At 68.1% G+C, this 54,240-nt stretch carries 59 protein-coding genes (2 of these 59 only partly in view); 31 read left to right on the top strand and 28 right to left on the bottom strand.

What is annotated here, in order from left to right:
* Together ACWEH3_RS01035 and ACWEH3_RS01030 are read left to right on the top strand one after the other, a co-directional pair.
* On the top strand, positions 1-430 hold the 3' portion of the coding sequence (locus ACWEH3_RS01035; RefSeq protein ID WP_356962720.1) for an alpha/beta hydrolase family protein. It extends 428 nt beyond the left edge of the window; the window shows 430 of its 858 coding nt (coding positions 429-858); its start codon lies off the left edge, out of view; the stop codon is at positions 428-430.
* Between the two features lie 78 nt (positions 431-508).
* Entirely contained in the window at positions 509-1,846 is a 1,338-nt protein-coding gene (locus ACWEH3_RS01030; RefSeq protein ID WP_450015541.1) for an MFS transporter, read from the top strand.
* On the opposite strand, the gene ACWEH3_RS01025 is transcribed toward ACWEH3_RS01030, so the two are convergent.
* Complete coding sequence (locus tag ACWEH3_RS01025) at positions 1,841-3,886, bottom strand: prolyl oligopeptidase family serine peptidase (RefSeq protein WP_450015543.1); 2,046 nt, start codon at positions 3,884-3,886, stop codon at positions 1,841-1,843. The two genes, ACWEH3_RS01030 and ACWEH3_RS01025, sit on opposite strands and share 6 nt — an antisense overlap.
* Positions 3,887-3,919: 33 nt before the next feature.
* Entirely contained in the window at positions 3,920-4,462 is a 543-nt protein-coding gene (locus ACWEH3_RS01020; protein WP_450015545.1) for an AMIN-like domain-containing (lipo)protein, read from the bottom strand.
* A 220-nt stretch (positions 4,463-4,682) separates the two neighbouring features.
* Here ACWEH3_RS01020 and ACWEH3_RS01015 point away from each other — a divergent pair, with 220 nt between their 5' ends.
* The 3 genes from ACWEH3_RS01015 (at position 4,683) to ACWEH3_RS01005 (ending at position 7,978) form a co-directional block, all read left to right on the top strand.
* Entirely contained in the window at positions 4,683-5,657 is a 975-nt protein-coding gene (locus tag ACWEH3_RS01015) for a dipeptidase (RefSeq protein WP_450015547.1), read from the top strand.
* 83 nt (positions 5,658-5,740) lie between these two features.
* Positions 5,741-7,144, top strand: coding sequence for a dihydrolipoyl dehydrogenase (lpdA, locus tag ACWEH3_RS01010; RefSeq protein ID WP_355071727.1), 1,404 nt, complete (start codon positions 5,741-5,743; stop codon positions 7,142-7,144).
* A 126-nt stretch (positions 7,145-7,270) separates the two neighbouring features.
* Positions 7,271-7,978 (top strand): polysaccharide deacetylase family protein, encoded by a 708-nt coding sequence (locus ACWEH3_RS01005; RefSeq protein ID WP_450015549.1) that lies wholly within the window; start codon positions 7,271-7,273, stop codon positions 7,976-7,978.
* A 328-nt stretch (positions 7,979-8,306) separates the two neighbouring features.
* Here the strand turns inward: ACWEH3_RS01005 and ACWEH3_RS01000 are convergent, their stop codons facing one another.
* Together ACWEH3_RS01000 and ACWEH3_RS00995 are read right to left on the bottom strand one after the other, a co-directional pair.
* A complete protein-coding gene (locus ACWEH3_RS01000) occupies positions 8,307-8,735 on the bottom strand; it encodes a PPOX class F420-dependent oxidoreductase (RefSeq protein ID WP_450015551.1) in 429 nt (142 codons plus the stop codon).
* A 36-nt stretch (positions 8,736-8,771) separates the two neighbouring features.
* Positions 8,772-9,170: a winged helix-turn-helix transcriptional regulator gene (locus ACWEH3_RS00995; protein ID WP_356962711.1), complete on the bottom strand. Its 399-nt coding sequence runs from the start codon at positions 9,168-9,170 to the stop codon at positions 8,772-8,774.
* A 96-nt stretch (positions 9,171-9,266) separates the two neighbouring features.
* Between ACWEH3_RS00995 and ACWEH3_RS00990 the strand changes: the two genes are divergently transcribed.
* Complete coding sequence (locus ACWEH3_RS00990) at positions 9,267-10,118, top strand: SDR family oxidoreductase (protein ID WP_450015554.1); 852 nt, start codon at positions 9,267-9,269, stop codon at positions 10,116-10,118.
* Between the two features lie 125 nt (positions 10,119-10,243).
* Here the strand turns inward: ACWEH3_RS00990 and ACWEH3_RS00985 are convergent, their stop codons facing one another.
* Positions 10,244-10,621 carry a VOC family protein gene (locus ACWEH3_RS00985; protein ID WP_450026218.1) on the bottom strand — a complete coding sequence of 126 codons (378 nt, stop codon included), beginning with the start codon at positions 10,619-10,621 and terminating at the stop codon, positions 10,244-10,246.
* A 127-nt stretch (positions 10,622-10,748) separates the two neighbouring features.
* On the opposite strand from ACWEH3_RS00985, the gene ACWEH3_RS00980 reads away from it, so the two are divergent.
* Entirely contained in the window at positions 10,749-11,525 is a 777-nt protein-coding gene (locus ACWEH3_RS00980; protein WP_450026216.1) for a TetR/AcrR family transcriptional regulator C-terminal domain-containing protein, read from the top strand.
* On the opposite strand, the gene ACWEH3_RS00975 is transcribed toward ACWEH3_RS00980, so the two are convergent.
* Positions 11,522-12,055 carry a carboxymuconolactone decarboxylase family protein gene (locus ACWEH3_RS00975; protein ID WP_355072125.1) on the bottom strand — a complete coding sequence of 178 codons (534 nt, stop codon included), beginning with the start codon at positions 12,053-12,055 and terminating at the stop codon, positions 11,522-11,524. The two genes, ACWEH3_RS00980 and ACWEH3_RS00975, sit on opposite strands and share 4 nt — an antisense overlap.
* A 228-nt stretch (positions 12,056-12,283) precedes the next feature.
* On the opposite strand from ACWEH3_RS00975, the gene ACWEH3_RS00970 reads away from it, so the two are divergent.
* Entirely contained in the window at positions 12,284-13,156 is an 873-nt protein-coding gene (locus tag ACWEH3_RS00970) for an NERD domain-containing protein (protein ID WP_450026214.1), read from the top strand.
* 4 nt (positions 13,157-13,160) lie between these two features.
* Here the strand turns inward: ACWEH3_RS00970 and ACWEH3_RS00965 are convergent, their stop codons facing one another.
* From ACWEH3_RS00965 to urtA, 6 genes are all read right to left on the bottom strand, one after another.
* Positions 13,161-13,862 (bottom strand): GntR family transcriptional regulator, encoded by a 702-nt coding sequence (locus ACWEH3_RS00965; RefSeq protein ID WP_450026212.1) that lies wholly within the window; start codon positions 13,860-13,862, stop codon positions 13,161-13,163.
* 8 nt (positions 13,863-13,870) lie between these two features.
* Positions 13,871-14,563 carry an urea ABC transporter ATP-binding subunit UrtE gene (gene urtE, locus ACWEH3_RS00960; protein WP_355071742.1) on the bottom strand — a complete coding sequence of 231 codons (693 nt, stop codon included), beginning with the start codon at positions 14,561-14,563 and terminating at the stop codon, positions 13,871-13,873.
* Complete coding sequence (gene urtD / locus ACWEH3_RS00955) at positions 14,556-15,410, bottom strand: urea ABC transporter ATP-binding protein UrtD (protein WP_355071744.1); 855 nt, start codon at positions 15,408-15,410, stop codon at positions 14,556-14,558. The genes urtE and urtD overlap by 8 nt, the downstream gene beginning before the upstream one ends.
* Positions 15,407-16,546 (bottom strand): urea ABC transporter permease subunit UrtC, encoded by a 1,140-nt coding sequence (gene urtC, locus ACWEH3_RS00950; RefSeq protein WP_450026209.1) that lies wholly within the window; start codon positions 16,544-16,546, stop codon positions 15,407-15,409. Before urtC ends, urtD begins: the two co-directional genes overlap by 4 nt.
* Positions 16,543-17,427: an urea ABC transporter permease subunit UrtB gene (gene urtB, locus ACWEH3_RS00945; protein ID WP_450026207.1), complete on the bottom strand. Its 885-nt coding sequence runs from the start codon at positions 17,425-17,427 to the stop codon at positions 16,543-16,545. Before urtB ends, urtC begins: the two co-directional genes overlap by 4 nt.
* A gap of 217 nt (positions 17,428-17,644) precedes the next feature.
* Positions 17,645-18,919, bottom strand: a complete 1,275-nt coding sequence (gene urtA / locus ACWEH3_RS00940; RefSeq protein ID WP_450026205.1) for an urea ABC transporter substrate-binding protein — start codon at positions 18,917-18,919, stop codon at positions 17,645-17,647.
* A 373-nt stretch (positions 18,920-19,292) separates the two neighbouring features.
* Here urtA and ACWEH3_RS00935 point away from each other — a divergent pair, with 373 nt between their 5' ends.
* Complete coding sequence (locus ACWEH3_RS00935; protein WP_450026203.1) at positions 19,293-21,122, top strand: acyl-CoA dehydrogenase; 1,830 nt, start codon at positions 19,293-19,295, stop codon at positions 21,120-21,122.
* A 237-nt stretch (positions 21,123-21,359) separates the two neighbouring features.
* Here the strand turns inward: ACWEH3_RS00935 and ACWEH3_RS00930 are convergent, their stop codons facing one another.
* Positions 21,360-22,205 carry a TetR/AcrR family transcriptional regulator gene (locus ACWEH3_RS00930; RefSeq protein WP_450024264.1) on the bottom strand — a complete coding sequence of 282 codons (846 nt, stop codon included), beginning with the start codon at positions 22,203-22,205 and terminating at the stop codon, positions 21,360-21,362.
* A gap of 74 nt (positions 22,206-22,279) precedes the next feature.
* Here ACWEH3_RS00930 and ACWEH3_RS00925 point away from each other — a divergent pair, with 74 nt between their 5' ends.
* Positions 22,280-23,503 (top strand): MFS transporter, encoded by a 1,224-nt coding sequence (locus tag ACWEH3_RS00925; protein ID WP_450024262.1) that lies wholly within the window; start codon positions 22,280-22,282, stop codon positions 23,501-23,503.
* 53 nt (positions 23,504-23,556) lie between these two features.
* On the opposite strand, the gene ACWEH3_RS00920 is transcribed toward ACWEH3_RS00925, so the two are convergent.
* Together ACWEH3_RS00920 and ramB are read right to left on the bottom strand one after the other, a co-directional pair.
* Entirely contained in the window at positions 23,557-23,841 is a 285-nt protein-coding gene (locus tag ACWEH3_RS00920) for a hypothetical protein (RefSeq protein WP_450024260.1), read from the bottom strand.
* Between the two features lie 26 nt (positions 23,842-23,867).
* The gene (gene ramB, locus ACWEH3_RS00915) at positions 23,868-25,274 is read right to left on the bottom strand and encodes an acetate metabolism transcriptional regulator RamB (RefSeq protein ID WP_450024258.1); all 1,407 of its coding nucleotides are present in this window, start codon (positions 25,272-25,274) and stop codon (positions 23,868-23,870) included.
* A 93-nt stretch (positions 25,275-25,367) separates the two neighbouring features.
* On the opposite strand from ramB, the gene ACWEH3_RS00910 reads away from it, so the two are divergent.
* The 6 genes from ACWEH3_RS00910 (at position 25,368) to ACWEH3_RS00885 (ending at position 30,581) form a co-directional block, all read left to right on the top strand.
* On the top strand, positions 25,368-26,879 hold the full coding sequence (locus ACWEH3_RS00910; protein ID WP_450024256.1) for an ATP-dependent DNA ligase: 1,512 nt from the start codon (positions 25,368-25,370) through the stop codon (positions 26,877-26,879).
* Positions 26,880-27,037: 158 nt separating this feature from the next.
* Positions 27,038-28,291: a lipase family protein gene (locus ACWEH3_RS00905; RefSeq protein ID WP_450024254.1), complete on the top strand. Its 1,254-nt coding sequence runs from the start codon at positions 27,038-27,040 to the stop codon at positions 28,289-28,291.
* Between the two features lie 90 nt (positions 28,292-28,381).
* A complete protein-coding gene (locus tag ACWEH3_RS00900) occupies positions 28,382-29,644 on the top strand; it encodes an anion permease (RefSeq protein WP_450024252.1) in 1,263 nt (420 codons plus the stop codon).
* A gap of 11 nt (positions 29,645-29,655) precedes the next feature.
* A complete protein-coding gene (locus ACWEH3_RS00895; RefSeq protein WP_450024250.1) occupies positions 29,656-29,934 on the top strand; it encodes a hypothetical protein in 279 nt (92 codons plus the stop codon).
* Positions 29,935-29,945: 11 nt separating this feature from the next.
* The gene (locus ACWEH3_RS00890) at positions 29,946-30,281 is read left to right on the top strand and encodes a DUF3349 domain-containing protein (protein ID WP_397078811.1); all 336 of its coding nucleotides are present in this window, start codon (positions 29,946-29,948) and stop codon (positions 30,279-30,281) included.
* A 15-nt stretch (positions 30,282-30,296) separates the two neighbouring features.
* Positions 30,297-30,581: a DUF3349 domain-containing protein gene (locus ACWEH3_RS00885; RefSeq protein ID WP_355071768.1), complete on the top strand. Its 285-nt coding sequence runs from the start codon at positions 30,297-30,299 to the stop codon at positions 30,579-30,581.
* Here the strand turns inward: ACWEH3_RS00885 and ACWEH3_RS00880 are convergent, their stop codons facing one another.
* Complete coding sequence (locus ACWEH3_RS00880; RefSeq protein WP_450024247.1) at positions 30,582-31,022, bottom strand: DUF4254 domain-containing protein; 441 nt, start codon at positions 31,020-31,022, stop codon at positions 30,582-30,584.
* A 49-nt stretch (positions 31,023-31,071) separates the two neighbouring features.
* Positions 31,072-31,374, bottom strand: coding sequence for a hypothetical protein (locus ACWEH3_RS00875; protein ID WP_450024245.1), 303 nt, complete (start codon positions 31,372-31,374; stop codon positions 31,072-31,074).
* 184 nt (positions 31,375-31,558) lie between these two features.
* Here ACWEH3_RS00875 and ACWEH3_RS00870 point away from each other — a divergent pair, with 184 nt between their 5' ends.
* Both ACWEH3_RS00870 and ACWEH3_RS00865 read left to right on the top strand, forming a co-directional pair.
* The gene (locus tag ACWEH3_RS00870) at positions 31,559-32,419 is read left to right on the top strand and encodes a helix-turn-helix domain-containing protein (protein ID WP_450024243.1); all 861 of its coding nucleotides are present in this window, start codon (positions 31,559-31,561) and stop codon (positions 32,417-32,419) included.
* Between the two features lie 10 nt (positions 32,420-32,429).
* Complete coding sequence (locus tag ACWEH3_RS00865; RefSeq protein WP_450024241.1) at positions 32,430-32,630, top strand: DUF397 domain-containing protein; 201 nt, start codon at positions 32,430-32,432, stop codon at positions 32,628-32,630.
* 237 nt (positions 32,631-32,867) lie between these two features.
* Here ACWEH3_RS00865 and ACWEH3_RS00860 read toward each other — a convergent pair whose 3' ends face one another.
* The 6 genes from ACWEH3_RS00860 to ACWEH3_RS00835 form a co-directional block, all read right to left on the bottom strand.
* The gene (locus ACWEH3_RS00860; RefSeq protein WP_450024239.1) at positions 32,868-33,683 is read right to left on the bottom strand and encodes a DUF559 domain-containing protein; all 816 of its coding nucleotides are present in this window, start codon (positions 33,681-33,683) and stop codon (positions 32,868-32,870) included.
* Positions 33,684-33,832: 149 nt separating this feature from the next.
* Positions 33,833-34,660, bottom strand: coding sequence for a class II fructose-bisphosphate aldolase (locus tag ACWEH3_RS00855; RefSeq protein WP_450024237.1), 828 nt, complete (start codon positions 34,658-34,660; stop codon positions 33,833-33,835).
* A gap of 236 nt (positions 34,661-34,896) precedes the next feature.
* A complete protein-coding gene (locus tag ACWEH3_RS00850) occupies positions 34,897-35,850 on the bottom strand; it encodes a hexose kinase (RefSeq protein WP_452358246.1) in 954 nt (317 codons plus the stop codon).
* Positions 35,847-37,004 carry an N-acetylglucosamine-6-phosphate deacetylase gene (locus tag ACWEH3_RS00845; RefSeq protein ID WP_450024233.1) on the bottom strand — a complete coding sequence of 386 codons (1,158 nt, stop codon included), beginning with the start codon at positions 37,002-37,004 and terminating at the stop codon, positions 35,847-35,849. Before ACWEH3_RS00845 ends, ACWEH3_RS00850 begins: the two co-directional genes overlap by 4 nt.
* Before the next feature lie 103 nt (positions 37,005-37,107).
* Positions 37,108-38,055 carry an ROK family protein gene (locus tag ACWEH3_RS00840; RefSeq protein WP_450024231.1) on the bottom strand — a complete coding sequence of 316 codons (948 nt, stop codon included), beginning with the start codon at positions 38,053-38,055 and terminating at the stop codon, positions 37,108-37,110.
* 283 nt (positions 38,056-38,338) lie between these two features.
* Positions 38,339-39,250, bottom strand: a complete 912-nt coding sequence (locus ACWEH3_RS00835; protein WP_450024229.1) for an SIS domain-containing protein — start codon at positions 39,248-39,250, stop codon at positions 38,339-38,341.
* Between the two features lie 160 nt (positions 39,251-39,410).
* On the opposite strand from ACWEH3_RS00835, the gene ACWEH3_RS00830 reads away from it, so the two are divergent.
* The 5 genes from ACWEH3_RS00830 to ACWEH3_RS00810 all read left to right on the top strand — a co-directional run bounded on the left by ACWEH3_RS00830 (position 39,411) and on the right by ACWEH3_RS00810 (position 44,164).
* On the top strand, positions 39,411-40,661 hold the full coding sequence (locus ACWEH3_RS00830) for an extracellular solute-binding protein (protein WP_450024227.1): 1,251 nt from the start codon (positions 39,411-39,413) through the stop codon (positions 40,659-40,661).
* Position 40,662: 1 nt separating this feature from the next.
* Positions 40,663-41,544 carry a carbohydrate ABC transporter permease gene (locus ACWEH3_RS00825; protein ID WP_450024225.1) on the top strand — a complete coding sequence of 294 codons (882 nt, stop codon included), beginning with the start codon at positions 40,663-40,665 and terminating at the stop codon, positions 41,542-41,544.
* A complete protein-coding gene (locus tag ACWEH3_RS00820) occupies positions 41,541-42,434 on the top strand; it encodes a carbohydrate ABC transporter permease (RefSeq protein WP_450024223.1) in 894 nt (297 codons plus the stop codon). The genes ACWEH3_RS00825 and ACWEH3_RS00820 overlap by 4 nt, the downstream gene beginning before the upstream one ends.
* 92 nt (positions 42,435-42,526) lie before the next feature.
* Positions 42,527-43,261 (top strand): TetR/AcrR family transcriptional regulator, encoded by a 735-nt coding sequence (locus ACWEH3_RS00815; RefSeq protein ID WP_450024221.1) that lies wholly within the window; start codon positions 42,527-42,529, stop codon positions 43,259-43,261.
* Positions 43,262-43,372: 111 nt separating this feature from the next.
* Positions 43,373-44,164 (top strand): DeoR/GlpR family DNA-binding transcription regulator, encoded by a 792-nt coding sequence (locus ACWEH3_RS00810; protein ID WP_450024219.1) that lies wholly within the window; start codon positions 43,373-43,375, stop codon positions 44,162-44,164.
* A gap of 4 nt (positions 44,165-44,168) precedes the next feature.
* Here ACWEH3_RS00810 and ACWEH3_RS00805 read toward each other — a convergent pair whose 3' ends face one another.
* From ACWEH3_RS00805 to pnuC, 3 genes are all read right to left on the bottom strand, one after another.
* A complete protein-coding gene (locus ACWEH3_RS00805) occupies positions 44,169-44,987 on the bottom strand; it encodes a hypothetical protein (protein ID WP_450024217.1) in 819 nt (272 codons plus the stop codon).
* Positions 44,984-45,460 carry a hypothetical protein gene (locus ACWEH3_RS00800; protein WP_450024215.1) on the bottom strand — a complete coding sequence of 159 codons (477 nt, stop codon included), beginning with the start codon at positions 45,458-45,460 and terminating at the stop codon, positions 44,984-44,986. The genes ACWEH3_RS00805 and ACWEH3_RS00800 overlap by 4 nt, the downstream gene beginning before the upstream one ends.
* Before the next feature lie 258 nt (positions 45,461-45,718).
* Positions 45,719-46,414 (bottom strand): nicotinamide riboside transporter PnuC, encoded by a 696-nt coding sequence (gene pnuC, locus ACWEH3_RS00795; RefSeq protein ID WP_356962661.1) that lies wholly within the window; start codon positions 46,412-46,414, stop codon positions 45,719-45,721.
* 143 nt (positions 46,415-46,557) lie between these two features.
* Here pnuC and ACWEH3_RS00790 point away from each other — a divergent pair, with 143 nt between their 5' ends.
* The 4 genes from ACWEH3_RS00790 to ACWEH3_RS00775 all read left to right on the top strand — a co-directional run bounded on the left by ACWEH3_RS00790 (position 46,558) and on the right by ACWEH3_RS00775 (position 50,223).
* Positions 46,558-47,397, top strand: a complete 840-nt coding sequence (locus tag ACWEH3_RS00790; RefSeq protein ID WP_450024213.1) for an ABC transporter ATP-binding protein — start codon at positions 46,558-46,560, stop codon at positions 47,395-47,397.
* 51 nt (positions 47,398-47,448) lie between these two features.
* Positions 47,449-48,222, top strand: a complete 774-nt coding sequence (locus ACWEH3_RS00785; RefSeq protein WP_450024211.1) for an ABC transporter permease — start codon at positions 47,449-47,451, stop codon at positions 48,220-48,222.
* 46 nt (positions 48,223-48,268) lie between these two features.
* Positions 48,269-49,066, top strand: a complete 798-nt coding sequence (locus tag ACWEH3_RS00780; RefSeq protein WP_450024209.1) for an ABC transporter permease — start codon at positions 48,269-48,271, stop codon at positions 49,064-49,066.
* Positions 49,067-49,134: 68 nt separating this feature from the next.
* A complete protein-coding gene (locus tag ACWEH3_RS00775) occupies positions 49,135-50,223 on the top strand; it encodes an ABC transporter substrate-binding protein (protein WP_355071807.1) in 1,089 nt (362 codons plus the stop codon).
* Here the strand turns inward: ACWEH3_RS00775 and ACWEH3_RS00770 are convergent, their stop codons facing one another.
* Positions 50,224-51,243, bottom strand: a complete 1,020-nt coding sequence (locus ACWEH3_RS00770; protein ID WP_450024206.1) for an XdhC family protein — start codon at positions 51,241-51,243, stop codon at positions 50,224-50,226.
* Positions 51,244-51,256: 13 nt separating this feature from the next.
* On the bottom strand, positions 51,257-51,853 hold the full coding sequence (locus ACWEH3_RS00765) for a nucleotidyltransferase family protein (protein ID WP_452358245.1): 597 nt from the start codon (positions 51,851-51,853) through the stop codon (positions 51,257-51,259).
* A gap of 136 nt (positions 51,854-51,989) precedes the next feature.
* Here ACWEH3_RS00765 and uraD point away from each other — a divergent pair, with 136 nt between their 5' ends.
* The 4 genes in view from uraD to ACWEH3_RS00745 are tightly spaced (at most 2 nt apart) and all read left to right on the top strand, a layout consistent with a single transcriptional unit that may run on beyond the window.
* Positions 51,990-52,493 (top strand): 2-oxo-4-hydroxy-4-carboxy-5-ureidoimidazoline decarboxylase, encoded by a 504-nt coding sequence (uraD, locus tag ACWEH3_RS00760; RefSeq protein WP_450025834.1) that lies wholly within the window; start codon positions 51,990-51,992, stop codon positions 52,491-52,493.
* Complete coding sequence (gene uraH / locus ACWEH3_RS00755) at positions 52,490-52,807, top strand: hydroxyisourate hydrolase (RefSeq protein WP_355071813.1); 318 nt, start codon at positions 52,490-52,492, stop codon at positions 52,805-52,807. Before uraD ends, uraH begins: the two co-directional genes overlap by 4 nt.
* A gap of 2 nt (positions 52,808-52,809) precedes the next feature.
* A complete protein-coding gene (pucL, locus tag ACWEH3_RS00750) occupies positions 52,810-53,715 on the top strand; it encodes a factor-independent urate hydroxylase (protein ID WP_450025832.1) in 906 nt (301 codons plus the stop codon).
* Positions 53,712-54,240 carry the start of an 8-oxoguanine deaminase gene (locus ACWEH3_RS00745; protein WP_450025830.1) on the top strand. It continues 824 nt past the right edge of the window, so 529 of the gene's 1,353 nt are visible here — the first part of the coding sequence; the start codon lies at positions 53,712-53,714; its stop codon lies off the right edge, out of view. Before pucL ends, ACWEH3_RS00745 begins: the two co-directional genes overlap by 4 nt.

Raw genomic sequence — 54,240 nt, 5'->3', positions numbered from 1 at the left:
CGGCACCCCGTATTACCGTGGCTATCGGGGACTTTCGGGTCCGGGCATGCTGGTCGGCACCGCGGCGATCTCGCTGACGGCCAACCTGGCCGGCTTCTGGCCCGGCGACCGGGTCTCGATGGGTTTCGGCCGCCAGTCCAAGGTGCTGATCTCCGACTGGGCCCGGCTGGCGCGCACCGGCCGGTTCGTTCCGGTCGGCGCGGACATCGACTACGAGGAGCGCATCGCGCGGCTGAAACTCCCGGTGCTGTCCATCACGATCACCGGCGACGACCTCACCCCGCCCAGCTCCGCCGAGCACCTGCTGGAGAAGCTGCCCAACGCGGAAGTGACGCGCTGGCGCCAGCCGGAACCACTGGGCCACAACGGCTGGATCCGGCAGTACACCAGCACCGTCGACCAGATCGAGAAGTGGTTGCGCGACCGCTGAGCGTCGGGCGGGCTCGTCGATGACGAAGAGCGTCGCGCCACGGAGCGGAATCAATATCGCTGGATCGGTTGGTCTAGCTTGACGATCGCGTTGCGAGCTGAATGGAAAAAGCGGTTCAATGCTTTCTGGCTGGCGCAGACGGTAGGTGGAATCGGTAGCGCATATCTACCGTTCGGCCTCGGCTTGTTCGCGGTGACCGAACTGCACGCAGACGCGTCCGATATGTCGGCTCTGGCCGCTGCGAGCCTGCTTCCGAAGGTGTTCATCACCCTGCACGCGGGGGCCTACGTCGAAAAGCTGGGGCGCTGGCGCTCGATGATCCTTGCCAACGTTGTAGAGCTGGCGGTCTGGTCCGGAGCGCTGATCATCTGCGTGAGCCACGGAGCGACGATTCCTCTGCTGCTCGTTGTGGCCTTCTGCACCGAGTCGGCGCGAATGGTGAATGTCGTCGCCTTTCAGAGCGTGACGCCGATGATCGTGCCCGATGCTGCACTCAGGTCGGCCAATGCGAAGTTCGGTGTGTCGGAATCTCTCGCGCAATTCGCCGGTCCGCTGGCCGGAAGCTGGTTTTTCGCGGTCGTCGGTGCAAGCATTTCCCTTGCTGCTGCCGTGGGCATGGTGGCTGTTCTCGCTGTCGCGCTGACGATTCTGCGGATGCCGGAGGCGCCGTCACCTTCGGTTCGCCGCACCAGCGTGACCAAACTTGTCCTGGAAGGCTTGCGCTACGTCGTCACAGACCGCTATCTGCGCTGGATCGCTTTCGCGAACCTTTCTACCAACTGCTTTCTGGCGTGGATCGGGGCGCTGTGGCTGGTGTTCCTCGCGAGGGATATCGGCTGGCAACCCCAAGTGATCGGGCTGGTCGGCGCGGTGGGGTCGCTGGGAGGGTTGATGGGTGGACCTATGGCGCTGTGGTTGACGCGGCGGCTCGGCGATGGACGGACTCTGCTCTGTTTCGCCATCGCGTATGCGCCGGGTTACGCCTTGGCAGTCCTACCTGTGCCGGAGGCTTGGCGGACTGTCCTCGTGACCAGCGGCTTGCTTGTCGTGATGACGGCGCTGGTCGGCTACAACGTCGTTCAGCGGACCCTCAGGCAGACGATCTCGATACCGGAGACGCTGGCCCGAGTCAACGCGTTGATGCGGTGGTTTTCGGCGCTGGCCGCGCCACTGGGAGCGCTGCTCGGCGGAATCGCAGCCGCTGCGCTCGGCGTGCAGGGTGGTCTGGTGGTCGGCATCGCCGGGCTGGTGGCACCAGGGCTGGTACTGCTGTTGTCTCCTTTGCGGCAAGTGGAAGCGGTTGCCGCAAAGGAGATCACCAGCGCGACAGATGCGGCACCGGCGCAGGAGAAACCACGCGAGCCCGGTGCCGGCGAATCCGCGCAGCATCCGGATTTGCCTGCCGACGCCCTATGAGAGCATCTGGGTGAAGAACTCGTAGATCAGCGCCGCCTGGAAGGCCGACTGCTTGTTGTCGGCGGCGCCGCCGTGGCCGCCTTCGATGTTCTCGTGGTACCAGCACTCGTGGCCCTGCTCCTCCAGCAGCGCCGCCATCTTCCTGGCGTGGCCGGGGTGCACCCGGTCGTCCCTGGTCGACGTGGTGAGCAGGATCGGAGGGTAGGCGCGGTCGGCGCGCGCGTTCTGGTAGGGCGAGTACTTGCCGATGTACTCCCATTCCTCCGGTTTGTCCGGGTCGCCGTACTCGGCCATCCACGAAGCGCCCGCGAGCAGCAGGTGGTAGCGCTTCATGTCCAGCAGCGGCACCTGGCAGACGATGGCGCCGAACAATTCGGGGTAGCGGGTCAGCATCACACCCATGAGCAGTCCGCCGTTGCTGCCGCCCACCGCGCCGAGTTGGTCCGCGGTGGTGATGCCGCGCGCGACCAGGTCTTTCGCGATCGAGGAGAAGTCCTCGTACACCTTGTGCCGGTTCGCTTTCTGCACCGAGGTGTGCCACTGCGGTCCGTACTCGCCGCCGCCACGGATGTTCGTCATCACCCAGGTCCCGCCGCGCTCCAACCAGCCCATGCCGGACGCGCCGCTGTATGCGGGGGTTCGGGACACTTCGAAACCGCCGTAGCCGGACATCACCGTCGGCCCCGGCGCGTCCTTCTGGTCGCGATGGCGGATCACGAAGTACGGCACCGGCGTGCCGTCGTCGGATGTGGCGAAGAACTGCTCGGTCTCCACCCCGTCGGCGTCGAAGAATCCGGGTTCCTGTTTGAGCCGCTCGGTGCGCCCACCGACAGCGCTGGCCAGCAGCGTCGCCGGGGTGGTGAAGCCGCTGGTGTTGAGCATGAACTCGTCGCCGCTCTCCAGCGGGTCGAGATTCAGGACGCTGGTGGTCGCCATCGGCGGGGTATCGGCGAGCGGCTCGCGGCGCCAGCCGCCGGATCCCGGCGTCAGCACGTAGAGCTTGGTCTGCACGTCCTCGAGCGTGACCAGCAGCAGGTGGTTCTCGGTCCAGCCGTAGCCGTGCAGCGAGGTATGCGCGTCCGGGGTGAAGATCACTTCGAATTCCCGTGCGCCGGAGAGGAACTTCTCGAAGTCGATGGCCAGCAGCGCGCCCGCGGGATAACTCGTGCCGCCGACCTCCCACGGCGACTTCAGCCGCACCAGCAGCCAGTCCTTGTACCAGGACTCACTGGCGTCGGTGGGGATGTCGAGGTGCCGCAGGGCGCCGTCGTCCTCCAGCAGGTAGACCTCTTCGTTGAAGAAGTCGGTGGCGCGGCCGACGTAGTGCCGTTCGTAACCCGGCGTGCGGTCGTAACCCGCCGAGACCGCGACATCGCCGCTCTCGCCCTCGAAGACGGTGGTCGCCTCCTCCAGCGCGGTACCGCGCCGCCAGCGTTTCGCGATGCGCGGATATCCCGAATCGGTCAGTGTGCCGGGGCCGAAGTCGGTGCCCACGTACACCGAGTCGATGTCGATCCAGCGGATCTCCGACTTGGCCTCGGGCAGGAAGAACCCGCCATCGACCGGATCGAGGAACACCCTGCCCTCCATGTCGAACTCGCGGACCACCTTCGCGTCCGCGCCGCCGCGCGACAGGCTGATCAGCGCGCGGGACTGTTCCGGGCGCAGCACCGTCGCGCCGCCCCACACCCAGTTCTCGTCCTCGTCGGCGGCCACCGCGTCCAGGTCGATCAGCACGTCCCAGTCCGGCGCGTCCTCGGCGTACTCGGCGAACGTGGTGCGCCGCCAGAGGCCGCGCGGGTGCTGGGCGTCCCGCCAGAAGTTGTAGAGCCAGGGGCCGCGGCGGGACGGGTAGGCGATCTTGGTGTCGGTGTCGAGCATGTCGAGGATGCGCCGCTCCAGGTCGCGGAAGCGATCGGAGTCGGCGAACCGGGCGCGCACGACCGTGTTGTGCGCGCGAGCCCAGTCCAGAGCGCGCTCGCCGGTCACTTCTTCCAGCCAGAGGTAGGGATCGGTCACATTCCGCTCAACACCGCTCATCCCCACATTGTTGCCGAGCCGCGCGGCGCGGGGTCACCAGGAGTGCGCTACGTCGATCACGATGCGTGACCCGCTGCCCGGCCCGGTCAGGGTGGACACCTGGAACGGCAGTCGCGCGCGCGTGCCCAAGCCGACGGTGGTCTGACCTTCGAAGGAACCGGCCCAGGCCACCTGGCGGAAGGTCCGGTAGTCCCGCACGTCGGCGAGTTCGGCCCGATTCGCGGGGGTGTAGGTGGGGTTGAACGCGTCGTCGTAGGCCGGGGCGTAGACGGCGATGCTCAGGAACGCGTCGCCGCGCAGCGCGACGGGTGCGCCGGAGCCGTCCATGACCACTCGCTCGACGTAGCCGACGTGATAGCCGGTCACCGGACCGGCGATGTCGAGCACCAAGCGGTCGAAGCAGTCGTGCCGTCCGGCGCGGATCCCGGTGAGCGGTGTGAGCGTCCGGGCTCGGCTCACCTTGGGTATCGAACCCCAGCCGGAGGCGCACTCCGGGGCGGCGGAAGCCGGGGCGGGGGCGACGAAAAGACCGGCGAGGGTCACGAAGGAAACGAACAGGAGAAGCAAGCGACGCATGGTCGCACCGCCTTCGGGCACAGGAGGGATTGATGTATAACATGCATCGGTCCAGGTGGATGCCTTGTTACCGGCGGTGCGGGCGAAAAGCGTTGGCGGTCGCGGCAACTCGGTCACGGCACGGCGGCCCGGCGGCCCGGCGTTCGCTGCGCGCCGATGCTGGCTCGGCGCGAACAGTAGGATCGCTGCTCCGAGGCTGGATCCACCAGGAGGTTCGAGGTTGCCGCCCTTTCTCTGGGAACAGCACTGCTGTCTGCCGCTGTCGCCCGCCGCGCGCATCGGCGACCTCGCGCGCTACCCGGCCGGATCGTATCTGTCGGTGAACGTCGGCTACTCCCGGCAATCGACCGCGGACTCCCTGGCGCTGCTGCATCGATTCCGCCGGGATGCCATGGCGGACGGCCGGTTCCGCCTGGTCGAGACCGTGGCGGACATCGGGGCCGCGGACGCGATCGCGCTGGCCTTCGATCTGGAGGACGCCGGGCCGCTGGGCGGCGACCTGGACAACGTCGCTCGCTTCTACGACCTCGGCGTGCGGTCGTTGCTGCCCGCCTACAACCACGCCAACGCCGCGGGCTGCGGCTGCCTGGACACCGAGGACACCGGGCTCACCGGTTACGGGCGCGACCTCGTTCACGCGTTGAACGAAGTGGGCATGTTCGCCGACGGTTCGCACTGTTCCCGGCGCACCGGGCTGGAGCTGGCCGAGCTCAGCGTCGTCCCGATGATCTACAGCCACTCCAATTTCGCCGCGCTGTGGGACCACCCGCGCAACATCACCGACGACCAAGCGCGCGCCTGTGCCGCGACCGGCGGTGTCATCGGCATCAACGGGGTCGGCATCTTCCTCGGCCGCAACGCGCCCCACGAGCGCGCCGAGCGGATCGCGGCGATGGCCCGCCACATCGAGTACGGCGTGGAGCTCGTCGGGATCGAACACATCGGCATAGGTTCGGACTACTCCTTCGACGCCGACGACTTCAACGCCGAACTACAACAGAACCCCGACGCCTTCTCCGACGCCTACACCCGATGGGGTTCCCTCCATTGGATCCCACCCGAAGACCTCCTCGGCCCCTCCGAAGTCCCCACCCTCGACCAGGCCCTCTCCCAACGCGGCTTCACCCCCGCCGACCGAGCCGCGATCTTCGGTGAGAACTTCCGCCGCGTCGCCCGTCAGGTATGGCGTAGCTGAGCTTTGCGGATGGATGTGGCCCACGCCTCACTGTGGTGGGGGATGGGTGGGTGAACTACCCGCCGCGGAGTTAGGCTCGGGGCGTGACTTCCCACTACGATGTCGTCGTTCTCGGCGCTGGTCCCGGCGGATACGTCGCCGCGATCCGCGCCGCTCAACTCGGCCTGCGAACAGCGATCGTCGAGCAGAAATACTGGGGTGGTGTGTGCCTCAACGTCGGCTGCATCCCGTCCAAGGCGCTGCTGCGCAACGCCGAGCTCGCCCACATCTTCACCAAGGAGGCGAAGACCTTCGGCATCTCCGGTGAGGTGAACTTCGACTTCGGGGTCGCCTTCGACCGCAGCCGCAAGGTCGCCGACGGCCGGGTCAAGGGCGTCCACTTCCTGATGAAGAAGAACAAGATCGACGAGTTCGACGGCAAGGGCACCTTCACCGGCCCGAACTCGCTCTCGGTCGAGCTCACCAAGGGCGGTACCGAGTCGATCACCTTCGACAACGCGATCATCGCGGCGGGTACCGTCACCAAGCTGCTGCCCGGCACTCAGCTCAGCGCCAACGTGGTCACCTACGAGGAGCAGATCCTCACCCGTGACCTGCCCGGCTCGATCCTCATCGTCGGCGCGGGCGCGATCGGCATGGAGTTCGGCTACGTCCTGAAGAACTACGGCGTCGACGTGCGCATCGTGGAGTTCCTCGATCGCGCGCTGCCGAACGAGGACGCGGACGTCTCCAAGGAGATCACCAAGCAGTACAAGAAGCTCGGCATCACCATCACCACCGGTGCGGCCGTGCAGTCCATCGAGGACGACGGCGCCAAGGTCACCGTCGCGATCAAGGACAACAAGACCGGGTCGATCGAGACCGTCACCGTGGACAAGGTGCTGCAGGCCGTCGGCTTCGCCCCCCGCGTCGACGGCTACGGCCTGGAGACCACGGGCGTCGTGGTCACCGACCGCGGCGCGATCGGGATCGACGACTACATGCGCACCAACGTGCCGCACATCTACGCGATCGGCGACGTCACCGGCAAACTGCAGCTCGCGCACGTCGCGGAGGCCCAAGGCGTGGTCGCGGCCGAGACCATCGCGGGCGCGGAGACCGTTCCCCTCGGCGACTACCGGATGATGCCGCGCGCCACCTTCTGCCAGCCGCAGGTCGCCAGCTTCGGCCTGACCGAGCAGCAGGCCCGCGACGAGGGCTACGACGTGAAGGTCGCGACCTTCCCGTTCACCGCCAACGGCAAGGCCCACGGCCTCGGCGACCCGACCGGTTTCGTCAAGCTCGTCGCCGACGCCAAGTACGGCGAGCTGATCGGCGGGCACCTCATCGGCCCGGACGTCTCCGAACTGCTGCCCGAACTCACCCTCGCGCAGAAGTGGGACCTGACGGTCAACGAGCTGACCCGCAACGTCCACACTCACCCGACGCTCAGCGAGGCCCTCCAGGAAGCCTTCCACGGCTTGGCCGGCCACATGATCAACTTCTGATCCCTTCGCGTCGAAAGGGCGTGCGGTCGATGATCGCACGCCCTTTTCGCTGTCCGGCAAGGGTTTCCGCGCCGGTAGGGCCGTCGGCGGTCGGCATCGGTGCGAGCGTTCTGCTATACAGCGTGCATGTTTCGCAGGTGGCTGATCGGAAGTGTGCCGGTGCTCGTCGTGGTGGTGCTGCTGGGGACGGGCACCTTCTACCTGATGAAGGCGCGCACCTTCCAGTTGGCCGGTCACGTGGTCAGCCGGGTGGACACCGACGCGCGGGTGGTCGCGCTGACCTTGGACGACGGGCCGTCCGAGCGCGCGCCCGAGGTGCTGAAAGTCCTCGCCGACGCGCAGGTCCCGGCGACCTTCTACCTGAACGGACGTGATCTCGCCGAACACCCGGACTACGGCCGGGCGATCGCCGCGGCGGGCCACGAGATCGGCAATCACACCTATTCGCATCGGCGGATGGTCTTCGTGACGCCCGGCACGGTCCGCGACGAAGTGGAGCGCACGGACGCCGAGATCATGAAGACGGGCTACGTCGGCCCGATCACCTTCCGTCCGCCTTACGGCAAGAAGTTGTGGGTGCTGCCGCATTATCTCGCCGAGCACGACCGGGTCACCGTCACCTGGGACGTCGAGCCCGATTCCGGCCGGGCGGGCGTCACCGCGGACGACATCGTCGCCGAGACGCTCGGCAAGGTCCGCCCCGGGTCGATCGTTCTGCTGCATGTCATGCATGGGAACGCCGAGGCATCGATCGCCGCCATCCCGCGCATCGTCACCGAATTGCGTGCCGCGGGATACCAATTCGTCACGGTGTCCGATCTCATGTCCCGCTGATCCGACCGGCCCGGCGCGGCCGCCATCGACGGCGGTCGATGCGCGGGGCTGCTGGGCGACGGCGTGATTTCGCAGCCCGCGGAGCCGGGCCGATCGGTCGGCGCGGCGAAGTCCGGTCGGCGGCGCGCATCAGCCGCCGCGAGGTGGGGGCGGGGTACGGCGTATCCGCTACTGCTACGCGCGCCCACGCTCCGATCCGGCGTCTGTTCTCGCCATTCAGTCGTGGGCGCTCTCGGCCCGGCTGGGGTGGGCCACGCCCGCGCGGCCGCAGGCGCCGACGGAGGCAGTGCGCCGGAGCGTCGGTGTTCGTGGCGCAGGATTCGTTCGGCTACCCGGCGGCCGGGAGCATGCCGTAGGCGTGAGTCGGGGTGAACAGCACCAAGGCGCGGCGGTCGGTGACCATCGCGTTGCGGTATTCGTCCCAGTCGGGGTGCTCGCCGGTGGCGGTGCGGTAGTAGTCGACGAGTGCGTCGACGGTGGGGTCGTCCGGCTCGGCGGCGACAGGGGTGAGCTCGACCGTGCCTTCGAGCACGGTATAGGCGAAGAAATCGTCGCGGGTCACGTGCAGCGCCGCCCACGGGTCCCGGACGAGGTTGTGGTACTTCGCCCGGTCGGCGGTGATGGAGATGCGAATGCGGCCATCCGCGCCGACGACGTGCAGCACGTTGGACAGTTGCGGTCGTCCGTTGCGGCGGATCGTGGTGAGCACGGACCTGCGGTGTTCGCGGGCGAAATCGACTGCGGCGGCGAGTTCCATGCCCGTGTAACCCGCGGTGACGCTGGTCTCTTCCCGTCAGTCGCGGTGGTAGGCGGCCTGCGCCTCGCGCACGCGCGGCATGTTGGTTTCCAGTACCCGGATGAGCGCCTCCAAGCGGTCGGCCACCTCGACACCCAGGTCGGTGAGGGTGTATTCGACCCGGGGCGGGATGGTCTCCTGCACCTCGCGGTGCACCATGCCGTCGCGTTCCAGGGCCTGCAGGGTCTGCGAGAGCATGCGCTCGCTCACGCCGTCGACCCGCCGCCGCAAGGCGCTGAACCGGTACGGCCCCTCGCGCAGCGCGACCAGCGCCAGGGTGCCCCAACGACTGGCGACGTTCTGCAGGACCGGCCGCGACGTGCAGTTCCGGGCGAAGACGTCGGCTTCCAGCGTGGGATCGTCGGCGTCCGCCGAGGCAATGCGCTGGGTGGACATACTTCGATAGTACCCAACTTGACCACAGTGGCTACGAGGTGCATAGTGCTTACTAATAGTTAGTGCTATTCAAACATGCCGATCTTGGAGGTAGTCATGACCGTCGCGGTGACCGGGGCCAGTGGGCAGCTGGGCCGGCTCGTAGTGGACGCGCTGTTGAAGGTGGGATCGACACCGGTCGTGGCGATCGTGCGCGACCCGGCGAAGGTGGCCGATCTGGCCGAGCGTGGCGTGGACGTCCGGCAGGCCGACTACGACGACGCGGCCGCGCTGGACCGGGCGCTCGAGGGTGTCGACCGGGTGCTGCTGGTCTCCGGTAACGAGTTCGGCGCGCGCGTGGCGCAGCACACCAACGTCATTCGCGCCGCTGAGCGGGCCGGTGTGGAATTGCTCGCGTACACGAGCATTGCCGGCGCGACCGACAATCCGCTCATTCTCGCGCAGGAACACAAGGGCACCGAAGCGGTACTCGCCGAATCGGCTGTGCCGCACACAGTGCTGCGCAACGGGTGGTACTGGGAGAACTACCTGGGCGGTCTGGCGCACGCGGTGGAGTCCGGCGTGCTGCACGGCGCGGCGGGTGAAGGTCGCGTGGCGGGAGCGGCGCGGGCAGACTACGCCGAAGCCGCCGCCCGGGTGCTGACCACCGACGGCCACGCGGGCCGGGTATACGAACTCGGCGGCGACGAACGGCTCACCTATGCCGAACTGGCCGAGGCGATCTCGGAGGCATCGGGCAAGCCGGTGCGCTACGAGAACCTTCCGCAGGCCGACTATGCGGCCGGTTTGACCGGGGCGGGACTGCCCGCCCAGTTCGCCGAGGCACTCGCCGACGCCGACGCCGGTATCGCACAAGGCATCCTCGACGTCCGCTCCGGCGACCTGGCGCGACTGCTCGGCCGCCCGGCGACTCCCGCCGTCGACGTCTTCCGCGCTGCGCTCGCCTGACGCTATCCGGGCTGCTCGGGGAGAGCGAAGCGGGAACGGGCAGCCGCTGTTTCGCGCCCCGGCCGGCGTCCGAGTGGCCGCCGCCTTCGCGACGAAGTCGCCGGCGGCGGTCGCTCGGACACAACTCAGACCCACTGCACCAATTGGATGATGATCCCGTTCGGATCGCTCATCTGGAAGTACCGCTCGCCCCACTCCTCGGTTTCGATGGGCGTCACGATCGGCACGCCCTCGGCTCGCAGCCGGGCGTATTCGGCATCGATGTCGTCGACGACGAAGACGACGAGCAGGCCTTCGCCCGCGCTGCCCGCCGCGCTCCGCGGTTTGAAGCTCGCCAGTCCGGTGCGCAGGTAGATGACGTTCACTCCGGCGTCGGCGCGGTCCAGCGAGACGAACCCGTCGGCCGACATCTTCTCCTCGAAGCCGAGGTGCTCGATGAGGAACCGCGCCGAGGCGGCCGGGTCGGGAACGTTGAGCGAGATGGCGGAAGCGGTGATGTGCATGGGCCCTCCTCGGCGGAAAACTCCGTACTAAGTACACTGTACTTTGTACGGAGTTGACGGGCAGCGCGCATTATGAGGTGCGTCACATCGATACCATCGGGAAGCGAGGCGGTTGAGGAGGCGAGCGATGAGACAGCCGAAGGAGCGCAGCGGCGCCGGTGACCCGGTGCGCACGTTGGAATTGCTATGGCGGATTCCGTCGGAGCCGGGCACCGGCCGGGGGCCGAAACAGCGCAGCAGCGTCGAGGCGGTCGTCGCCGCCGCGATCGAGATCGCCGACGCGGAGGGAATCGCGGCGGTCACGATGCGTGCGGTCGCCAACCGGCTCGGCCTGACCCCCATGGCCACCTACACCTATGTGCCGGGCAAATCCGAGCTGATCGACCTGATGCTGGACACGGTGTACGCGCGGATGGAGCGCGCCGACCTCACCGGTCTGCCCTGGCGCGAGCGGGTCGCCCGGATCGCCGCCGAGAACCGCGCCCTGCTGGCCCGTCATCCGTGGGTGGCGTATCTGCCGACCACCCGGCCACCGCTCGGACCGGGCCTCGCCGCGAAATACGACCACGAGCTGGAAGCCTTCGCGGACCTCGGCCTCGACGACCTGGCGATGGACGCCGCTCTGACCTTCGTGCTCGGCTTCGTCACGTCCGTCGCCCGCATCGCCATCGACAGCGCGCGTGCGGCGGCCGACAGCGCCATGTCCGACGGTGAGTGGTGGGAGCGGGCCGCGCCGGTGCTGGCGCAGGTCTTCGACGCGCGGCGGTACCCGCTCGCCGCGCGCGTCGGGTCAGCCGCGGGCCGGGCGCACGACGTCGCCTACAGCGCCGACCATGCCTACGAGTTCGGGTTGACGCTGGTGCTGGACGGTCTGGCCCGCCGTATCGAGGGCCCGTCCGACTAGAGGCCGTCGCGCTGGATGCGCAGGGCGGTGATGGTGGCGGCCAGCCCGTCGTATTGGTTGATCAGCAGGACGATCTCGATCAGACTGCGCTCGTCGTAGTGCTTCGCCAGCTCGGCCCAGGTGTCGTCGTCGAGGTCACGGGTCTCCACCAGCTGATCCACGGCGGCCAGCAGCGCGCGGTGCTTGTCCGACCACTCCGCCGCCTCGGGGCCTTTGCGCAGCCGCTCCAGGATTTCGCTCGTCACCCCGGCGCGCCGGCCGAGCCGGATGTGATGGTCCATCTCGTACTCGCACCCGCGCAGATGCGCGACCCGGATGATGACCAGCTCGGACTCGTGGCGGGGCAGCCGCCCGCCTGGCATGAGCTTGCCCGAGAAGTGCAGCCAACCGCGGAACAGGCCGCGGGTGCGGCCCAGCGTGCTGAACAAATGGGCGTCGTGGGTGCCTGCGGCGCGGGAGAGCACCTGCCAGACAACCCAATTGAGCGCCCCGAGTTCCCGGAGCCGTCCGGGCGAGATGCGTGGTTGCAGCGCTGAAACCATGCCGGTTGCCACCTCCGCGTGGTCTGTGCGGCCGGCGTCGGTGCCGACCGAGATGAGAGCCTACTTGGCAGTATCCCGCCCGGCGCGCCACCATTCTTTTGCTTTCCAGTGGTTTTCAGCGGGGTACCCCGTCATCATCAGTACCGGTGCGGGTCGCCGCGGCCGCAGCGCGTTTCCGCGGCGTCAGGTGTGGACAACAGGTCGTCAGGGGAAAAGATGCTGGTGAGGATCAGGCCGGGAGCGGAGCTGTCCGGCGCTGAGCGGGAATTCGTCGCGTGCCTGCGGTCGTATCCGACGACCGGCCTCGCCGTGATCGATCTCGAGGCGGACAACCGGCGTGTCGACGCGGTGGTGTGGACGCCGCGCGGGTTGACCGTGCTGGAGGTGCACGGGTTCCAGCGCAGGCAGAGCGGCATCCTGAGCACACCGGCCGAAGGGCCGTGGACGATCAGTGACGCGCCGGTGGAGCTCGACGACCCGGAGAACGGAAGCCCCGCCGAGCGCGTGGAACACGGCATCTACGCGGTCAAGCACATGCTCCAGCGAGCGTTGCAGGACCCGGGACACATCAGCGGCGCCGTCGTGCTCGTCCCCTTCCGCGGCGCCGTGGTGCGTCCGGCGCGCACGAATCTGCGTCCGGGGTTGGACGTGGTCGTCGGAAACGTCACCGACGCGACCGAACTACGCATCTATCTGGAGGGTTTCTCCGCGGGACCGCGCGACTGGACCGCGGACCGGGTGATCGGCGCGTGCGGCGCGCTCGGCCTGGCGGAGATCGCGCCGTCCCGCGCGGAACTCCTCGAGGCGGGCTTCGAGGAGAACGCGCCGGAGCCGGTCACCACCATCTCGCGCACACCGAAGCCGCGAGTCGAGCCGACGGCGGGCGTCGCGACGAAAAGCCAGGCCTATGCGGGCTGGTCCGTCATCGTGATCGCCGTTGTCGGTGTCCTGTTCGTGCTCGGCGTGATCGCCACCGCGTTGGCGCACGACTCGGCCCAGCCGATCCCGGCGACCGGCACGACGAGTCCGACGCCGTCGCCGCCGGCGTACCGGCCCACCCAGTGCTACCCCTTCCAGCAGCGCTGCTGAACGGTCAATCCCGCACGGCACGGCCCAGTTTGGTCAGGCGCATGGCGTACTGCGCTCGGGCCAGCACGTGCGTTCGCGAGGTGTCGATATGGGCGGTGAGCGTCGCCAACGCCGCGTCCACCGCGCCGGACACCAGGTGTTCGGCGATCGCGATGTGCTCGGCGGTCATCGTGGCGATGCGTTCCGGAGTCGGCATGTCCAGCGTGCGCACCGGACGCACCCGGACGTGCACGGCGGTGAGCGCGTCGGCGAGCGCGGCGTTGCCCGCGGCTGCGAGCAGGGTGGTGTGGAAGTGTTCGTCGGCGGCCACCAGCGCGGGGCCCGGTTCGGGTGGGGCGTCGCTCAGTGCGCGCCAGGTGTCGAGTTCCGTGCGCACGAGATCCAGATCGTGCGTGGGCGCCTCGCCGGGCGGGGCCACGCGTTGCATGCCCCTGGCTTCCAGTACGAGCCGCAACTCGTAGAGGTGATCGAGTTCGTCGAGCCGGGGACGGTACGGGTAGAGGCCGTCGGCGAGCCGCTCGACCAGTCCGTCCGCTTGCAGTCGCGCCAGCGCCTCGCGCACCGGCGTGCGCGACACCCCGTACGCCTCGGCGAGGCGTTCTTCGCCGAGCCGTTCGGTCGGCACGATGGCTCCGGTGGCCAGATCCCGGCGCAACGAGTCGTACACCTGCTCGCGCAACGGAATCCGGCCCCTGTCGCGGGCCACGGCGGCGCTCAGATCGCCATCGCCGAGCGGACTTCGCGCTCGGCGCCGGCCCCACCCGCGCCCGTGGAGGTCACCCGGCCCGATCGCAGCACGTAGTAGCGCTGCGCCGCCTGCAATGCGAAGCCGATGTGCTGTTCGACCAGCAGCACGCTCAGCCCGCCGCGCCGGGTGAGATCGATGATGGTGCGCTCGATCTCGGCGACCACCGACGGCTGGATGCCCTCGGTCGGCTCGTCCAGGATGAGCAGCTTGGGCTCGGTGATCAGCGCCCGCGCGATGGCGAGTTGCTGGCGCTGGCCACCGGACAGCAGGCCCGCCTTCCGGGTGAGCAGCTCGCGCAGCGCGGGAAACAGGTCCAGCGATTCATCGATCAACGCCTTGCCCCGTTTGCGGCCGTCGGCGACCACTTGCAGATTCTCCGCTGTGGTCAGTTGCGGGAAACTTTGCTGTCCCTGCGGCACATACGCGATCCCGCGGCGCACCCGGCGCGACGGCGACAGTTTGGTGATGGTCTCCCCGTCGAACTCGATCCGGCCGGACTTCGTGCCGATCAGCCCGACGGCGGTGCGCAGCAACGTGGTCTTCCCCGCGCCGTTGTGCCCCATGATGGCGACCACGCTGTCGTCCGGGACGGTCACCGAGACGCCGTGGATCACCTCGGTGCGGCCGTAACCGGAGTGGATATCGGTGAGTTCAAGCATCACTGTCCCCTTTCTGGGGTGACTCCGGGCTCGGCGCGATCGACGCGTCCTCCAGCTCGGTCCCGACGGCCGCTGCGGTGCCGAGGTAGACCTCCTGGACTTTCGGGTCCGCCTGCACCTGTTCGACGGTTCCCTCGCTGAGCACCTTGCCGCCGGCCAGGACGGTGACCGAGGTGGCGAAGGCGCGCATGAAATCCATGTCGTGCTCGACCACCACGACCACCCGGTCGCCGCCGATGCGGCGCAACAGATTGCCGGTTTCCTCGCGCTCCTCGGCGCTCATCCCGGCCACAGGTTCGTCCAACAGCAGCACCGACGCGTTCTGCACCAGAAGCATGCCGATCTCCAGCCATTGCTTCTGCCCGTGCGCGAGCACCCCTGCGGGTTTGTCGCGCAGGTCGGCCAGACCGGTGGTCTCCAGCGCCTCCTCGATGGCGGGCAGCACCGTCTTTCGGCGGCGCAGCATGGTGAGCGCCGAACGGCCCGCGCCCGCCGCGATGTCGAGGTTCTGCAGCACGCTGAGCTGCTCGAACACGCTCGCGGTCTGGAACGTTCGTCCGACACCGAGCCGAGCGATCCGGTGCACCTTCTGGCCGAGCAGTTCCACGCCGGTCTTCTGCGCGGAGCCGGTCGCCGGGACCAGTCCGGTGATCGCGTCGATGAGCGTCGTCTTGCCCGCCCCGTTGGGGCCGATGAGGAAGCGCAGATCGCCCTGCAACACCGTCAGATCGACATCGGTGACGGCCTTGAAACCGTCGAAACTCACCGAAAGGCCGCGGATCTCGAGGTACTCGCTGGACATTCCGGCGTTGCCGCCGAGCTTCGGTTCGTGCGTCGTCTCGGTCATCGCGATTCCACCTTCTCCGTCGCGGGTTCCGGCAGCGCCTCGACCACCACCGTCGCGGGTGCGGGCGCGGAACGCCTGTTGTCCAGCAGGCCTTTCAGCATCGGCCACAATCCGGCCAGACCCGCCGGAACGAAACCGACCACCACGATGAACAGCACGCCTTGCAGATACGTCCACCCCGAGGGGAACTCCTCCGACAGCGCCGTCTGCGCCCACGCCACGCCGATCGCGCCGAGCACCGGCCCGAGCAGCGTGGTCCGGCCGCCGATCGCGACGCCGATGAGGAACGCGATGGACGGGACGACGCCGATGTCGGCGGGGGAGATGATGCCGACGATCGGGGTGAACAGGGCGCCTGCGATGCCCGCGAAGAACGCGGCGACCACATAGGCGACGATCTTGACGTTCGCCGGATCGTAGCCCAGGAAACGTACCCGCTCCTCCTGATCGCGCACCGCGACGAGCAACTCGCCGTAGCGGCTGTGCATCAATTGCCGCACCAGCGCGACCACCACCAGCAGCGCGGCCGCGGCGAAGAAGAACAGCATGCGCCGGTTGACCGGATCGGACAGCTTGAACCCGAAGAACGCGCGGAAATCCGACAGGCCGGTGAACCCGCCGATGCTCTGCTGACCGGTCAGCAGGATGGCCAGCGCGGCGGCCAGCGCCTGGCTGAGGATGGCGAAGTAGGCGCCCTTCACGCGCCGCTTGAAGACGCCGTAGCCCAGCACCGCGGCGATCAGAGCGGGCAGCGCGAGGATGCCGATCAGCGCAACCGGAGCCGACGCGAACGGCTTCCAGAACGAGGGCAATTCACGAATGCCCGCGATCTCCATGAACTCCGGCACGTCGTTGCCCAGCCGGGCGGCGTCGGCCATCTGCAGGTGCATGGCCATGATGTAGGCGCCGACGCCGAAGAACACACCTTGCCCAAGGGTGAGCATTCCGCCTCGGCCCCAGGCCAATCCGATGCCGACCGCGACGATCGCGAAGCACAGGAACTTCGCCAGTAGGTTGAGCCGGAAATCGCTGAGCAGGGCGGGCGCGACCGCGAACAACAGCACGGCGGCGACGGCGAATCCGGCCAGCGCGCCGAGCGAGGAGTGTGCGCGCCACCGTTGTATCAGCGTGGTCATGCCAGGCTCCTTGTCCGGACGGTGAACAGACCCTGCGGGCGGACCTGCAGGAAGATCACGATGACGACGAAGACGATGACCTTCGCGATGGACGCGGTGGTCGAGTATTCGATGTAGGAATTGAGCAGCCCGAGCGCGAACGCCGCGATCACCGTGCCTTTGATCTGGCCGAGCCCGCCGATGACCACCACGAGGAACGCGTCGATCAGGTAGCTCTGGCCGATGGTCGGGCTGGTCGAGCCGATCAGCGTCAGCGCCACACCGGCCACACCGGCCAGACCCGAGCCGATGAAGAACGTGCTGATGTCGGTGAAACGACTGGACACGCCGGATGTTTCGGCCAGGCCGCGGTTCTGCACCACCGCGCGGATACGGCGGCCCAGCGGCGTCGCCTTGAGCACCGCGGCCAGCGCGGTCACCGCGACCACCGCGAGGACCAGAATGAAGATGCGCGTCTTCGGCACCACCGCGCCCAGAATCGTGACGCCGCCGCTGAGCCATTCCGGCGCGATCACGTTCTTGGCGGGTGCGCCGAAGATGTCGCGGGCCAATTGCTGCAGCACCAGCCCCACACCGAAGGTGACCAGCAGGGTGTCCAACGGCCGGTCGTACATCCAGCGGATCAGGCCCATCTCCAACGCGGCGCCCAACAGTCCGCCGACGAGGAAACCGATCAGCAAGGAGACGACGAGCGAACCGCCCGCCGACGAGATCACCTTCTGCACAACATAAGTGGTGTAACAACCGGCCATGATGAACTCGCCGTGCGCCATGTTGATCACACCCATCTGACCGAAGGTCAGCGAGAGGCCGAGTGCGGCGAGCAAGAGAATGGATCCCAGACTCAGCCCGGTGAAGAGCTGTCCGATCACAACATCCATGGGGAAGGCTCCTGTGTTGGATTTACCGCGCCTTCGCGCCGCGAACGGCGCATGCCCGGAATCGGTGGCCGTGCCATGCGGTTATCTGCCGCAGGGCCTGCGATGCCTGCGCCGGCCCGATGCTGTCCGCGGCCCCCCTCATTACGCGCTCCGCGTGACCGCCGTCGCGACTGTGTCGCCGGGCGGGCACGGTAGCTGGGCCGCGGACAGCCGCGGACTACTTCAGGCCCTTGGCCCAGTCGTAGGACTTCAGGTAGGGGTCCGGCGTCACGGCCTTGCCGGAGTCCCACACGGTGTAGATCAGTCCGTCGGGGCGGATCTCGCCGATCCGGGCGGTCTTGGTGATGTGGTGGTTGGCGCCGTTGACGGTGACCAGGCCCTCGGGCGCGTCGAACGTCACGCCGTCGGCGGCGGCCTGGATGTCCTCGACCTTGAACGACTTCGCCTTCTCGACGGTGTTCTTCCACAGGTAGACCGACGCGTAGGCGGCTTCCATCGGGTCCGAGGTCGGCTTGTCGGCGCCGAAGGCGGCCTTGTAGTCGGCGACGAACTTCCGGTTCACCGGGCTGTCGACGGTCTGGTAGTAGTTCCACGCGGTGAGCTGGCCGGCGATGTTCTGCGCGCCGATGCCCGCCACTTCCTCTTCGGCGATCGAGACCGAGACCACCGGCATCTCGGCGGCTTTCAGGCCCGCGTTGGTGTACTCGCGGAAGAACGCGACGTTGGAGTCACCGTTGAGGGTGTTGAACACCGCGCCCGCCTTGGCGGCGCGAACCTTGTTCACGATGGTGGAGAAATCGGTGGAGCCGAGCGGGGTGTAGTCCTCGCCCTTGATCTCGATGCCGTTGGCGGCGGCGTACGCCTTGATCTCGCGATTGGCGGTCTGCGGGAAGACGTAGTCACTGCCCACCAGGTAGAGGGAGGTGATGCCCTTCTGCTTCAAGTAGTCCAGGGCCGGGACGATCTGCTGGTTGGTGGTGGCGCCGGTGTAGAAGATGTTCTTGCTGTCCTCCAGGCCCTCGTACTGCACCGGGTAGTAGAGCAGCGAGTTCAGGCTCTCGAACTTCGGCTTCATCGCCTTGCGGCTCGATGAGGTCCAGCCACCGAACACCGCGGCGACGCAGTCGGAGCTGATCAGCTTCTCGGCCTTCTCCGCGAAGGTCTTCGGGTCCGAGGCGCCGTCCTCGAGCACCAGGTCGATCTTCTTGCCGAGCACGCCGCCCGCGGCGTTGATCTGGTCGACCGCGAGCTTGGTCGAGTTGGCGACGGTGACCTCGGAGATGGCCATCGTGCCGGACAGGGAGTGCAGGGAACCGACCTTGATCGTGTCCTTCGACGTGTCGACGCAGGACGCGGCGCCCGAGCCGGTGGTCGAGGCGTCGTCCTTCGAACCGCAGGCGGTCAGCAACAGGCCGGCGAGCGCGACCGCGGTGGGTACCGCCATCGCTCGCACCAAACGCCCGGAGCGATGGGTGGCACGGAAACTTGGCATGGGGCGAGCCCTTTCCTCATCAGGTATCGCGGCGGCGCCGGCAGGACGCCGCGTCGAACACCGCCGTCTCCGTCCCGCTCACGGCTGTAGACGGGGCTGTATACAACGGCTGTATTCGTGAAGGAACGGTAGACAGGAGTTGTTGCGCCGGAATATCTCTCGATGACAAGTCCGTTTCGTCTGTTTCGCCGATGTGAACCTTTCCTGTGAACGGATGGTGAACAGTTGTGAGATCCCGGCAAACCTGCTGGCCGGGGCGGATGTGGCTACGGTTGCGTAGCGTCGCCGCGATACGGCACGCTTCGATTCGTACGACGTCTGAACCGTCCCATGCCGCGGCGGCGGGCCGCGGACTCGAGTCGAGGAGGACCAGGTGGGCCACTACAAGGCGAACCTGAGGGATATCGAGTTCAATCTGTTCGAAGTGCTCGAGCTGGACAAGCTGCTCGATACCGGGGCCTACGGCGACCTCGACTCCGACACGGTCCGGGAGATCCTGTCCGAGGTGAAGCGCTTGGCCGAGGGGCCGGTAGCGGACTCCTTCGCGGCGGCCGACCGCGATCCGGTCGTCTACGACGCCGCCACTTTCTCGATCTCTGTTCCGGAGCCGCTCCGTAGGACCGTCGCCGCCGTGCGCGACGCGGACTGGAGCAGGCTCGGCATGCCGGAGGGCATGGGCGGCACCCCGGCCCCCGCCACGCTGGTCTGGTCGGTCGCCGAGATGATCACCTGCGCCAATCCGTCGGCGTCGTTCTTCAACATGGGCCCGGTCATGTCGTCCGTGCTGTTCGAGGTCGGCACCGAGCAGCAGCGGCACTGGGCGACGCTCGGTTTCGAGAAGGGCTGGCAGGGCACCATGGTGCTGACCGAGCCCGACGCCGGTTCCGACGTCGGCGCCGGTCGCACCAAGGCGATCCGGCAAGAGGACGGCTCCTGGCACATCGAGGGTGTCAAGCGCTTCATCTCCGGCGCGGAAGTCGGCGACACCGCCGAGAACGTCTTCCATCTGGTGCTGGCCCGTCCCGAGGGCGCCGGGCCGGGCACCAAGGGGCTGTCGCTGTTCTACGTGCCCAAGTTCCTCTTCGACCCCGAGACTTTGGCACTCGGCGACCGCAACGGCGTGTACGTCACCGGGGTCGAGCACAAGATGGGCCTGAAGTCCTCGCCCACCTGCGAGTTGACCTTCGGCGGCCATGGCACGCCCGCCAAGGGCTGGCTGGTCGGCGAGGTGCACAACGGCATCGCGCAGATGTTCCAGGTGATCGAGAACGCACGCATGATGGTCGGCGTCAAATCCTCCGGCACCCTGTCGACCGGTTACCTCAACGCGCTGGCCTACGCCAAAGAGCGCGTCCAGGGCGCGGACCTGACGCAGATGACCGACAAGGCCGCGCCGCGTGTGGCCATCACCCAGCACCCGGACGTCCGACGTTCGCTGGCCATGCAGAAGGCGTACGCGGAGGGTTTGCGGGCGGTGTATCTGTACACCGCCGCCCATCAGAACGCCGATGTGGCGCAACTCGTTTCGGGCGCCGACCCCGAGCTGGCGCACCGGGTGAGCGATCTGCTGCTGCCGATCGTCAAGGGAGTCGGTTCGGAGCGGGCCTACCAGTACCTGACGGAATCGTTGCAGACCTTGGGCGGATCCGGCTATCTACAGGACTACCCGATCGAGCAGTACATCCGGGACGCGAAGATCGACTCGCTGTACGAGGGCACCACCGCCATCCAGGCGCAGGACTTCTTCTTCCGCAAGGTCATTCGCGACCAAGGTGTGGCGCTCGGCCACGTCAACGCGCGGATCGCGGCGTTCCTGGACGCCAAGACCGGGCGGTTCGACACCGAACGCGAACTACTGCGCACGGCCGCCGAGGACGTACAGTCCATGGCCGCCTCGCTCACCGGCTTCCTGATGGCCGCCCAGCAGCAGCCCACCGAGTTGTACAAGGTGGGTCTGGGCTCGGTGCGTTTCCTGCTGGCGGTCGGCGATCTGCTCATCGGCTGGCGGCTGCTGGTCCAGGCGGAGATCGCGGCTGCCGCACTGGCCGCCGACGCACCGGAGAAGGACCGCGCTTTCTACGCCGGAAAGGTCGCCGTCGCGAGCTTTTTCATCAAGAACGTACTGCCGACGCTGAGCGCGGTGCGCGGAATCGTCGCGACGCTGGACAACGACATCATGAACCTCGAGGAAAGTGCGTTTTGATCGGCCGCGACTTCGTCGCGGCGTGTTCGCGGCCCTCTTGTGGCTCGCGTTTGCGCGACCGCCGCTTGCTCCTTCGTCGCCTACGCGACGGCCACGCAAACGCGAGCCGGGCCGCGAACGGCGCATGCTCGGTCTCGCTTCGCTCGAAAGACGTAGTTGCGGTGCGCTGGGCGCGTCGAGTCTCGAGCCTCGGCATTGAGTGCGCTGTTCGGGCGGACGATGTCGCTCGCGGCGGGTTCAGGGTTCGGGCTGGGACAGGAGTTTGAGCACCACGGGACGAGACAGGGTGCCGGAGACCTGACGGGCGAGGTGGTTGGCGCTCGCGCCCGCGGCGTGGGCGGCGCGCAGGGCGGTAGCGAGTTCTTCGCGGGCGGCGTCGGCGGCGGCTTGGGCGTCGCGGAGGCGCTGGGCGGCTCGGTCGACTCCGGACGGCTCGTCCTCGGCGGTCAAGTCATTGACCAGCTCGACCTCGGGGAGGCGTGCTTCCTGTTCGCCGGGAGCCGCGTCCCGGCGCATCGCCGCCCTGGCGAACTCCATCAGGAACGCGCGGGTGGCGGTCCCGTCCTCCGCGGCGGCCTCGCCGAGCAGCAGTTTGGTGGTCTGCGGAACGGCGAGTGACCAATTGGCCAGGCCGCACAGGGCCAGCAGCAGGCGGCCCGCGTTCGCGGAGTCCACGTCGAACTGTTCCTGCGCGCGGTCGAATTTGCGCACGTAATGTGCGGCGCGCCAGCCGTCGATGTCGTGCGCGTCGGCGCCGCGATGCAGTGCCTCCCAGAGCATCAGGCGCAGTAGCTGGGGGTTGTCCCGGTGGTAGTCGTACAACTTGCCGACGTACGCGCCGGGTTCGGTGTCGGCCAGCGGCTTCACCACGTCGATGAACTCGCGCAGGGTGTCGATCAGGATGACGTCGAACAGCTTGTCCTTGCTGCCGAACAGTCCGTAGATGCGCTCCTTGTTCACGCCCGCCGCGTCCGCGATCCGGTCGACCCGCGCGCCGGCCAGCCCGTGCTGCGCGAACTCGTCGCGGGCGGCGCGCAACAGGGCCTGCCTGGTCGCGTCACTGCGTTTCATCGTGGCGGTCATGACGGACACTTTACCATTCCATTAAACCAACTATTTGGTTGACAGCGTGGCTCGCCCGGGCCTACCTTCAACCCATGGCAATGCCCACTCTTCAGTCCGTGGCTCCGGTCCGGACGCGCACCCGAGTCGTCTCGTCGCGTGCCCACACCGGGCGCACCCTGCCCTTCTTCGTCCTGTCCGCACTGCTGGCGACCGGCCAGATGTACGTTCCGATCCCGCTTTTCACCGCCATGCGGGCCGACTGGAGCGTCGGTCCGGCCGTGATGACCTGGATCATCAGCGCGTTCGCCTTCGGCTACGCCGGCGGCTTCGTGCTGTTCGGGCCGCTGTCGGATCGCTATGGTCACCGCCGGGTGCTCGTCACCGGGATGCTGGTGGCCGCATCGGTCACACTGTTGACCGGTTTGGCGTTCAGCGCTCCACTGGCCATCGGCCTGCGGGTGGCGCAGGGGCTGGTGGTCGGCTCGATCCCACCCGCGATCATGGCCTACGTGGCGACCCGCATCGCTCCCGCGCACCGCGCCGTGGCCACCATGTCCGTGGCCACGTCGTTCCTCGCGGCCACGGTGGTCGCGCAGATCGTGTCGCAGTGGATGGTCGCCGCGTTCCCGTGGCGCACGGTGTTCGTCGCCTCCGCGATCGCATTCGCCGTGCTCGCGCTGGTGTTGCGGTCCGCGCTGCTGGCCGACGCGCCCACCGGCCGGGACAAGCCGCTGCGGCACAGCTACGCCGCCATTCCGGCGGTGCTGCGCATCCGGGCGCTGGTGCCGATGCTGATCGCGGGCGCGATGAGCATGGCGGTGATGGTCGGGGTGTACACCGGCCTCGAACTGACCGGAGTGGTTCGAGGCGCGGGCGAACTGCTCGCGCTGCGCGCGGGCGCGCTGCCGGTGATGGTCGCGCTTCCCTTGCTCGCGGTGCCGCTGGCCCGGCTGTCCAAGCACGGTCAGATCGCGCTGGGCGTGCTGATCGCCGCCGCGGCGATGGTGGTGGCGACCTTCGAGGGAACCCACCCGGCCGTGCTGGCCGTGCTGCTCGCCGTTCTGGTCGGCGGACTGGGCATCATCGCTCCGGCCGTGCTGCAGAGCGCGGGGGAACTGGGCGGCGAATCCCGCGCCGCCGCAATGTCGGTCGCGATGTTCTCGTTCTACGTGGGCGCGACCATCGGCCCGCTGGTCGCCGCCGCCGCGGCGCCCCACGGCTTCGCGACCCTCGCCTGGACGCTGGCCCTGTTGCTCGTCGCCGCGCTGGGTATGACGGCGATCGGTCTCCGCATGCAGAGGTCGACGGCCGCCTGAGCGGACAGAATGCCCGGCCGGTATCGGTGCTCCGATACCGGCCGGATGTTCGTTCAGGGACGGTGCCGCAACGAAATCACCTGAGCCGTCAGCATTTCTTCGGGCTCCTGACCATTCCAGACCACTTCGATTTCGGTGTCGTGATATTCCCGGGCCACGTCGCGCAGCATCGCGACCGCCGCGGCGCGCGCCCGCTCCGGTGAGGCGTCGGCGGCGATCTGCGCCAGCCGACCGCAGAGCATCCCGCCCCACGTGTCCAGGACGCTGTGCCGCCAACCTTCCGGCGTCGCGATCAGCACGATCGACGCGGGCATGGGGTACCGCGAATCACCGGCCATAGCGACAACCTACGGAACCGGTAGGACTACTTCAGCACGTACGGCGATACGGAGCTGCGGTGTTCGCTGATGTCGAGCACTTTGCCCAGGGGCGGGAAGGCGCGCTGCGGGCAGTTGGCGCGTTCGCAGACTCGGCAGCCCGCACCGATCGGCGTCGGCTGCACTTCGTCGAGATCGATGCCGTCGGCGTAGATCACGCGGGCCGCGTGCCGCAATTCGCAGCCGAGACCGATGGCGAAGGTTTTGCTCGGCTGGCCGAAGCGGGTGGCGCGGCGTTCCACCGTGCGCGCCACCCAGAGGTATTTGCGGCCATCGGGCATCTGCGCGATCTGGGTCATGATCTTGCCCGGGTAGGCGAAGGTCTCGTAGACGTTCCACAGCGGGCACGTGCCGCCGCTGGCGGAGAAGTGGAAACCGGTGGCGGACTGGCGCTTGGACATGTTGCCCGCCCGGTCCACCCGCACGAACGAGAACGGCACGCCGCGCAGCGACGGCCGTTGCAGCGTGGAAAGCCGGTGGCAGATGGTCTCGTAGCTCTGCGTGAAGAACGCCGAAAGCCGCTCGATGTCGTAGCGGAAGTCCTCGGCGACCTCGTGGAAATGCGTGTACGGCAGCACCGTCGCCGCGGCGAAGTAGTTGGCCAGCCCGAGCATGGCCAGCTTGCGGGCGTCCTCGGAGGCGAAATTGCCTTCCTCGACCAGCTTCTCCAGCAGCTCGCCGCATTCGAAGTAGGCCAGCTCGGCGGCCAGTTTGAAGGTTCGCTGCCCGCCGGACAGGTGCGGGGCGATCTCCAGGGTGCGGGTCTGCGGGTCGTAGCGGTGCAGCACGCCTTCGCCGAGGTCGATGCGCTCGACGATCCGTACGTCGTGGGCGCGCAGGATCCTGGCGATCTCGCTGTTCACGTCGCCGCCGTGGAAACGGATGCGCGCGGTGAGATCCTCGGCGGCGGTGTCCAGCTCGTGGATGTAGTTCTGGCGTTGGTAGAAGTAGTCGCGCACTTCCTCGTGCGGCTTGCTGATCGCGCCGCTGCCCGCGCCGTCGGCGAACCGGTCCTCGGTGGCGGCGGCCAGCTGGGCGGAAGTGTTGCGGTAGCGGTTGTGCATGTTGACCAGCGCGCGGGCCATGCTCGGGTGCGCCGAGACGATGTCCGCGATCTCCTGGGCGTCGGCCTCGATGCCCAGTTCCTCGTCCATCACGACCTCTTGCAGTTCCGCGATGAGCCGGGTGTCGTCCTGAGCGGAGAAGAAGGTCGTGTCGACGCCGAACACGTCACTGATCTTCAGCAGCACCGGCACGGTGAGCGGGCGCACGTCGTGCTCGATCTGATTCAGGTAACTCGCCGAGATCTCCAGCTGCTGGGCCAGCGAGACCTGGCTCAGTCCGCGTTCGGTCCGCAGTTGACGCAACCGAGCGCCGACATAAGTCTTGGCCATGCGTCCAGCTTATGGGTGCTTTCGCATCCGTGCCAATATTCGATTAACACTCCTCGCAGACAGGTGTCGTACCCGGCGGCTACCGTCGGCAGGGTGTTGTTCTCGGATGTCGTGCTGGCCTCGGAGACCGTGCGGGCGACCAGGTCACGCAAGAAGAAGATCGCGACGCTCGCCGCGCTGCTGACCGCGGCCGCGCCGGAGGAGCTCGTGCCCGTGGTCGCCTGGGCGTCCGGCGAACTGGCACAGGGGCGGATCGGTACGGGGTGGCGCACGCTCACCACGCTCGACCACGCGCCCGCGCCGGCGCCCACGCTGACCGTGTCGGCGGTGCACGCGGCGCTCAGCGAGCTGGCCGTTGTCTCTGGCCCCGGTTCCGCGGCCAGGCGCAAGGAGCTGCTCGCGGCGCTGTGGTCCGCGGCGACGGCGAACGAGCAGGGCTTCCTGGTGCGCCTGCTCACCGGGGAGCTGCGACAAGGAGCCCTCACCGCCCTGGTCGCCGAAGCCGTGGCGGTCGCCGCGGACGTGCCGCCCGATGCGGTGCGCCGGGCATACATGTTGTCGGGCCGCCTGCCGGTCACCGCCGTCGCGGCGCTCACCGGCGGCGCCGCGGCGCTAGCGGAGTTCCGGCTCGAAGTCGGCCGTCCGATCCAGCCCATGCTCGCCTCGCCCGGTGCGACGCTGGACGAGGCGCTGCTCGAGTTCCAGGGCGAGGTGAGCGTCGAGCACAAACTGGACGGCGCGCGCATCCAGGTGCACCGGGACGGCGACCGGGTCCGGATCTTCACCAGGACGCTGCGCGAGATCACCGCGGGCGTCCCGGAACTCGTCGAGCTGGTCGCGGGCCTGGACTGCACGAGCGTCGTGCTGGACGGGGAGACGCTGGCGCTCACCGACGCCGGACGGCCGCGTCCGTTCCAGGAGACCATGAGCCGGTTCGCCGAGGTGAGCTCCACCAGGGAGCTGCTGCTGCATCCGTACTTCTTCGACTGTCTGCACCTGGACGGGCAGGACCTGCTCGACGCTCCGCTGTCCGAGCGGCGCGCCGCGCTGACGAAGGTGGCCGCCGAGCACACCATTCCCGCGCTGCTGCGGCCGGATGCCGATGCGGCCGCGGAATACCTCGACGCCGCGCTGGCCGCGGGGCACGAGGGCGTCATGGTCAAGTCCTTGACCGCGCCGTACGCGGCGGGCAGGCGGGGCCGGGCCTGGCAGAAGATCAAGCCGACGCACACCCTCGACCTGGTCGTGCTCGGCGCGGAATGGGGCTACGGCCGCCGCACGGGCTATCTGTCGAACCTGCATCTCGGCGCGCGCGACCCGGAGGGCGGCGAGCCGGTCATGGTGGGCAAGACGTTCAAAGGACTCACCGACGCGCTGTTGCGGTGGCAGACCGACGAATTCCCCCGCCACGAGCGCTCGCGCGATCAGCACACCGTGTATCTGTGGCCGGAACTCGTCGTCGAGATCGCGCTGGACGGCGTGCAGGTCAGTCCCCGCTATCCCGGCGGTGTCGCTCTGCGTTTCGCTCGTGTGGTTCGGTATCGCCCCGACAAAGAACCCGCCGACGCGGACACCATCGATACCATTCGGGCACTACTGCCGTGATGTGAAGCGCGGTCGCTCCCGCGCCGGGCGCGTGTCGGGCGCGGGAGCACGTCGAGCCACTGTAAGTATGGGCAGCGCAAGGTTCCGGATGGCCCCCACGACGCAGTGGTCCGGCCGGTTCGTGCTTCCGGACAAGGAATCGGCGGGCGGGTGGGATGATGCGGAAATCGCTGTGCGGACGGTATGTCCTGCTGTTGGCGGCACTGCTGGGCGCCTTGGCGGTGAGTGCGGTCGGTACGCCCGTGCGGGCGAATCCGATCGAGCAGTTCCTCACGCCGTCGCGCGAGTATCCGGGAATCCTGCCCACGCCGCTGGATGATCCCTTCTACACGCCGCCGCCGGGCTTCGAGAGCCTGCCACCGGGAGCGATTATCGCGTCCCGTGCGGGCGGAACGGGCCTGACCGCGTTCCCGTTGCGGTCGACCGAACTGTTGATCCGGTCCACCGATTCGAAGGACCAGCCGGTGCCCGTGGTCGCGACATTGCTCGTGCCGCAGGCCCCGTGGACCGGACCGGGGCCGCGTCCGGTGCTGTCGTTCAATGCCGCGATCGACTCGCTCGGGCATCGGTGCGCACCGTCCTACAAACTCAGGAACGAGCCGACAGCCGAGTTCTGGGCCGCCCAGATTCCGCTGTCCAAGGGCTACGCCGTGCTCGTGCCCGACCATCAGGGCCCGCGGCAGGCGTACGCGGCGGGACTGATGGCCGGGCACGCGGTGCTCGACTCGATCCGGGCCGTGGTGAACACGCCGGAGTTCGGGCTGCGACCGGAAGCGCCGACGGTGGTCACCGGATACTCCGGCGGCGCCATCGCGAGCGGATGGGCCGCACAACTGGCCCCGCGATACGCGCCCGAGCTGAATCTGGTGGGTGCGGCGTTCGGCGGTGTTCCCGCCGACTTCGACATGCTGCTTTCGACCATGAACGGACGCAACGCCGCGTCCGGAGTCTTCCTGGCCGCCACCCTCGGACTGGCGCGGGAGTACCCCGAGTTGCTCGGCCTGATGAACGACGACGGCTGGCGGCTGGCTCAGGTCGGCAAGGACCTGTGCATGACCGCGGAGGAGTTCGGCGGTGCCGTGGCGCCTATTCCGGTGCAGGCGCTCACCCATGCCGCCGCGCCCACCGAGCTGCCGATGGTCAGGGAGATCCTGGCCGCCAATCGGCTGGGTGCGAGCGCGCCGACGGTGCCGGTGTTCCTGTATCACGCCACGCACGATCCGTGGGTGCCGCTGGCGGGCGCGGAGAAGCTCTACGCGGACTGGTGTGGCGCCGGAACGCAGGTGGATTTCCAGGTCCATTTCGGCGAGCACTTCCTCGTCGGACTCAGCGGCATCCCCGGCGCCAACTCGTGGATCGATGACCGGTTCGCCGGTCGGCCCCTCGCCTCACACTGCACCCGGGCGGGCTGACCAGGACGGATCAGACTAGTGCACGGAGGCCGGACGAAGTTCCGGTAACCGGCATGACTGTGCCGTCCGGGGGTGCAGCACACTGGAGGCGTGACCGTCGAATTACTGGTTCTCCTGATCGTCATCGTCACGGCGCTCGCATTCGATTTCACCAACGGCTTCCACGACACCGCCAACGCGATGGCGACCTCGATCGCCACCGGCGCGCTCCGGCCGCGGGTGGCGGTCGCGCTCTCGGCGGCGCTGAACCTGGTCGGCGCGTTCCTGTCGGTGGCCGTCGCCGCCACCGTGGCGAAGGGCATCGTGCGACTCGACGCCGTCGCAGGCCAGGACCTGATCGTCATCGTGTTCGCCGGCCTCGTCGGCGGAATCCTGTGGAATCTGCTCACCTGGCTGTTCGGCCTGCCGTCGAGTTCGTCGCACGCGCTGTTCGGCGGTCTGATCGGGGCGACGCTGGCCGCGCTCGGCTGGAGCGGGGTGATCTGGGCATCCGGGTCGGACGGCGTGGTCACCAAGATCATCCTGCCCGCGGTGCTCGCGCCCATCGTCGCCGCGCTGATCTCGGCGATCGGCACGTGGCTGGTGTACCGGATCACGCGTGACGCCGAGGAGGACAAGGTCACCGAGGGATTCCGCTGGGGCCAGATCGGCTCCGCCTCGCTGGTCTCGCTCGCGCACGGCACGAACGACGCGCAGAAGACGATGGGCGTGATCTTCCTCGCGCTCGTGGCGCACGGGACGCTCACCAAGGACGACGACCTGCCGCTGTGGGTGATGGCCGCGTGCGCCCTCGCCATCGCGGCGGGCACCTACCTCGGCGGCTGGCGGATCATCCGGACGCTGGGCAAGGGCTTGGTCGAGATCGACTCGCCGCAGGGGCTCGCGGCGGAATCCGCCTCGGCCGCGATCATCCTGACCTCGGCTCACTTCGGGTTGCCGCTGTCCACCACGCAGACCGCGACCGGCTCCATCCTCGGCACCGGCCTGGGCAAGGGCGCCGAGGTGCGCTGGGCCGTGATGGGGCGCATGGTGGTCGCATGGCTGCTCACGTTGCCGCTGGCGGCGGTAGCCGGGGCGATCTGCTGGGGCATCGCCCACGTCATCGGCGGACTGGCCGGGGTGCTGGTGGTCTTCGCCCTGCTGGTCGGGTTGTCGACGCTGATGTACCTGCGGTCGCGGCGCGATCCGGTGCACACCGGCAACGTCAACGAGTGGCCGGGCGAGGGGACCGACCCGTCCGCGGTCACGCCGGTCACGGACGGTCAGGCCGCGCCGCCCACAAGCGATCGGGCCGTGCCGCCAACGGGCGGCCGGACCACGTCGGCGGACTCGAACCGCTCCGCCCAGGTGTAGGAGGACCAGGCGTGCACACTCTCGTCACCAATCTGAGCGCCCTGTGGAAAGTCATCGTGGCCGGGCTGGTGCTGGGCGCCGGGCTACCGATGGTCTTCGCGATCGGGGTGCGGTTCTGGTCGATGACCGCGACCGCCGACGCGGGCACGGTGCGGCGTAACTATCCGGCCCTCGCGGTCGCGCTTGCGTGCTTCGTGCTGGTCGTCGTGGCGATCGTCACCGGCATCCTGTACACGGCGAAGGCGTTCCTTGCGGCCAAATTCGGCATCCATCTGTTCGGGCAGGCGTAAGGAGTGCCAGCGTGACCGATCCAGTGAAACCAGTCCCGGTTCGGCCGAAACTGCTCGGCAAAGTCGTGGGCTGGCTGCGCGCGGGCTACCCGCAGGGCGTGCCGCAGTCGGACTACGTGGCCTTGTTCGCCGTGCTGCACCGGCACCTCACCGACTATGAGGTGGTCGCGATCGCCGAGGAACTGGTCGCTTCGAACTCGGGCAGCGAGATCACGCACACCGAGATCGAGGAGGCCATCGCGCGGCTCGCCAAGGAGCAGCCGGACGAGCATGACGTGGCTCGCGTCGCGTCCCATCTGGCCGCCGGCGGCTGGCCGCTGGCCGATCCGCCCGCCGATTCCGACTGACCCGAGCCGCCGCCGATGCCTCCCTTCCTGCACGCGATCATCAGCTGGCTGCGGGTGGGATACCCGGACGGGGTCCCGGAAGCCGACTACATCCCGCTGCTCGCCCTGCTGCGCCGCCGTCTGTCCGACGCGGAGGTGGCCCGGATCGCCGCCGAGCTGGCGGGTTCCGGCGGCGCGGACATCGACCAGACCGACATCCAGGTGATGATCACCAAGATCACCAACGACATGCCGTCCGAAGCCGATGTGGCGCGGGTGCGCGCACGGGTCGAGGCCAATGCGTGGCCGGGCGAGGACTGATCACCGGTGTTCGCGCGGGCCGCTGAGATAGGGGAGGCGGCGCACGCCCGCCGCGACCTCGTAGGCGAGATCTTCATAGCCCAGCGCCAGTTCGGCGAGGCGCTCCCAGGCGTTGTGCACGGCCCATTCCGGCGCGCCGGAGAGGATGTCGTACGCGCTGGCGGAGAACTGCGCGAGCCGATCGACCACCATGCCCACGGTTTCGGTGTGCATGTGTGCGCCGCCGTGCGGAGGTGACGTCTCGGTGGCGACCCAGCGGTCGATGACGAGCACGAGGCGGGCGCGATGCCGGTCGATATCGTTCGTCCCGCCCGGTGCACAGCGCAGGCGGCGCTGATGTAATCCCGCGAGTAGGTGAGCCGACTCCAGGACTGGGTGGGCGCGATGCGGCGCTATGCGGCAAGCCTTCAGGACGAGCTCTTTGGTGGGCAGCGGTTCCACTGCGTCAACCCCCTGGATCGAATTTTCGCGCCGGGCGTCACGTGAAGGATCATCGGCGATGCCGCCCGCCCGGACGCGGCAATCGGAACCGAGTGCGCAACGGCGCGGTGTCCCATGGCGATTCGAGGACGACGAGGCCGACCGCTTCCAGCGCGGTGAGCCCGACGGGGCGCACCAACTCCTCCGTCAGCGAAACCATCTCCGCCGCTTGGATAGCCGCCGTCGCCTGCTCGGTGTTCACCATCCGGCCACGCAGATAGGACACCACCCACGCGTCGTCGCTGACCCGCCGCGCCTGATGCGGCGTCCGATCACTCACGATCCACGTGCGGTCGACGACGTGCACGGACATCAGAACCCCTCCCCGCCGAAGCGGGTGCTGCCGAAAGCCCCCGCTGTGATGCGCAACACAAGAAGCGTAGGCGCCACAGTGGCGAGAGGTCAAGTTGACCAGTCAATTTGACAAACTCGGCCGCCTGTGGATCCGGGTACGGTCATCTGCACGAACAGCCGGAGCCGGAAGGACGCATCGGACGATGGCACCACTCTCGCCCACGGTGGCGCGCTGGGAGCTCATGCTCCGGATCAAGCGCCGCCGCACCGAGTTCGACGTCTCCGCGTCCGTCATCGCCAAGGAACTCGGGTTCACGTTGTCGTATTGGTCGAAGGTGGAGAAAGAACGCGTCCTGGCCGAGGACAAGCTGCGAAAGTTGATGAGCTTGCTCGAATTCGACCAGGACGAACGTGCGGAGATGTTGCGGCTCCGCGACATCGCGAAGCGACGCGGCTGGTGGTCGGAGTACGCGGAGTTGTTGTCGGACGAGGTGATCCGCCTTTATGGGTTGGAGCACGGGGCGCAGAGCATTCGGACTTACACGAGCATCTTGGTCCCAGGTCTGCTGCAAACAGAGGACTACGCGCGGGCGGTGATCGCCAACGACCGCGCGCGGATTCGGCAAGTGGAAATCGATCGCTGGGTAGAGGTCCGCCTGCGGCGCCAGAAACGACTTACCGAATCAGAGCCGCTGCAGGTCACCGCGATCGTCAACGAGGCCGCGCTGACTCAGCGCACCGGAGGCCAGACTGTCTTGGAAGGCCAGTTACGCCACTTGCTATCGATTACCGAGACGCATGCGGACACGATCGACATTCGTGTCATACCCTTCGACGCGCCGGGCGGTGTGCTGCTCAGCGGTGCGTCGTTCCACCTCCTCGGGTTCGAGAATGCACTCCTACCCGACGTGGCGTGGACCGAGACGCTGATCCATCTCGGGGTGATCGAGGAGAGCGAACCGGTGCGCCACCTCGCGACCATGTTCGCCACCACTCTCGCCGAGCACGCCCTCTCGCAGAACGAGTCCATAACGTTGATCGAACGCAGACTCGCCGCGTTGTAGCGTGATCGGTATGGGGAGCGCGGGCTGCTGGTTCAAGTCATCACATTCGAACGACAGCACCGCCTGTGTCGAAGTGTGTTTCGACGGTGGTCGGGTCCTGGTTCGGGACAGCAAGTTCGAGGGTCGATCGGACGCATCGCCCACGCTGGCGTTCACGCCGACCCAGTGGGCGGGATTCACCTCCGCGATCCGCACCGCCGACCTCACCTGACACGTCTCCCAGCAGACTCTCAGCTTCACGACACCCATAACACAGCTCCATCCGGAAGAGTGTTCCCGTCGATGCGAAGCGATCCATCGACAGCTTCACCGGTGGGCAACTGCCCTGCCCACCACTGGAACCGGCCGGCGGCGCAGCCCCCTCGCATGCGTCGCCGGCCGCTCAGGTCCACGAGTGGTACATGGCTGCGGCAAAACGCGAGAAGGACTCTCGATGGTGTGCCACTCGTCAGATGTCGGCGCCGTGCCGGCGGAGGGCGTCCAGGGCCCGGGTGGTGATGGTGCGGGGGCGGTGGGTCAGGAGGGCGGCGCTTACTCGGATGAGGGTCCAGCCGAGGGATTCCAGGACGGCGCTGCGGTCGATGTCCCAGGTGCGCTGGTCGCGGTCGGTCCAGTGGTGGGCTCCGTCGTATTCGACGGCGACTCGCCATTTGCGCCAGCCCATGTCGAGGCGTGCGAGGGTCATTCCGTCCGGGCCATGGATACGGATCTGGGTTTCCGGCGCGGGCAGTCCTGCTTGCCGCAGCAGCAAGCGCGTACGCGTCTCCTGGATGGACTCGGCGCCGCCGTCGATGTAGGGCAGAACTCGGCGCAAGCTCGTGGCGCCGCGTGCGCGCGGGTGCCGTTCGGCCAGCCGCTCGATGTCCGCGGTGGTCAGCCGGGTCGCGTTGCAGAGGGCGTCGACGACTTCGACCGCCTCGCCGAAGTCGAGGCGTCGGGCCAGGTCGAACGCGGTCCGCGCTGGTGTGGTGCACCGGAATCCGCCGACGCCGCATACTTCGTCCGCCGGTATGGCGTCCCGATAGACCAGCACGTGCCGTGGCGGCCGGGCACGGGTCGACAGCGCGATCTCGGCGGGCTTGTCGTCCAGCCACTGCGTCCCATGCATAGCCGCCGCGGAGAACCCGACCAGAATCCCGGTGCCCTCGACCCAATGCGCGACCGCCTGAGCGCGCCCCCGTGCATCCAGCCGAATCCCCTTGCGGACATAAACATCCGGAAGCACACGCTCGAAGTCCTTCCGCAACTCCCAAGCGCTTACCACCCCCGCTCGTACCGCCCAACTCCCCGGAAAAACCTCCCCGATCTCCCCCATACCCCCATCCTCCCCACCACCCCCGACAAATCTCACGAGTGGTACATGGCTGCGGCAAAACGCGAGAAGGCCTCTCGATGGTGTGCCACTCGTGGCGGTCAACCGGCGAGGAGGTGGAGGAAGTGTTCTACTTCGGACTGGATGGCGGTGCGGGCGGGGGTGAGGTATTCGCGTGGGTCGGAGAGGTCGGGGGTTGCGGCTAGGCGGGCGCGGATGGCGGCGGTCATCCGGATGTTGAGGCGGGTGGCGATGTTGATCTTCGTCATGCCGTGTTCGACGGCGGCGCGCAGGCCGTGATCGGGGACGCCGGATGAGCCGTGTAGCACCAGGGGGACCGGGACCTTCGCGGCCAAGTGGGCGATGAGGTCGTTGTCGAGTTCGGCGGTGCGGGTGTGCATGGCGTGCGAGGAGCCGACGGCGACCGCGAGTGCGTCGACGCCGGTAGCGCTCACGAATTCGACCGCCTCGTCGGGATCGGTGCGTGCGCCGGGCGCGTGGGCGCCGTCCTTGCCGCCCACCTCGCCGAGCTCGGCTTCGATGTGCACGCCGCGCTCATGGCACCAAGCGGTGATCGCGGCGGTGGCGGCGCGGTTGTCGGCGTAGTCGAGGGCCGAGCCGTCGTACATCACCGAGCGGATGCCGAGATCGACGGCGGCATGGATCAATTCGGTGCTGGTGGCGTGGTCGAGATGCACCGCGATCGCGGCCTCGCTGTCGGCGGCGATGCGCAGGCAGGCCAGTGCCAGTGGGGCGATGCCGCGGTAATGGCGCGCGGTGTTCTCCGACAGTTGCAGCACCACCGGTTTTTTCGCCGATTCCGCCGCGGCCGCGATCGCCTCGGCATGCTCGAGGGTTATCACGTTGAAGGCGCCGAGTCCGCCGGGGCGGGCCGCGGCGATCAGATCCGGTATCGAGGTCAGCGGCATGGTTGCGTGCTTTCGAAAGGGCGAGCGGTGTAAAGGATTCGCGGCGGAGGCGCGACCGGATGCGTTGTGGACCGGCTTGTGCGTCCCTGGCCGGCTCGCCGCATGCCGAGGTCGTCGGCGGGGGAACGCGGCATGTGGTTCGCCATGCGAGCCGCGTAAGCGACCAGGGTGGCGGGATCGCCCGGCTCGCGGGAGCATTCCGCACGTTCGCGGGCAGCGGCGAACCGGTTCGGCGGTCATGGAGAAGTCTTCTGCGGTGTGGAGATGTCCAGTTCCCGAACGTGGATGGTCGGGGTGAGGCGGGTGCGCAGGGAGCGGTCGATCTCACCGGCCACCGGAACCACCACGGCGGCCGCGGAGGTCGCGACCACGTCGGCGAGCAGGGCGGCCCAGTCCGGGCGCGATTCGGTGGAAAGGGCGGCGATCACCGCCGCCACCGCGGCATCGCCCGCGCCGGTGGGGTTTCCGGCGAGCGGTTCGGCGAGCGCCCCGGTCCACGCGCCGTCGGCGGTCACCGCGACGATCCCCTCGGGACCGCGGGTCGCGATCAGGGCGCGCACTCCGTTGTCGATCAGCGGCTTCGCGGCGATGACGATGTCGTCGGCGGTCGTCGGCCGGGTGCCGATGAGGCGCTGTAATTCGGTCTCGTCCGGAGTGAGCACGATGCCGGGCACCTGGGCGGCCAAGCGCAGCGCTTCGCCGTCGACGTCGCAGATGGTGGGCACGTCGGCCGCGATGGCGGTGCGGGCGATCTCGGCGGGCAGGGAGGGTTCGATGCCGCCGGGCAGCGACCCGGAGATGACCAATCCGGCGATTTCCGGGAGCAGTCCCGCCACCCGGACCGACAACTGTTCGGCGGCGTGCGGATTGGAGACGCGCGCACCCGGCTCCCAGAGCGCGGTGGCCGTGCCGTCCTCGGATTCGCTGATCACCACTGTGCGGCGCACCCATGGCAGCGCGTGCACGAAGTCGACCGGCATCTCCAATTCGGCGGCGGCCGCGAAGGCGTGGTCGGAGAATCCGGTGGCCCTGGCGTACTTGCCGAGCTGATTCAGCACCCGGGTCACGTTGATGCCCTTGCCGCCGATGCGCTGCTCCACCGACCGGACCCGGTGGGCCTGCCCGCGTTCGAAGCGTTCGACGCGATAGGTCATGTCGTACGCGGGATTCATTGTCACGGTGAGGATCACTTCAACCACTGTCCACGTCTGAGCACCCCACGCAAGTGGAGATTGTCACGGACTGTCAATATGTCGGCGAAATAGCCGGGCCGCAGGTCACCGACGTCGGCGAGCCCGAGTGCGGCGGCCGGAACCGAGGTGGCCGCCAGGACCGCCGCGCGCAGCGGGACGCCGGAGTCGCGCACGGCCCACGCGACGCATTCCAGCAGGGTGCTGACGCCGCCCGCGATCGACCCGTCGGCGATGCGCGCCACGCCGGCACGGACCGTCACCGGCTGCGGACCGAGCTGGTACTCGCCGTCGCCGAGCCCCGCGGCCTGCATGGCATCGGTGACCAGCGCGACTCGCCCCGGCGCGGTCGCGAACACCAGCGCGGCGAAGCCCGGATCCACGTGCACGCCGTCGCCGATCAGCTCCACGGTCACGGCACCGCCCGCGGCGGCCGCCAGCGCCGCGGCGACCGGGCCAGGGTTCCGGTGATGCAGCGGTGGCATGCCGTTCGCCAAGTGCGTCACGAGGCTTCCTGATCCTCTGGGAGCCAGCGCATTCCGGAATGACGCGTAGTCGGTGTCGGTGTGGCCGAGCGCGACCACCACGCCGTTGTCGGTCAGCCGCCGCGCGACGGCCGCGTAGCCGGGACGTTCCGGCGCGAGCGTCATCGCGCGCAGGTGCGCGCCACCCGCGTCCAGCAGCCGGTCGGTCAGCCCGGGATCGGGGTCGCACAGATATCGCGGGTCCTGCGCCCCGCGGCGCGCCTCGGACAGGAACGGCCCCTCGACGTGGATACCGCCGAGCACGCCTTCCTCGGCGAGTTCGCGCAAGGTGGCGGTCTGAGCCACCATTTCCGCGGCGGGGCCGGTGACCACGCTCGCCACGACGGTGGTCGAGCCGCGCGCATGGTGCGATTGCGCCGCCGCGCGGGCCTGCTCACCGCGCACGGTATCGAACCGGTACCCGAATCCGCCGTGATTGTGAATGTCCACAAGCCCCGGCAGCACGGTTCCCGAAAATGGCGGCTCAGGTAAATCGCGATGCGTCGCGCGCCACTGTGCGAACGACCGCACCGCGTCGATCCGATCCCCGGACACCATCACTACGCCGTCGTCCACCGTGACGCTCGCCGAGACGATGCGCCCCCGGATGAGCTGGGTGTGTGCTGTCATTCGAGTGCCCCTCGGCTCGCGCGGACCGGCTGACGGATAGGGATGTCCACTGTGCTGGCTGAAGCTTGTGGTGCGCCTCGGTTCGTCGGCTGCGCGGGTGGCGTCATGTCAACGCTCCGTGGCGGGCGAAGAGGGCGGCGCCTGCCAGCCCCGCGCGTGCGCCGAACCGGCCGAGGACGACTCGGGGAGCGGGGACCAGGCGGAGCCGGCCGGACAGGGCGCGGTGCAGTGGGTCGGTGAGCGCCGCGCCCGCTCCGGCGAGCCCGCCGCCGAGGACGACGAGTTCGGGGCAGGCCGCGTGGACGATGCCGACCAGACCGTCGGCGAGCGCGTCGACCGCGTCCGCCACGACGGCGGCGGCGTCGGGGTCGGTGGACATGAGTGCGAAAACTTCCGCCGCGCCACCGGTCTCGCGTCCGGTGCGCCGGGTGTAGGCCCGCGCGATGGCCGCGCCCGAGGCGACCGTCTCGACGCATCCGGTATTGCCGCAGGGGCAGGGCAATCCGCCCGCGCGCCGCACCGGCACGTGCCCGTACTCGCCGACCTGGCCGTAGCTGCTGCGTACCAGCCTCCCGCCGACCGACAACGTGCCCGAGATACCGGTGCCGAGAATGACGACGCACACATTCTCGTGTCCCTGCCCCGCGCCGTACCGCCATTCCGCCCAACCGGCCACGGCGACATCGTGTTCGATCAGCGTCGGTACACCCCAGCGCGCGGGGAAGCGGTCGCCCACGTGCACGTCCCGCCAGCCGACGTTGCTGCTGAAGACGGCGACCGATCGGGCGGTGTCGACGATGCCGGGCAGCACGACGGCGGCGCGACGTACCCGGCGGCGGTCGGATTCCGGGAGTCCCCCGAGCAACCGATCGCCCAGCTCGCCCATGGCATCGAACGCGGCCGGACCATGCGGTGTAGCCACGGTGCCCACGGCCAGCGCAGTGCCCCCCGCGTCGGTGATCTCGCCTTTGATCGTGGTGCCGCCGACATCCATGCCGAGCACGAGCGCGTCATCCGGCAGCGCCCGCGCCGCTGCGCCGAGTATGTCCATCGGCTGCCCGGCCGAACCTCGCCGCGCGGTAGGCCGGTCGCCGGGGCATGCGCAGTCCGTCACCGCGCCGCGCGATCCGGACACGGACGCACCAGTCGGCGCACACGGCTGCTCGGTTCCCATCCTCGGCACAGTAGTTCGTGGTGGCTCCCGCGACGGTGCGCATGCGGCCTGTGGTGATGTCACGAGTTCGAGTCGACTCGAGGCCGACGGTGTGGCTGCGGGCGCGACGATGCCGTCCGTACCCGGCGCGGTACGGCGAATGCTCACCGCAGGCCCTCGGTCACGACTTCAAAACCACCGAGCGATTCAGGCCGCGCGGGTGGTCGGGGTCCAATCCCAGGTCGGCGGAACGCAGGAGGCAGAGCCGATGCACTCGGACCAGGTCCGCCATCGGGTCGATGTCGCGATGCTCCAGGTGGGCGCCGGTGGCGGCGACGTCGTCGGGGAAGCCCGGCTCGAGTGGGCCGAACGCCCAGACCGCCCGGCCGGGCGCCGAGATGGCGATCGGACCGTGGCGATACTCCGTCGCCGGATACGCCTCCGTCCAGGACTGGCAGGATTCGCGCAGCTTGAGCGCCGCCTCCTCGGCGATGGCCGCCGCGAATCCCATACCGACGAAACTGATCTGCTCGGCGTGGCGCACCGCGGCCAGCGACTCGGCGGGATCCTCGGCGAGCACCGCGCGCGCTCGGGCGATCACCGAGGTGAGGTCTTCGCCGAGGTGGTTGCGCAGGATGGCGAGGGTGGTCGTCGCGAAGCGGGTCTGCACCACCGACCGCTCGTCGACCTGGTCGATGAGGATCGGGGCGCCCAGTTCGAGGACGGGCGTGCCGGGACTGGAGCAGATCACCGTCCGAGGGACGTGCGCCGGGATGTCCCGCATCGCGCGCACCACTTCGGTGGTGGTGCCGGAGCGGCAGATCACCAGGTAGCGGTCGTACTCGCGAGCACGGACCGCGCTGGCGGGCCAGGCGTCGGTGAGGCCATGACCCGCGCCCTCGCGCAGTGCCGCGATGGCGCGCGCCATGAAATACGACGTGCCGCAACCGATCACCGCGACCCGCTCGCCCGGTTTCGGCAGCACGGCGCGATGCTCCGCTGCGACGGCGGCGGCGTGCGTCCAATCGTCCGGCTGGGTGGCCACTTCGGTGACCAGATGCGGCTGCGGCGTGGGGTCGGCAGGCGTAGGCACGCCACCAGCTTCACTCTGGATGATCGTTTATGTCAAATTTCCGTCTAAAACAGTCACATCTGATCACATTTCGGGCTAGATTGAGGTGCACGGACGGTGTGTCCTCCCATCATCGGCGGCTCCGCTGGCGCCGGGTGGGTAAATCTGAAAGGTTCTGCTCGTGAAAAGACCATTCCACCGCGTGCTTGCCGGAGTCGCGATGGTCACCGGCGTCGCGCTGGCCCTGTCGTCCTGTGGGTTCGGTTCGAAAAGTGGTGCGGACTCGGCTACCACGATCAATTTCCTCGCCCCCGCCTACAGCGACGGCGCCACGGGCACCAAGGCGCTGTGGGACGGCATCATCGCCGAATTCCAGAAGCAGAACCCGGGCATCACCGTCGATCTGCAGATGGAGTCGTGGAACTCGATCAACGACGTGGTGCGCACGAAACTCCAGTCACAGTCGACCACCCCGGACATCCTCAACATCGACGCCTACGCCAGCTTCGCGGGCGACGGCCTGCTCTACCCGGCGACCGACATCGTCTCCGCGCCGGTGCTGGCCGACATCCAGCCCGCTTTCGCGCAGAACGCGGCGTTGAACGGCACGCAATACGCGCTGCCGCTGTTCGCCTCCACCCGAACCCTGTTCTACAACACCGAACTGTTCGAGAAAGCGGGCATCGTCCGGCCGCCGAAGACCTGGGCCGAGCTGACCGACGCGGCGAAGAAGATCCAGGCGCTCGGCGGCGGCGTCTCCGGGTACGGGCTCCCGCTGGGCAGCGAGGAGGCACAAGGCGAAACCTCCATCTGGACCTTCGGCGCGGGCGGCTCGTGGGCCGACGGCGACCGGGTCACCGTGGACACCCCGGAGAACCTGGAAGGGGTGCGGGCCATGCGTGAGCTGATCGACGCCGGTGCGACGCAGCCGAATCCGGGCGCGACCGACCGCAAGGACGTGATCAACGCCTTCATCCAGGGCAAGATCGGCATGATCGAAGCCCTGCCGCCCACCATCGGTCAGATCGCCGCGAAGAATCCCGGTCTGCGGTACGCGACCGCGCCTTCGCCGACCAAGACCGGGAACCCGGTCACGCTCGGGGTGGCCGATCATCTGATGGCGTTCAAGAAGGACGGCGCCAAGGCCGAGTCGATCAAGAAGTTCCTCGACTACTTCTATTCGGCGGCGGTATACGCGGACTTCGTCAAGCACGAGGGCTTCATCCCGATCACCCACAGTGCCGCCACCGCCCTCGCCGAGGATCCGGTGACGAAGGCGTTCGCCGCCACGCTTCCGGTCGCGAGGTTCTATCCGAGCAACAACCCGAAATGGGCCGTGGCGCAAGGGGTGATCCGCCAGCAGATGGGCACCATCGCACAGGGCGCCGACCCCGCTCAGGTGTTGCAACGGATCCAGGAAGCAACGAAATAGCGTGCGGCGCAGAGGAGTACTGGCGGCACTGCCGTGGATCGGGCCGTCACTGGTCCTGATCGCGGCCGTTGTCGCCTTCCCGGCCTGCTACATGCTGTGGACCAGCACCAGGGACCTCAGCGCCTACGGCCAGGACCGCGGCGCCGCCGGACTGGCCAATTACCGGGCGCTGTTCGACATCTCGGAGCTCGGCTCGGTGCTGGTCCACACGGTGGTCTGGGTAGTGGGCGTCGTGCTGGTCACGCTGGCGTTGTCCGCGGCGCTGGCCCAATTCCTGAACAAGGAGTTCCCCGGCCGCGCCGCGGTGCGGATGGCGATCCTGGTGCCGTGGGCGGCGTCGGTCGTGATGACGACCACGATCTTCTACTACATGCTCGATCCGGACGTGGGCATCGCCAATCGGTTCCTGGTGGACATCGGCCTGCTCGACCGCGGATACGGGTTCACCAAGCAGCCGACGCAGGCGTTCCTCGTGGCGATGGGCGTCGCGGTGTTCGTCTCGGTGCCGTTCACCACCTACACGATTCTGGCCGGACTGCAAGCCATTCCGGCGGAGATCGAGGAGGCGGGGCGGGTCGACGGCGCGAGCGCCTGGCAGCGCTACCGCCATCTCACGCTGCCGCAGCTGCGTCCGGCGGTCGCGGTGGCGACCATCATCAACATCATCAACGTGTTCAACTCGCTGCCGATTCTGCAAGTGATCACCGGCAGCATCGCCGGCTTCTCGGCGGACACCACGACGACGCTGACCTTCAAGCTGATTCGGCAGAACCAGCAGGTCGACACCGCCGCGGCGATGAGCGTGCTGAACTTCGCGCTGATCGTCGTCGTCATCGCGATCTATGTGAAGCTGGTCCGTCCGACCGCGGAGATCGACCGATGACCACGCGGGTGGAGGTACGCGAGCAGGCCACGGCGACGCCGCTCGCCCCGGCGGCGCCCGCGCGGCGCGCCCGACGCCGCTGGGAGCTCACCGCCGTCGGCGTGGTGCTCGCCGCGGTGTTCCTGCTGCCGTTCGTCGTCATGGTGCTCGGTTCGCTGAAGAGCAGAGCCGAGATCCTGCGCATCCCGCCGACGTATCTGCCGCGGTCCTGGCATCCGGACAACTACGCGACGATGTGGGACACCCCCGAGACGCCGCTGCCGTTCAACCTGGCCAGCACGATCATCATCGCGGTCTGCGCCACCGCTTTGGTGCTGGCCGTGGCGATTCCGGCCGGGTATTACACGGCGCGGCACCGTTTTCCGGGGCGCCTGGTGTTTCTCGGCGTGGTGCTGGTGACCCAGATGTTGCAGCCGACGGTGCTGGTCACCGGGTTGATCCGGGAGTTCTTCGCGCTCGGCATCAACGACACCTGGCTGGCGATGATCTTGGTGAACGCCGCGTTCAACCTTTCGTTCGCGGTGTGGATCCTGCACAGTTTCTTCGCCGCGATCCCGGTGGAGATCGAGGAAGCCGCGATGCTCGACGGGCTCGGGCGCGGGCAGATCCTGGTCCGGGTGAGCCTGCCGCTGGTGTGGCCCGGCATCGTGACGGCGACGATCTTCGTCGTGGTGGCGTGCTGGAACGAATTCGCCGCCAGCCTGGTCGTGCTCACCACGCCGGAGAACCAACCGCTGTCGGTGGCGCTGACCAAGTTCGTCGGCGAGTACGACACCGCGTGGCAATACGTGTTCGCGATCTCCACCGTCGGCATCGTCCCGGTGGTGCTGCTGTTCGCTCTCATCGAGAAGCGTCTGGTGGCGGGGTTGACCGCGGGAAGCGTGAAATAGCCTGCGAGAACTGGCGCACCGGGATGACGGAATCGCCGCGCCGCCACCGTTCGGCGCGCTGATGGAAGGTAGCCGCGCGGTAGCATCGAAAGGTGACACGGCGGGATCACGGACCCAAGGACGGTCGCAGCTACGGCGGGCTGTCCAAGGAACAGCGGGTTGCCCAGCGGCAGACCCGCCTGATCGATGCCGCTCTCGAACTATTCGGCACCCAGGGATACGCGGCCACCTCGATCGAGCGCCTCTGCGCCGTGGCGAACGTCTCCACGCGCAGCTTCTACGAGGACATGGGCAGCCGCGAAGCACTGCTCATCGCCCTGGCGAATCGCATCACCTCTCGTGCGCTGGAATGCGCGCTCGCCGCGCTGGCGGCCACCGAGAACGAGCCCTTGCCCACCCGCGTGGTAGCGAGTTTTCGCGCTTATCTGAGCGTCACGTGCGCCGACGCCCGGTCCGCGCGGGTTTGCTATGTCGAGGTGGTCGGCGTGAGTACGGCGGTGGAGGAGTGGCGCAGGCAGCAGCGTGGCCTGCTGTCGGCGCTGCTGATCAGCGAGGCCGAACGCGCCGTCGGCCGTGGCGAGACCGGTCCGCGGCGTTTCGATCTCTTCGCGCTGGCCGTGATCGGCGCGGTCACCTCACTCGCACAGGAATTGGTGCAGGGTACGGCGCCGGATTCGGCGGTGAGTCTGGACGAGATCTGCGAAGAGATCGCCTACTTCGTGAATTCCGGTCTTTCCCAGGCGCGCGATCCCGGTACGGAAGACGGGCGTCTTCCCGCTACCGCGGCGCTTCCGGCCCGGCCCACCGTCGAGGCCGATGTGTTCTGAGCGGGGCCGGCGTCGGCCGTGCGGATTTCCGCGGTCGGTGGGTGCGTGTGTTCATATTGTTCGCGTGTTCGCCGAAACAGCAGGTTGCCCGCGCGAGCGGGGCGGTGTGAGATGACCGGGCCGACGGATCGTCCGCAACGGTGGAACCGGTTGCTGGAATTGCTCGCCGAATCCGGGCGGCTTTCGGTGGAGGAGGCCGCCGAGCGGCTCGGTGTGTCCGCCGCTACGGTGCGCCGCGATTTCACCGCGCTCGCCGAACAACAACTGGCCACCAGGACGCACGGCGGTGTGGTGGCGACCTCGGTGGCCTACGACCTGCCCGCGCGTTACCGGCAGAGTGCGGGCGAGGCCAAGCAGCGCATCGCCGAACACGCCGCGTCGCTGGTCGATCCGTGCGCGGTGGTCGGGATGAACGGCGGCACCACCACCACGGCGGTGGCCAGGGCGCTGGCCGTGCGCACGGATCTCGGATCGGCCGGTGACGAGCAGCTCACTCTTGTCACCAACGCGCTGAACATCGCGGGGGAGATGGTGCTGCGGCCACACGTGCGCACGATCGTTCTCGGCGGTGTGGCCCGGCGCGAGTCCTACGAGCTGCACGGGCCGCTGGCCGAACGGGCCCTGGCCGAACTGCGGCTCGACGATCTCGTGCTCGGCGTGAACGCGATCTCCGTCGAGGGCGGCGCACAGTGCAGGCACATCGACGAGGCCGGGGTGACCACCGAGATGGTGCGGCGTTCCGGCCGGGTGCTGGTGGTGGCCACCGCGGACAAGCTCGAGCGCACCGCACTGGCCCGCATCTGCGGCATCGAGCAGGTGCAGGTGCTGGTCACCGATACCGGCGCGGATCCGGCCGCGGTCCAGGCGATCCGGGCGGCGGGCGTGCGGGTCGACGTGGTGTAGGCGCTCACACCATCTGCGCGATCCATTCGTCCCAATACTCTTCGTACCACTGACGGAAGTGCCGGCCGTACGACATCTTGCTGTTGCTTCCTGTCTCGAAGCGATAGTGATCAGCTATTCGTTGTACCGCCTCGTCGTGGGAGAACTCTCCACTGCGATATCTCTCATAAATCCTGCGGTACTTCCCCGAGACGGTGTGATTGATGTCCGGCCCGCCATTTTCGAGTATCTGGCGGCGTATGTTGAGCTGTGACATGACGGCATGGCCCTCGTTCCGCAGCGACCGGTCCACATGATCGGCCACCCATTGCTCCCGCGTTCGGCCCATCGGCGGCGAGGGGGCGTCGTTGTGCGGATTACCGGGGTGGGCATGGTCGATCTCATGTGCGAGCGCATCGGTGGAGGCTCCGGCGTTGCCTTCCATCTTGCGATCGAGAACAACAGCCTTGTCCTCGTAGTCGGCGTAGGTTCCGTCCCCTCTCTTTCCGTAGCGAATGGTCCATCCGAACTGCTGTACGTCCTGGACCTGACGAATGAGGTCCTCGGACAACCCGGCGATTTCGTCGACTTCTCCGCCCAGTCCGGTCTCTACGGACGTCGAGTAGCCGAGCCGCTGTAGGCTTTTCTGGTATTCCGGGATTTCCAGGGTTCCCCTTCGGATGGCATCCCGTCCGGCGAGATCGGCATCCATTGTCTTGGCGACGGTCAGGTTGACTTCTCCGCTGAGACTATGGACATTGTGCGATGCGGCATTCGCGTATCTCGATAGATCGCGGCGTAGGCCGGTCGTCAGGTTCAGGAATAGTTCGCGGAGACCTCTCATTCCGGGCTACCGCTGCCGAGGCTCCGAACTCGTCCACGGTTCTCGTGTACGGATATGTCTCTGAGGAGTTGCGAGCGGGCATGGAATCTGATGTTCAGCTTTCTCGCCCCATGCTCAGAGGTGAACGAAACCGCTCCTTCGGGCGGAATCCTAGGGTCGACCCGTGCGTTTTCCATCGGGAGTTCGAAGTTCCCGGCCATATCGGCACGGGTGATGCGGACGTCCATCGCGACGTGCATGATCACCAGGGCATGTGAACCGACTGCCCCCGTGCGCGGGCCGCGGAACGCGATTGATGAGAACGGCCCGCCGTCCGGGTATGCCACGAATTCGCGTGCCTGCGGATTCGCGCAGGGTACTGCACTGAACTCCGTCGCGCACGCTGAGGAGACATAGTGTGGCGTGAAGCATTCCGGGATCGCCAGTACATGATCGGCAATCAGTCGGATCTCGCGGATGTATGGCGATGTCATGCTGGCTGTTCCTCCGCGGGCCGAAGTGCTCAGGCCCGCGGATCATGGCGCTCACATGCCGGAAAATCGTTCCTACCAGCGGTGGTGCGGCGCGGTCATCGGGATGTCGAGCAACTCGGGCTCTGTGCGGTTTTGGGCTTCTTCGCAAGTGTGGCAAACATGTGGCACCGAAGATGTTCTCACCACTGGGAATGACGTGAAGGCCGGATCAGGCTGGTAGCGACTGAATTACTGATAGATGGACCGGCTGTCGGCCGGTTACCGATCTGCGGTGCTGAACCGATTCAGCGGCGCATCGGCGCCGGTGGGTCGACGCATGGCTCGCGCCCAAACGAGGAATCCCCAGGCTACGAATCCCGCGTAGACCAGATACAGCGTCGCCGACGGGTAGTAGCCCGCACGCACCAGCAGTGGAATGCCGACCAGGTCGACCGCGATCCAGATCAACCAGAACTCGGCGAGCCCCCTGGCCATGCCGTAGGTGGCCAGCACCGAGCCGGTGAAGATCCACGCCTCGGCCCACGGGCCGTAGGAACCGAGCCATTCGAAGAGCTGGGCGAAAACGGCCGTGCCCGCGAGCATCGCCACCACCAGGACGACGCGTTCGCGCGTGCTCGCCCAGCGCGGGTCGACGCCGCGGTGCTCGAGCGCGGTCCCGCGTGCCGCGTGCCGGTACCAGCTCCACCAGCCGTATACGCTGACCGCGATGAACATCAGCTGGCGTCCCGCCTGTCCGGCCATGTTCAGCTGCTGCGGAGTGTGGAACACCCCACCGACGAATACGGTGAACAGCAACGCGTTCCCGGCGATGCCGACGGGCCAGGCCCAGACCCGCCGCCGCATGCCGCCGATCGCGGAAGCCAAGCCGAAGCCGTTGCCGACCACCTCGCGCCAGAGGATCTCCGAGCCCGCGATGTGCAGCTTGGCGTCGAGCAGCGTGAGGATCGGGTTCACCTGTCGTGTAACCCGCGGCGGGGCGTATCTCATCCGTTCGGATCGCCGCGATCGGAAATGCGCGGTGCGGACCGTAACGATTGCGCAATCTGGCGACGCCATTCGCAATGTCCGTGCAACGGGGTGCTCCTATGGTGGCCGTCATGAGCACGGAGAGCGATACCGCCGGGGGGACCGGAATTCATCTCAGCGGATTGACCAAGACCTTCCGGGTCGGGCGGAAAACCGTGCAGGCGTTGGCGAGCGTCGATCTGCACACCGAGCAGGGCGCGTTCCTGTCGCTGCTCGGTCCGTCCGGCTGCGGCAAGTCGACGGTGCTGCGCATTCTCGCGGGCCTGGAGACGCCGACCGCGGGCAAGGCGCTGATCGACGGCGCGACCCCCGCCGAACTGCGCGGCAAGCACGCGTTCGGCATCGCCTTCCAGGATTCGGCGCTGCTGCCGTGGCGATCGGTGGCGTCGAATATCGCGCTGCCGCTCCAAGTCGCGGGCATCACGCCGGAGCCGGGGCAGATCGATGACCTGATCCGCCTGGTCGGGCTGGACGGCTTCGAGAAGGCCAAGCCCGCGCAACTGTCCGGCGGCATGCGCCAACGCGTCTCGATCGCGCGCGCACTGGTGGTGAAGCCCACCGTGCTGCTGCTGGACGAACCGTTCGGAGCGCTGGACGACATGACCAGGCAGCGGCTCAATCTGGAGTTGCTGCGGATCTGGACCGAGAAGCCCGCGACGACGCTGATGGTGACCCACGGCATCGCGGAGGCGGTGTTCCTGTCCGACGTGGTGGCCGTGATGAGCCCGCGGCCGGGGCGGGTGCTGGAACTGGTCGAGATCGATCTGCCGCGTCCACGGCTGCCCGAGATGATGCGGACACCGGAATTCCACAAGCTGCACGACTATCTGTCCGAGCTGCTGTTCGGGACCGCGGGAAAGGAGGCGTCGCATGAACGAGCACCGACCGGAACGCTGCCTGCGGCACCGTAAGCCGGGCTGGCAGCGGGCGAGCGTGCGCACTCGGCTGCTGCGGCGGCATCCATGCGTCCGGAGGACAGGGGATACGGCGTGAAGCGCTTCGGCGGCGTGCTCGGCGTGCTGGGGCTGGTCGCGGTGTGGTGGGCGCTCGCGGCGTTCGAGGTAGCGGGCGGCACCATACCGAGTCCCTGGCAGGTGCTGCACACCATGTACTCCGACGGATGGGGCCTGTACGGTCCTAATTTCCGGATCACCGCGCTCGGCGCGCTACAGGGATTCGTCTGGGGCAACGCCATGGCCGTCGCCCTGGCCGTTCTGATCGTTCTGGTCCCGCCGATCGAGTCGCTGGCGACCCAGTTGGCGATCCTGAGCTATTGCACTCCGCTGCTCGCGCTCGGCCCGATCATCCTTGTGGTGTTCGGCGGACGCACCCCGACGGTCTTCCTGGCCGCGATGTACTGCTTCTTCACCACTATGGTCGGCACCGTCGCCGGGTTGCGCTCGGCCGACCGGACCAGCCTGGAACTGGTGCGCGCCTACGGCGGCGGACGCTGGCAGCAGTTGTACCGGGTGCAGGCGATCTCGGCGCTGCCGAGCACGTTCGCGGCGTTGAAGATCGCCGCGCCGTCGGCCGTGCTCGGCGCGATCATCGGCGAGTACCTCGGTGGCGTGGACAGCGGCATCGGGGTGGCGCTGACCGCCGCCCAGACCTCCTACAACGTGCCACGCACCTGGGGCATGGCGCTGGCCGCCGCCGCGCTGGCCGGACTCGGCTACGCGCTGGTGGCGCTGGCCGCCCGCCTGGCCGCGCCCTGGACCGTCCGGGAGGCGCGATGAAGATCGCCACGTGCGTTGGGCTGCACCAGGTGACGGGGGAGGCCCGATGAATCTGCTGCGACGGATCGGGATCTTCCTTTTCCCGCTGTGCACATCGCTGCTGCTGATGCTGGTGATCTGGTACGTCTTCCTGAAAGCGTTTCCGCAGGTCGGCCCGCGGGTCGGCAAGACGCCCGGCGATATCTGGACCTACTTGGTGACGGCGCCCAACGCCGCGACCGCGCGGCAGGCGATCCTGGACGATCTGCAGATCACGCTGCGTGACGCGGCGATCGGGTTCGGCGCGGGCATGCTCGCCGCGCTGGTGGTCGCCGCGCTGTTCGTGTCGTTCGCCGCGATCGAGCAGACCTTCCTGCCGGTGGCGATGCTGCTGCGCTCGGTGCCGCTGGTAGCGCTCACGCCGATCATCGTGCTGGTGTTCGGCCGCGGCCTGGCCGGGGTCGCGGTGCTCGCCGCGATCGTGGTGTTCTTCCCCGCGCTGGTCATGATCATGGCGGGATTGCGCAACGCGCCGCGGCAGGCGCTGGAACTGGTGGCCGCGTACGGCGGATCGCGCTGGACCGGGTTGCGCATGGTGGCCGTGCCCGCGGCGCTGCCCTCGGTGTTCGCCGCCGCGCGGATCTCGGTACCGGGCGCGCTGATCGGCGCGTTGCTCGGCGAGTGGCTCGGCAGCGGTACCGGCCTGGGCGCCAGCTTGATCCGGGCGATCCCCACGTTCCAGTACAGCAAGTTGTGGGCATCGATCGTCATCGTCACGCTGGTCTCGGTGGCGCTCTACGCGATCGTCGGTGTCGTGGAGAACGTGGTGCTGGCCCGGTTCGGACCGGAAGCGGGACGACTCTGACCGAACCGAATTCTCGCTCGGAACGCCAAAGTAAAGAAAATGAAACGCGCTGCACTTAGATTCGGCCCATGACACCCGCGCACCGCTCCACGTTCGGGCACCTGAACCGACGCTCATTCCTCCGTTACTCCGCGTTCGCCGGCGCCGCGCTCGGCGGTGCCGGAGCGCTGGCCGCCTGCGGAGGGAGCTCCGGTGATTCGCCGGGCGGCACCACCGCGGACGGATCGAAATACGGCGGCGTCGCGGTGCAGCTTTCCTGGCTGAAGAACATCGAATTCGCGGGCGAATACTTCGCCGACTCGAAAGGCTATTTCAAGGAGGCGGGTTTCGGCTCGGTCGACTTGATCGCGGGCGGCGCGGCCAGCACGTCGGTGGAGGCCGGATTGGACACCGGGAAGGTGTGGCTGGGCCTGTCCGCGCCGCAGACCACCGCACCCGCGATCCTGGAGGGCCTGCCCGCCAAGATCGTCGCCACCACGTATCAGAAGAACCCGTTCGCGATCGTGTCCTCCGCGGCGAAACCGATCAAGACGCCCGAGGACATGAAGGGACGCAAGATCGGTGTGCAGGACACCAACCAGTTGATCTTCAACGCCCTGCTCACCGCCAACGGGTTGAAGCCGGGCGATGTCACTGTCGTGCCCGCGCAATTCGACCCGACCCCGCTGGCCAACGGAGAGGTCGACGGATGGGTCAGCTACGTGACGAACGAACCGATCACGCTGGCGGCAAAGGGCTTTCAGAACACCCACTTCTTGTTCGCCGACTTCAACCTGCCGCTGGTCGCGGAGACGCTCACGGTCGCGCAGTCCACCATCGACAAAGAGCGTGACAAGTTGAAAGCGTTCCTGGCCGCCGAGATCAAGGGCTGGAAGGACGCGGTGGCCGATCCGGCCGAAGCGGCCCGGCTCGCGGTCGAGGTGTACGGCAAGGATCAGAAGCTCGATCTCGCCGAGCAGACGAAAGAGGCTGTCGCGCAGAACGATCTAGTGGTTTCGGCGGATACCGCCACGGGCGGACTGCTCTCGATGACCGACGCCCTGATCGAGCAGAACATCGCCGCGCTGCGTGCCGCGAAAATAGACATCAAGGCCGCGCAACTGTTCGACCTGTCCGTATTGCGCGAGGTGTATGCCGAGCACCCCGGGCTGAAATGATCAGAGACCCACGGCGGTTTTCGGCGTGATCGGGATTTCGCCGCTGTACGGATCGACCGCTCGCACCGGCTGCGCGGCGCGGGCGGCCAGCAGTTCGGCCGCGATCGCGACGGCCATCTCGGGCGCGGTGCGTGCGTCGATGTCGAATCCCGCGGGCGAGTGCAGCCGCGACAGCGTCTCCTCGCCGAAACCGCCTGCGCGCAGGTCCTCCATACGCCGGACGTGCACCTGGCGTGACCCCATGGCGCCGAGATAGCCGACCTCGGGTAGTCGCAGCGCCACGGTGAGTAGCGGAATCTCGAATGTGGGATCGTGCGACACCACGACTATGGCCGTGCTGCTGTCGATTTCACCGGCCGAGGAGAGGACGTTGAGGTACCGGTGCGGCCAGTCGACCACGACCTCGGCGCCGGGAAACGATTCCGGCGTAGCGAAATTGGGGCGGGAGTCGCAGATGGTCACTCGGTATCCGAGCAACCTGGCCTGCACGGTGAGTGCGGCGGCGAAGGAATTGGCGCCGAAGATGATCAGGCGCGGCGGCGGAGCGAACGAGGCGACGAAGACATCGGAATCGGGTAGCGCGACCAATTCGGTGGCGTGCCGCTTGTCGGTGATCAGGTGCTGGCCGATCAGGTCGGCATCGGAGTTCCACACCACCGTGAAGACGGTGACCCTGCGGTGCGCCGCGATCTCGGCGGCGACATCCGGGAACTCCGGGAAGTGTCTTCGAGAGAACGGTTCGGTGAAGACGTCCATCATCCCCTCGCCGTGCGCGCCCCCGTCCACGCCGAAACGGTGCATCGCGCGGCGGCCGGTCCGCGCGGCCTGGAGCACGGACTCGTACGCGATGTCCTCCAGCCCGCCCGCGGCGACCGATCCGTAGACGCCCCCGTCCGGGTCGACCAGCATCGCCGAGCCCACCGGTAAGGGCGCGGCGCCCACGGTGCGCACGATGGTGCCGAGTCCGCCGGTCCGGCCCGAGTGCCACACCCGCAACAGGTCGTCGACGATATCCCGCATCAGTTAGCTCCGATCACCGTGCGGTCGTGGCCGGGAAGTCACGATCGACGCCCGTCGCCAAATCGTCGCACGTGACGCACACCATATCGTTTCTGCCGGTCAAATAGGTGCGGGCGCCGGAATCTCCTGCAGCCGATCCACAAACCGCATTCCAGTGCTTGTGGGCTATAACAACGGGGTGTCCGGGTGTGTCGTGGAACACAGCGCGCGCCAGACCGCTGGGGGCCGCGAGCGCGGCGGCGAGCACTCGGGCGACCGCGTCGGCGCCGACATCGGGGGTGTCCACCGGCATGATCGCGGCGTAACGCGCGGGGGTGCTCGCCGCGGCGATCAGGCCCGCGCGCAGCGATGCGCTCAGCCCCGTCGCCCAGTCCGCCGCCCATACGTGCCGCACGCCCGGCGGCAGATCGACGATCCCCGGCGTCGGGCCGGTCGCGCCGAGGACCACGATGACCGGGTCGCAACCTCCGCCGCGCAGCGCGGCGACCGCGGCCCGCAGCCAGGCGCCGTCGTCGGCGAGCACTTTGGGTTTTCCGTAGCGGGTTCCGGCGCCCGCGGCGAGCACGACGCCGGCGCAGGGTGCGACGGCGGGGCGATCAGGGTCGGCCATGCCTCAAACGTAATACCGGCCGGTCTGCGCCGCATGATGGGAAACCGGTGCTCAGGCGTGGTTCCGGAGCGACACGCCGAAGGCGATCCCTCCGCTTCCGGTGGCGGCTCGTCCCGTCGTATTCGATGCTGGTCCGATGACGGATCAGCGACGCGGTATCGCGGCGTTCGACGCGCTGTCCGCCGACGCGGCCTATCGGACGGTGCTCGGCTGCTGCTCGTCGCCGGAGTTCGCGCGGTCGCTGGTCGCGGGCCGTCCGTACCGGAGCGTCGAGGCGCTGCTCGAGGCGGCGGACGAGGCGTTGGCACGGCTGCCGGAGTCCGAGTTCGACCTGGCGCTGGCGGGTCACCCCAGGATCGGCGAGCGACCGTATTCCGCCGCTTCGGCACGGGAGCAGGCCGGAGTGACGGGCGCGGCCGACGCGGTACGCGCGGCGCTCGCCGCGGGCAACCGCGCCTACGAGGAACGGTTCGGGCACATCTACCTGGTGTGTGCGAGCGGAAAGTCGGGTGCGGAGCTGCTCGCGCTGCTCACTGCCCGGTTAGGCAATGATCCCGAGACCGAAAGGCAGGTCGTGCGAACAGAATTGGGCAAGATCAATCGGATCCGGCTGCGCGCGCTGCTGGCGGAGCGGTCGTGAGCACGCTGAGCACGCATGTGCTGGACGCGGTGCGCGGCGTGCCCGCCGCGGGCGTCACGGTGACGTTGTACCAGCAGGAGCGGCAGCTCGATTCGGGCGAAACGGGCGCGGACGGGCGAATCCGGGCGTTGGGCGAAGCGCTCGAAGCCGGAACCTATCGGCTGGTGTTCGACACCGGCGCCTACTTCGCGGGTCAGGGGGTGGAGACGTTCTATCCCGAGGTGAGCATCGCGTTCGCCGTGACGGAGGAACGGCGCTATCACGTCCCGCTGCTGTTGTCGCCCTTCGCCTTTTCGACCTATCGAGGGAGCTGAGCATGGAACTGACCGGGCCCATCGTGCTGACCGACCACCGATACGGCAAGGCGGAGAACCGGATCGTCCGGATCCACCGGCAGAGCGCACGGCACGAGATCCGCGACGTGAACGTGTCCACGGTGCTGCGCGGCGATTTCGCCGACGCGTACGTCGCGGGCGACCAAGCGAAGGTCTTACCCACCGACTCGCAGAAGCAGACGGCCTATGCCTTCGCGAAGCGGCCCGGGCTGCGGGCCATCGAGGACTACGCGCTCGCGCTGGCCGATCATTTCGTCGCCGAGATCGAACCGGTGCACAGCGCGCGTATCGAGGTCGACGAATACGCCTGGCGGCGCGTGACGGTCGGTGGTGTGGAACATGATCACACCTGGGTGCGGCAGGGACCGGAAGTGCGCACCGCGGCGGTCACCGTGGCGGGGAAGGGCTCCGAGCGACTGGCCTGGGTCGTCGGCGGGGTGAAGGACCTGACCATCCTCAAGTCGACCGGCTCGGAGTTCGCCGACTTCCTGAGCGACGAGTTCACCGTGCTCGCGCCGACCCGTGATCGGATGCTGGCCACGTCACTGATCGCCGAATGGCGTTTCGCGAGCAGCGCGGGCATCGACTGGGACGAGGTCTACACCGGCGTGCGGGCGCGGCTGGTGGAGACCTTCGCGACGCTGCATTCGAAGGCGTTGCAGCAGACGCTGTTCGAGATGGGCAAGGCCGCGCTGACCGCGTACCCGGTGCTGGCCGAGGTCCGGCTCGCGGCGCCGAACAAGCATCACTTCGACTACGACTTGGGCCGCTTCGGCATCGAGAACCACGGGGAGGTCTACCACGCCGACGACCGCCCCTACGGGCTGATCCACGCCACCGTTGCGCGGGCCGACGCGCCGGAAGCGGGTCCCGCGTGGAGCAGGTGACCGTCATCGCGGACTGCGCCGTCGCGACCGTCGACGCCCAGGGGACCGAGTACGCCCGCGGGTACGTCGTCGTGCGGGGCAACCGGATCGACGCGGTCGGCGCGGGGGATCCGCCGGACCTCGGCGCGGACGCGCGGCGCGTCGACGGGCGCGGCTGCCTGCTGACGCCCGGGTTGGTGAACACCCATCAGCACCTCTACCAATGGATTACCCGCGGCCTGGCCACCGACCACACGCTGTTCGAATGGCTCACCACGCTCTACCCGGTCTGGGCGGGCATCGACGAGGACGGGGTGCGCGTGGCCGCCACCGGTGCGCTCGCCACTCTCGCGCGCACCGGGTGCACCACCACCACCGATCACCACTACGTGTTCCCGCGCGACGGCGGTGACCCGCTCGCCGCCGAGATCACCGCGGCGGCGCAGGTGGGCCTGCGGTTCCATCCCTGTCGCGGCTCGATGGATCTGGGCGCGAGCGGCGGCGGCCTGCCGCCCGATCACCTGGTGGAACGGCTGGACGACATCC

Source organism: Nocardia sp. NPDC004718, assembly GCF_053601535.1.
This window is presented reverse-complemented; position numbering and strand designations above follow the sequence as displayed.

What these genes read in the sequence shown, in the direction of transcription:
- ACWEH3_RS00985 (WP_450026218.1), bottom strand. Translation starts at nt 10,621, where the DNA reads ATGCACATCACCGCTTCCGCCATCTCGCTCAACGTTCCCGACCCGGCC.
- ACWEH3_RS00990 (WP_450015554.1), top strand. Translation starts at nt 9,267, where the DNA reads ATGACCGTCGCGGTGACCGGGGCCAGTGGGCAGCTGGGCCGGCTCGTA.
- uraD (WP_450025834.1), top strand. Translation starts at nt 51,990, where the DNA reads ATGACGGATCAGCGACGCGGTATCGCGGCGTTCGACGCGCTGTCCGCC.
- urtC (WP_450026209.1), bottom strand. Translation starts at nt 16,546, where the DNA reads ATGACCACGCTGATACAACGGTGGCGCGCACACTCCTCGCTCGGCGCG.
- ACWEH3_RS00845 (WP_450024233.1), bottom strand. Translation starts at nt 37,004, where the DNA reads ATGACAGCACACACCCAGCTCATCCGGGGGCGCATCGTCTCGGCGAGC.
- urtE (WP_355071742.1), bottom strand. Translation starts at nt 14,563, where the DNA reads ATGCTTGAACTCACCGATATCCACTCCGGTTACGGCCGCACCGAGGTG.
- ACWEH3_RS00875 (WP_450024245.1), bottom strand. Translation starts at nt 31,374, where the DNA reads ATGTCCGTGCACGTCGTCGACCGCACGTGGATCGTGAGTGATCGGACG.
- urtA (WP_450026205.1), bottom strand. Translation starts at nt 18,919, where the DNA reads ATGCCAAGTTTCCGTGCCACCCATCGCTCCGGGCGTTTGGTGCGAGCG.
- ACWEH3_RS00770 (WP_450024206.1), bottom strand. Translation starts at nt 51,243, where the DNA reads ATGCGGGATATCGTCGACGACCTGTTGCGGGTGTGGCACTCGGGCCGG.
- pucL (WP_450025832.1), top strand. Translation starts at nt 52,810, where the DNA reads ATGGAACTGACCGGGCCCATCGTGCTGACCGACCACCGATACGGCAAG.
- ACWEH3_RS01020 (WP_450015545.1), bottom strand. Translation starts at nt 4,462, where the DNA reads ATGCGTCGCTTGCTTCTCCTGTTCGTTTCCTTCGTGACCCTCGCCGGT.
- ACWEH3_RS00820 (WP_450024223.1), top strand. Translation starts at nt 41,541, where the DNA reads ATGACCACGCGGGTGGAGGTACGCGAGCAGGCCACGGCGACGCCGCTC.
- ACWEH3_RS00865 (WP_450024241.1), top strand. Translation starts at nt 32,430, where the DNA reads ATGGGGAGCGCGGGCTGCTGGTTCAAGTCATCACATTCGAACGACAGC.
- urtD (WP_355071744.1), bottom strand. Translation starts at nt 15,410, where the DNA reads ATGACCGAGACGACGCACGAACCGAAGCTCGGCGGCAACGCCGGAATG.
- ACWEH3_RS00765 (WP_452358245.1), bottom strand. Translation starts at nt 51,853, where the DNA reads ATGGCCGACCCTGATCGCCCCGCCGTCGCACCCTGCGCCGGCGTCGTG.
- ACWEH3_RS00970 (WP_450026214.1), top strand. Translation starts at nt 12,284, where the DNA reads ATGCTGGTGAGGATCAGGCCGGGAGCGGAGCTGTCCGGCGCTGAGCGG.
- ACWEH3_RS00920 (WP_450024260.1), bottom strand. Translation starts at nt 23,841, where the DNA reads ATGGCCGGTGATTCGCGGTACCCCATGCCCGCGTCGATCGTGCTGATC.
- ACWEH3_RS01025 (WP_450015543.1), bottom strand. Translation starts at nt 3,886, where the DNA reads ATGAGCGGTGTTGAGCGGAATGTGACCGATCCCTACCTCTGGCTGGAA.
- ramB (WP_450024258.1), bottom strand. Translation starts at nt 25,274, where the DNA reads ATGGCCAAGACTTATGTCGGCGCTCGGTTGCGTCAACTGCGGACCGAA.
- ACWEH3_RS01000 (WP_450015551.1), bottom strand. Translation starts at nt 8,735, where the DNA reads ATGGAACTCGCCGCCGCAGTCGATTTCGCCCGCGAACACCGCAGGTCC.
- ACWEH3_RS01005 (WP_450015549.1), top strand. Translation starts at nt 7,271, where the DNA reads ATGTTTCGCAGGTGGCTGATCGGAAGTGTGCCGGTGCTCGTCGTGGTG.
- ACWEH3_RS00905 (WP_450024254.1), top strand. Translation starts at nt 27,038, where the DNA reads ATGCGGAAATCGCTGTGCGGACGGTATGTCCTGCTGTTGGCGGCACTG.
- ACWEH3_RS00810 (WP_450024219.1), top strand. Translation starts at nt 43,373, where the DNA reads ATGACCGGGCCGACGGATCGTCCGCAACGGTGGAACCGGTTGCTGGAA.
- ACWEH3_RS00790 (WP_450024213.1), top strand. Translation starts at nt 46,558, where the DNA reads ATGAGCACGGAGAGCGATACCGCCGGGGGGACCGGAATTCATCTCAGC.
- ACWEH3_RS00800 (WP_450024215.1), bottom strand. Translation starts at nt 45,460, where the DNA reads ATGACATCGCCATACATCCGCGAGATCCGACTGATTGCCGATCATGTA.
- ACWEH3_RS00780 (WP_450024209.1), top strand. Translation starts at nt 48,269, where the DNA reads ATGAATCTGCTGCGACGGATCGGGATCTTCCTTTTCCCGCTGTGCACA.
- ACWEH3_RS00805 (WP_450024217.1), bottom strand. Translation starts at nt 44,987, where the DNA reads ATGAGAGGTCTCCGCGAACTATTCCTGAACCTGACGACCGGCCTACGC.
- ACWEH3_RS00855 (WP_450024237.1), bottom strand. Translation starts at nt 34,660, where the DNA reads ATGCCGCTGACCTCGATACCGGATCTGATCGCCGCGGCCCGCCCCGGC.
- ACWEH3_RS00775 (WP_355071807.1), top strand. Translation starts at nt 49,135, where the DNA reads ATGACACCCGCGCACCGCTCCACGTTCGGGCACCTGAACCGACGCTCA.
- ACWEH3_RS00785 (WP_450024211.1), top strand. Translation starts at nt 47,449, where the DNA reads ATGCGTCCGGAGGACAGGGGATACGGCGTGAAGCGCTTCGGCGGCGTG.
- ACWEH3_RS00995 (WP_356962711.1), bottom strand. Translation starts at nt 9,170, where the DNA reads ATGTCCACCCAGCGCATTGCCTCGGCGGACGCCGACGATCCCACGCTG.
- ACWEH3_RS00980 (WP_450026216.1), top strand. Translation starts at nt 10,749, where the DNA reads ATGAGACAGCCGAAGGAGCGCAGCGGCGCCGGTGACCCGGTGCGCACG.
- ACWEH3_RS00840 (WP_450024231.1), bottom strand. Translation starts at nt 38,055, where the DNA reads ATGGACATACTCGGCGCAGCGGCGCGGGCGCTGCCGGATGACGCGCTC.
- ACWEH3_RS00930 (WP_450024264.1), bottom strand. Translation starts at nt 22,205, where the DNA reads ATGACCGCCACGATGAAACGCAGTGACGCGACCAGGCAGGCCCTGTTG.
- urtB (WP_450026207.1), bottom strand. Translation starts at nt 17,427, where the DNA reads ATGGATGTTGTGATCGGACAGCTCTTCACCGGGCTGAGTCTGGGATCC.
- ACWEH3_RS00870 (WP_450024243.1), top strand. Translation starts at nt 31,559, where the DNA reads ATGGCACCACTCTCGCCCACGGTGGCGCGCTGGGAGCTCATGCTCCGG.
- ACWEH3_RS00885 (WP_355071768.1), top strand. Translation starts at nt 30,297, where the DNA reads ATGCCTCCCTTCCTGCACGCGATCATCAGCTGGCTGCGGGTGGGATAC.
- ACWEH3_RS00925 (WP_450024262.1), top strand. Translation starts at nt 22,280, where the DNA reads ATGGCAATGCCCACTCTTCAGTCCGTGGCTCCGGTCCGGACGCGCACC.